Annotated in this window: 52 protein-coding genes and 1 tRNA gene (1 of these 53 running past the window's edge); 10 read left to right on the top strand and 43 right to left on the bottom strand. The window is 54.7% G+C overall.

The genetic code is table 11. The features are described 5' to 3' along the window. The 3 genes in view from FWJ25_RS16940 to FWJ25_RS19915 are tightly spaced (at most 5 nt apart) and all read right to left on the bottom strand, a layout consistent with a single transcriptional unit that may run on beyond the window. Window positions 1–866, bottom strand: partial view of a tRNA-queuosine alpha-mannosyltransferase domain-containing protein gene (locus FWJ25_RS16940; RefSeq protein ID WP_149601447.1) — the 5' portion only. The gene continues 244 nt to the left of window position 1, outside the view; 866 of the gene's 1,110 nt are visible here — the first part of the coding sequence; the start codon lies at window positions 864–866; the stop codon falls past the left edge of the window. A 5-nt stretch (window positions 867–871) separates the two neighbouring features. Next, a complete protein-coding gene (locus FWJ25_RS19920) occupies window positions 872–1,111 on the bottom strand; it encodes a Crp/Fnr family transcriptional regulator (protein ID WP_246166872.1) in 240 nt (79 codons plus the stop codon). Then, window positions 1,111–1,335, bottom strand: a complete 225-nt coding sequence (locus tag FWJ25_RS19915; RefSeq protein WP_246166871.1) for a cyclic nucleotide-binding domain-containing protein — start codon at window positions 1,333–1,335, stop codon at window positions 1,111–1,113. Before FWJ25_RS19915 ends, FWJ25_RS19920 begins: the two co-directional genes overlap by 1 nt. A 117-nt stretch (window positions 1,336–1,452) precedes the next feature. On the opposite strand from FWJ25_RS19915, the gene FWJ25_RS16930 reads away from it, so the two are divergent. Beyond that, on the top strand, window positions 1,453–1,641 hold the full coding sequence (locus FWJ25_RS16930) for a YgaP family membrane protein (RefSeq protein ID WP_149601476.1): 189 nt from the start codon (window positions 1,453–1,455) through the stop codon (window positions 1,639–1,641). 60 nt (window positions 1,642–1,701) lie between these two features. Here the strand turns inward: FWJ25_RS16930 and FWJ25_RS16925 are convergent, their stop codons facing one another. From FWJ25_RS16925 to FWJ25_RS16825, 21 genes are all read right to left on the bottom strand, one after another. Further along, the gene (locus FWJ25_RS16925; RefSeq protein ID WP_149601446.1) at window positions 1,702–2,067 is read right to left on the bottom strand and encodes a MerR family transcriptional regulator; all 366 of its coding nucleotides are present in this window, start codon (window positions 2,065–2,067) and stop codon (window positions 1,702–1,704) included. Next, window positions 2,048–2,350, bottom strand: coding sequence for an integration host factor subunit alpha (ihfA, locus tag FWJ25_RS16920; RefSeq protein WP_149601445.1), 303 nt, complete (start codon window positions 2,348–2,350; stop codon window positions 2,048–2,050). Before ihfA ends, FWJ25_RS16925 begins: the two co-directional genes overlap by 20 nt. A 3-nt stretch (window positions 2,351–2,353) precedes the next feature. Further along, window positions 2,354–4,726 (bottom strand): phenylalanine--tRNA ligase subunit beta, encoded by a 2,373-nt coding sequence (pheT, locus tag FWJ25_RS16915; protein ID WP_149601444.1) that lies wholly within the window; start codon window positions 4,724–4,726, stop codon window positions 2,354–2,356. A 60-nt stretch (window positions 4,727–4,786) separates the two neighbouring features. Beyond that, window positions 4,787–5,785 (bottom strand): phenylalanine--tRNA ligase subunit alpha, encoded by a 999-nt coding sequence (gene pheS, locus FWJ25_RS16910; RefSeq protein ID WP_149601443.1) that lies wholly within the window; start codon window positions 5,783–5,785, stop codon window positions 4,787–4,789. A 137-nt stretch (window positions 5,786–5,922) separates the two neighbouring features. Further along, the gene (gene rplT / locus FWJ25_RS16905) at window positions 5,923–6,276 is read right to left on the bottom strand and encodes a 50S ribosomal protein L20 (protein WP_149601442.1); all 354 of its coding nucleotides are present in this window, start codon (window positions 6,274–6,276) and stop codon (window positions 5,923–5,925) included. Between the two features lie 51 nt (window positions 6,277–6,327). Further along, complete coding sequence (gene rpmI / locus FWJ25_RS16900; RefSeq protein WP_029652233.1) at window positions 6,328–6,519, bottom strand: 50S ribosomal protein L35; 192 nt, start codon at window positions 6,517–6,519, stop codon at window positions 6,328–6,330. Between the two features lie 92 nt (window positions 6,520–6,611). Further along, window positions 6,612–7,154: a translation initiation factor IF-3 gene (infC, locus tag FWJ25_RS16895; protein ID WP_149601441.1), complete on the bottom strand. Its 543-nt coding sequence runs from the start codon at window positions 7,152–7,154 to the stop codon at window positions 6,612–6,614. Then, window positions 7,151–9,076: a threonine--tRNA ligase gene (thrS, locus tag FWJ25_RS16890; RefSeq protein ID WP_149601440.1), complete on the bottom strand. Its 1,926-nt coding sequence runs from the start codon at window positions 9,074–9,076 to the stop codon at window positions 7,151–7,153. The genes infC and thrS overlap by 4 nt, the downstream gene beginning before the upstream one ends. Window positions 9,077–9,240: 164 nt before the next feature. After that, a complete protein-coding gene (locus FWJ25_RS16885; RefSeq protein WP_149601439.1) occupies window positions 9,241–11,838 on the bottom strand; it encodes a TRAP transporter permease in 2,598 nt (865 codons plus the stop codon). A gap of 85 nt (window positions 11,839–11,923) precedes the next feature. Beyond that, window positions 11,924–12,907: a TAXI family TRAP transporter solute-binding subunit gene (locus FWJ25_RS16880; protein ID WP_149601438.1), complete on the bottom strand. Its 984-nt coding sequence runs from the start codon at window positions 12,905–12,907 to the stop codon at window positions 11,924–11,926. Between the two features lie 189 nt (window positions 12,908–13,096). After that, on the bottom strand, window positions 13,097–15,487 hold the full coding sequence (locus FWJ25_RS16875; RefSeq protein ID WP_149601437.1) for an efflux RND transporter permease subunit: 2,391 nt from the start codon (window positions 15,485–15,487) through the stop codon (window positions 13,097–13,099). 47 nt (window positions 15,488–15,534) lie between these two features. Next, on the bottom strand, window positions 15,535–16,680 hold the full coding sequence (locus FWJ25_RS16870; protein WP_246166870.1) for a WD40/YVTN/BNR-like repeat-containing protein: 1,146 nt from the start codon (window positions 16,678–16,680) through the stop codon (window positions 15,535–15,537). Window positions 16,681–16,817: 137 nt separating this feature from the next. Further along, the gene (locus tag FWJ25_RS16865; protein ID WP_149601436.1) at window positions 16,818–18,206 is read right to left on the bottom strand and encodes a DUF1329 domain-containing protein; all 1,389 of its coding nucleotides are present in this window, start codon (window positions 18,204–18,206) and stop codon (window positions 16,818–16,820) included. Between the two features lie 176 nt (window positions 18,207–18,382). Next, window positions 18,383–21,025, bottom strand: coding sequence for an aminopeptidase N (gene pepN / locus FWJ25_RS16860; protein WP_149601435.1), 2,643 nt, complete (start codon window positions 21,023–21,025; stop codon window positions 18,383–18,385). Between the two features lie 82 nt (window positions 21,026–21,107). After that, window positions 21,108–21,947, bottom strand: a complete 840-nt coding sequence (locus FWJ25_RS16855; RefSeq protein WP_149601434.1) for a DUF2797 domain-containing protein — start codon at window positions 21,945–21,947, stop codon at window positions 21,108–21,110. Further along, window positions 21,944–22,252, bottom strand: coding sequence for a YeaC family protein (locus FWJ25_RS16850; RefSeq protein WP_149601433.1), 309 nt, complete (start codon window positions 22,250–22,252; stop codon window positions 21,944–21,946). The genes FWJ25_RS16855 and FWJ25_RS16850 overlap by 4 nt, the downstream gene beginning before the upstream one ends. Before the next feature lie 181 nt (window positions 22,253–22,433). Beyond that, the gene (locus FWJ25_RS16845; protein ID WP_223163264.1) at window positions 22,434–23,288 is read right to left on the bottom strand and encodes a rhomboid family intramembrane serine protease; all 855 of its coding nucleotides are present in this window, start codon (window positions 23,286–23,288) and stop codon (window positions 22,434–22,436) included. A gap of 53 nt (window positions 23,289–23,341) precedes the next feature. Then, complete coding sequence (locus FWJ25_RS16840; protein WP_149601432.1) at window positions 23,342–24,355, bottom strand: metallophosphoesterase; 1,014 nt, start codon at window positions 24,353–24,355, stop codon at window positions 23,342–23,344. A gap of 2 nt (window positions 24,356–24,357) precedes the next feature. Next, entirely contained in the window at window positions 24,358–25,242 is an 885-nt protein-coding gene (locus FWJ25_RS16835; RefSeq protein WP_149601431.1) for an NAD(+) kinase, read from the bottom strand. A 110-nt stretch (window positions 25,243–25,352) separates the two neighbouring features. Then, window positions 25,353–26,588 carry a DNA repair protein gene (locus FWJ25_RS16830; protein ID WP_149601430.1) on the bottom strand — a complete coding sequence of 412 codons (1,236 nt, stop codon included), beginning with the start codon at window positions 26,586–26,588 and terminating at the stop codon, window positions 25,353–25,355. A gap of 124 nt (window positions 26,589–26,712) precedes the next feature. Beyond that, on the bottom strand, window positions 26,713–28,782 hold the full coding sequence (locus FWJ25_RS16825) for an NADPH-dependent 2,4-dienoyl-CoA reductase (protein WP_149601429.1): 2,070 nt from the start codon (window positions 28,780–28,782) through the stop codon (window positions 26,713–26,715). Between the two features lie 138 nt (window positions 28,783–28,920). Between FWJ25_RS16825 and FWJ25_RS16820 the strand changes: the two genes are divergently transcribed. Then, window positions 28,921–29,976: an AraC family transcriptional regulator gene (locus FWJ25_RS16820; protein ID WP_149601428.1), complete on the top strand. Its 1,056-nt coding sequence runs from the start codon at window positions 28,921–28,923 to the stop codon at window positions 29,974–29,976. A 197-nt stretch (window positions 29,977–30,173) separates the two neighbouring features. On the opposite strand, the gene FWJ25_RS16815 is transcribed toward FWJ25_RS16820, so the two are convergent. After that, window positions 30,174–30,250, bottom strand: a tRNA-Asp gene (locus FWJ25_RS16815). A 138-nt stretch (window positions 30,251–30,388) separates the two neighbouring features. Next, window positions 30,389–31,420, bottom strand: a complete 1,032-nt coding sequence (locus FWJ25_RS16810; protein ID WP_149601427.1) for an AraC family transcriptional regulator — start codon at window positions 31,418–31,420, stop codon at window positions 30,389–30,391. Between the two features lie 244 nt (window positions 31,421–31,664). Here FWJ25_RS16810 and FWJ25_RS16805 point away from each other — a divergent pair, with 244 nt between their 5' ends. Further along, complete coding sequence (locus FWJ25_RS16805; RefSeq protein WP_149601426.1) at window positions 31,665–32,543, top strand: MaoC/PaaZ C-terminal domain-containing protein; 879 nt, start codon at window positions 31,665–31,667, stop codon at window positions 32,541–32,543. 27 nt (window positions 32,544–32,570) lie between these two features. Here the strand turns inward: FWJ25_RS16805 and FWJ25_RS16800 are convergent, their stop codons facing one another. From FWJ25_RS16800 to FWJ25_RS16775, 6 genes are all read right to left on the bottom strand, one after another. Beyond that, complete coding sequence (locus FWJ25_RS16800; protein WP_149601425.1) at window positions 32,571–34,163, bottom strand: ATP-binding response regulator; 1,593 nt, start codon at window positions 34,161–34,163, stop codon at window positions 32,571–32,573. Between the two features lie 45 nt (window positions 34,164–34,208). Further along, the gene (gene fixJ / locus FWJ25_RS16795; RefSeq protein ID WP_149601424.1) at window positions 34,209–34,835 is read right to left on the bottom strand and encodes a response regulator FixJ; all 627 of its coding nucleotides are present in this window, start codon (window positions 34,833–34,835) and stop codon (window positions 34,209–34,211) included. A gap of 39 nt (window positions 34,836–34,874) precedes the next feature. Then, entirely contained in the window at window positions 34,875–37,283 is a 2,409-nt protein-coding gene (locus FWJ25_RS16790) for a Lon protease family protein (RefSeq protein ID WP_149601423.1), read from the bottom strand. A gap of 129 nt (window positions 37,284–37,412) precedes the next feature. Continuing rightward, on the bottom strand, window positions 37,413–37,883 hold the full coding sequence (locus tag FWJ25_RS16785; RefSeq protein ID WP_149601422.1) for a flavodoxin family protein: 471 nt from the start codon (window positions 37,881–37,883) through the stop codon (window positions 37,413–37,415). Window positions 37,884–37,904: 21 nt separating this feature from the next. Next, window positions 37,905–38,945 (bottom strand): recombinase RecA, encoded by a 1,041-nt coding sequence (recA, locus tag FWJ25_RS16780; protein WP_149601421.1) that lies wholly within the window; start codon window positions 38,943–38,945, stop codon window positions 37,905–37,907. A gap of 176 nt (window positions 38,946–39,121) precedes the next feature. After that, window positions 39,122–39,622 carry a CinA family protein gene (locus FWJ25_RS16775; protein WP_149601420.1) on the bottom strand — a complete coding sequence of 167 codons (501 nt, stop codon included), beginning with the start codon at window positions 39,620–39,622 and terminating at the stop codon, window positions 39,122–39,124. An 85-nt stretch (window positions 39,623–39,707) separates the two neighbouring features. On the opposite strand from FWJ25_RS16775, the gene mutS reads away from it, so the two are divergent. Both mutS and fdxA read left to right on the top strand, forming a co-directional pair. Then, a complete protein-coding gene (gene mutS, locus FWJ25_RS16770) occupies window positions 39,708–42,332 on the top strand; it encodes a DNA mismatch repair protein MutS (protein WP_149601419.1) in 2,625 nt (874 codons plus the stop codon). Between the two features lie 172 nt (window positions 42,333–42,504). Next, complete coding sequence (gene fdxA / locus FWJ25_RS16765) at window positions 42,505–42,828, top strand: ferredoxin FdxA (RefSeq protein WP_149601418.1); 324 nt, start codon at window positions 42,505–42,507, stop codon at window positions 42,826–42,828. A 79-nt stretch (window positions 42,829–42,907) separates the two neighbouring features. On the opposite strand, the gene FWJ25_RS16760 is transcribed toward fdxA, so the two are convergent. From FWJ25_RS16760 to FWJ25_RS16735, 7 genes are all read right to left on the bottom strand, one after another. Next, window positions 42,908–43,546 carry a LysE family translocator gene (locus tag FWJ25_RS16760; protein ID WP_149601417.1) on the bottom strand — a complete coding sequence of 213 codons (639 nt, stop codon included), beginning with the start codon at window positions 43,544–43,546 and terminating at the stop codon, window positions 42,908–42,910. A 28-nt stretch (window positions 43,547–43,574) separates the two neighbouring features. Further along, complete coding sequence (locus tag FWJ25_RS16755; protein WP_149601416.1) at window positions 43,575–44,609, bottom strand: hypothetical protein; 1,035 nt, start codon at window positions 44,607–44,609, stop codon at window positions 43,575–43,577. Window positions 44,610–44,745: 136 nt separating this feature from the next. After that, on the bottom strand, window positions 44,746–44,892 hold the full coding sequence (locus tag FWJ25_RS19910; RefSeq protein WP_246166868.1) for a hypothetical protein: 147 nt from the start codon (window positions 44,890–44,892) through the stop codon (window positions 44,746–44,748). Further along, window positions 44,889–45,695, bottom strand: coding sequence for a DegV family protein (locus FWJ25_RS16750; RefSeq protein ID WP_246166867.1), 807 nt, complete (start codon window positions 45,693–45,695; stop codon window positions 44,889–44,891). The genes FWJ25_RS19910 and FWJ25_RS16750 overlap by 4 nt, the downstream gene beginning before the upstream one ends. 130 nt (window positions 45,696–45,825) lie before the next feature. After that, complete coding sequence (locus FWJ25_RS16745; protein ID WP_149601415.1) at window positions 45,826–46,659, bottom strand: metal-dependent hydrolase; 834 nt, start codon at window positions 46,657–46,659, stop codon at window positions 45,826–45,828. 241 nt (window positions 46,660–46,900) lie between these two features. Next, entirely contained in the window at window positions 46,901–48,277 is a 1,377-nt protein-coding gene (locus FWJ25_RS16740; RefSeq protein WP_149601414.1) for a solute carrier family 23 protein, read from the bottom strand. Window positions 48,278–48,373: 96 nt separating this feature from the next. Continuing rightward, the gene (locus tag FWJ25_RS16735) at window positions 48,374–50,002 is read right to left on the bottom strand and encodes an acyl-CoA synthetase (protein WP_149601413.1); all 1,629 of its coding nucleotides are present in this window, start codon (window positions 50,000–50,002) and stop codon (window positions 48,374–48,376) included. Between the two features lie 154 nt (window positions 50,003–50,156). Between FWJ25_RS16735 and FWJ25_RS16730 the strand changes: the two genes are divergently transcribed. After that, complete coding sequence (locus tag FWJ25_RS16730; protein ID WP_149601412.1) at window positions 50,157–51,662, top strand: sensor histidine kinase; 1,506 nt, start codon at window positions 50,157–50,159, stop codon at window positions 51,660–51,662. Then, window positions 51,655–52,320 carry a response regulator transcription factor gene (locus tag FWJ25_RS16725; protein ID WP_149601411.1) on the top strand — a complete coding sequence of 222 codons (666 nt, stop codon included), beginning with the start codon at window positions 51,655–51,657 and terminating at the stop codon, window positions 52,318–52,320. Before FWJ25_RS16730 ends, FWJ25_RS16725 begins: the two co-directional genes overlap by 8 nt. On the opposite strand, the gene FWJ25_RS16720 is transcribed toward FWJ25_RS16725, so the two are convergent. Continuing rightward, complete coding sequence (locus tag FWJ25_RS16720) at window positions 52,317–53,762, bottom strand: aminotransferase-like domain-containing protein (protein WP_149601410.1); 1,446 nt, start codon at window positions 53,760–53,762, stop codon at window positions 52,317–52,319. The genes FWJ25_RS16725 and FWJ25_RS16720 overlap by 4 nt on opposite strands. Before the next feature lie 224 nt (window positions 53,763–53,986). On the opposite strand from FWJ25_RS16720, the gene FWJ25_RS16715 reads away from it, so the two are divergent. Genes FWJ25_RS16715 through FWJ25_RS16705 form a run of 3 tightly spaced genes read left to right on the top strand, consistent with a single transcriptional unit; the run spans window position 53,987 to window position 56,311 of the window. Beyond that, a complete protein-coding gene (locus FWJ25_RS16715) occupies window positions 53,987–54,271 on the top strand; it encodes a hypothetical protein (RefSeq protein ID WP_149601409.1) in 285 nt (94 codons plus the stop codon). Beyond that, window positions 54,268–55,074 carry a PhzF family phenazine biosynthesis protein gene (locus tag FWJ25_RS16710; RefSeq protein ID WP_149601408.1) on the top strand — a complete coding sequence of 269 codons (807 nt, stop codon included), beginning with the start codon at window positions 54,268–54,270 and terminating at the stop codon, window positions 55,072–55,074. The genes FWJ25_RS16715 and FWJ25_RS16710 overlap by 4 nt, the downstream gene beginning before the upstream one ends. Window positions 55,075–55,117: 43 nt before the next feature. Next, the gene (locus FWJ25_RS16705) at window positions 55,118–56,311 is read left to right on the top strand and encodes a BaiN/RdsA family NAD(P)/FAD-dependent oxidoreductase (RefSeq protein ID WP_149601407.1); all 1,194 of its coding nucleotides are present in this window, start codon (window positions 55,118–55,120) and stop codon (window positions 56,309–56,311) included. A 75-nt stretch (window positions 56,312–56,386) separates the two neighbouring features. Here FWJ25_RS16705 and FWJ25_RS16700 read toward each other — a convergent pair whose 3' ends face one another. The 3 genes from FWJ25_RS16700 to FWJ25_RS16695 form a co-directional block, all read right to left on the bottom strand. Then, the gene (locus FWJ25_RS16700; protein ID WP_149601406.1) at window positions 56,387–57,253 is read right to left on the bottom strand and encodes an SEL1-like repeat protein; all 867 of its coding nucleotides are present in this window, start codon (window positions 57,251–57,253) and stop codon (window positions 56,387–56,389) included. A gap of 3 nt (window positions 57,254–57,256) precedes the next feature. Further along, complete coding sequence (locus FWJ25_RS19650; RefSeq protein WP_188093654.1) at window positions 57,257–57,412, bottom strand: hypothetical protein; 156 nt, start codon at window positions 57,410–57,412, stop codon at window positions 57,257–57,259. 144 nt (window positions 57,413–57,556) lie between these two features. Beyond that, the coding region (locus FWJ25_RS16695) for an IS3 family transposase (protein WP_149599076.1) at window positions 57,557–57,671 on the bottom strand (115 nt) is incomplete at its 5' end.

The raw sequence follows: 57,671 nt of genomic DNA, 5'->3' as shown, positions 1-57,671 counted from the left end.
GCCATGGCTTCAAGCATGGAGAGACCCTGAAAGTCATGTACCGCGGTCGAAACAACCACATCAGCATTCATCAGCAGTTGATCATAATCCGCTCTGCTATCCAGGTATCCCCAATGCACTATTCGATCACTGAACCGTTCATGGATATCATCGAATGCCCCTGGATACTTCCGAAACCGCTCACCAACCACACTCAGACGGAAAGGGATTGAACGCCGATCAAGAGCCTTTAGGAGTTCCAGCAGTCGATCTGGCCCCTTGTCGTATTCCCATCGGTGGTTCCAGAGCAGGTGTGGGCTGTCCCAGTTGTAGTCAGTTTTACAGTCTGTGAACAACCGATCTTCAATAGGAACGGGAATAATAAGGGATTTGTCCCTCAGCCTTTCAGGCAGACCCAACGGGACTGCGTCCGGCATTTTGCTCAAAAGATCCCGGACACCATCCAGAAAACTGGTGCGGTTCCATTCACTGTTGAATACCACGCAGTCTGCGGCCATCGCGCCGTACAGGTTGACCATCTGAGGGTCCACAGAGTTTGACTGACCTTCAGAAACCGGAAACGCAAACTGGTTTTCGTGCATATACAAAACACAGGGCGTGCCGGCTAACCTGGGGTGGATTCCTTTCAGCGTTGCCAGATCAACCATCGACGTGGCAACCAGCAGATCCCAGGGTTCGCCCAGGCAGGGCTCGTCCAGCCAACTCAAAGGGTTCCCCCTGATGCGCCAGCGGAAGAACCGGGGCGACAAACTCAGGGAATGCCAATGGTATTCGGGCAACAAACCCGCCAACTGCTCCCGCCACCGTTTGTGACTGGATGCATCATAAGCCGAAAGCAGAAGAATTCTGGGACTGGATACGGGCATAGCGGCTAAACGAGCACTGAAGGCTTCTGAAACCCGGTAAATTCGATTTTACCTCGAGACAATCGAACCATCCCCTGCTTCTCCAACTCTTTAAGGAGCCGGCTGATCACCTCCCTCGCAGTACCCAGTTCAACCGCAACATCCTGGTGAGTAACAGCCAGATCGCCCTGTTCAGCCTTCGCGGCAAGCCACTCATACAACCTTTCATCCATCCGTCTAAAGGCAACTTCCTCCACCAACAGCATCAGATTATCCAAGCGGCGCCCATTCGATACAACACAATACTGTGACCGGACAGCCCCGTCATCTGAACCTTGATAGACCCTCCCAGAACCAGCGGAAGCCCCTGACAGAGATCCCCGGCGCTGAACAGTACCTTGCCGGCAGGAAACGTCATCACGCCAAGACTGGCCTGCATCTCTTGCTGCAATGCTTCGCTCAGGGTGTCCAGTAGAATGTGGTGGGTCATGAGCGCGAATCCCGGGCGGCGTTAACTTGGATCGAATGTGACTTTATCACTGAACGGCCATACCAGCAGTTATATAGTTGAATCATCGCTTCCTATACCACTGATGGAGAATGAATGATGACTGTGAATATGGGATCTGCAGACAGAGCTATACGTGCGGTTGTGGGTGTGATTTTACTGGCGTTGGTATTTATTGGGCCGCAAACACCCTGGGGCTGGATTGGGATTATCCCTCTGGCCACCGCCCTTGTGGGTAATTGCCCGGCCTACTCTGTTTTCGGGATCAAAACCTGCAAGAAGAAGTAAACCTGAAAGAATAAAAAAAGCCGAAGATTCATACATCTTCGGCTTTTCTATATCCGCCTTTTACCTGGCTGGAGAGTTCAGCACATCCAGAACTTCTTCCAACTCAGTGATCATCTGACGAATCAGTTGTTTGTACTGTGAGGTATCGTCTTTCACCTCATGGCTGCTGAGCTTCTGCTTGGCACCACCGATCGTGTACCCCTGATCGTACAGCAGGCTACGAATCTGACGAATGGTAATCACATCCGCTCGCTGGTAATAGCGGCGGTTACCCCGGCGCTTCACGGGTGAAAGCTGGGGAAACTCCTGCTCCCAATAACGCAGTACGTGCGCTTTTACAGCGCACAGATCAGCAACCTCACCAATGGTGAAATAGCGTTTTCCCGGAATGGCGGGGAGTTCGTTGTTATGACTCGGTTCCAGCATACGCTTCTACTTTCTGTTTCAGTTTTTGTCCTGGGCGAAACGTAACGACGCGCCGTGCACTGATGGGAATTTCTTCACCAGTTTTCGGGTTCCGTCCCGGCCGCTGCTTTTTATCCCGCAGGTCGAAGTTGCCAAACCCTGACAACTTCACCTGTTCGTTGTGACTAAGTGCGCCTCTGATCTCATCGAAAAAAGCTTCTACCATTTCCTTGGCTTCACGCTTGTTAAGGCCCAACTCCTCGTACAACCGTTCGGCCATTTCCGCTTTCGTCAAAGCCGCCATGTCTCAACTCCTCAGTGTTGCCCCCAACTCTTCTTTCAAGGCGTCGATAACACCGTTGAAGAGCGAATGCACTTCATCCTCGTTCAACGTACGTTCGGGGTGCTGCCAGAACAGGCTCAACGCCAGGCTGCGGTTACCCTCACCCAGGCTTTCACCTTCATAAACATCAAACGCACGCAACGCCGTCAGTTGTTCACCTGCGTGCTTTCTCGCAACACGCTCAACATCGGCAAACGCTACATCGATCCCGATAATGATAGCCAAATCCCGACGAACCTCCGGGAATTTTGAAATTTCTTTGAAATTAGGCACATATCCGGTAACGATCGAATTCAAGAATAGCTCAAACATCAGGATCGTGCCATTAAGTTCAAGATTTTTCTGAACTTGCGGATGCAGCGTTCCCAACCAGCCGACATGCTCACCGTCACGCAGGAGTTCTGCCGTCTGTCCCGGGTGCAGCGCAGGGTGCTGACTACCTACAAACTGGATCTCTATTCCCAGCACACGGAACAGGCTTTCCAGATCACCTTTTACATCAAAGAAATCCGCTGATCTGCGACCGTTAGCCCAGTTTTCAGGGTACTGACCACCAACCACAACACCCGCAAGCATTGGCTGCTGATCAATCCTCTCGCCGTCCTGCTTGAACCTGAGACCGGTTTCAAACAGACGAATCCGGGACTGCTGGCGGTTCTGGTTGTAGGCAACCGTTTTTAGCAGACCACTCCACAGGCTGGTCCGCATAACCGCCAGATCGGAGGAAATCGGGTTCGCCAGAGCAATGCCTTCATTTTCCGGATCAACCAGCTTCTGAACCTTCGGATCTACGAAGCTGTAAGTCACCGCTTCCTGGTAGCCGTTATCCACGAAGAAGCTCCGGATCGCCGAAACCGGGCGAGTGGCTTCCTCGCGAGGACGCAAGCCCAGAGAACCGTTAGGTTCGGTGACCGGGAGGTTGTTGTATCCGTAGATTCGGCCAACTTCCTCAATCAGGTCTTCCTCAATGGAGATGTCCGGTCGGAAACTCGGGACAAGAATTTCCCATCCGTTCTTCAGGAGTTTCTCAACGTGAAGACCCAGGCGGGTCAGAATTTCCTCGACCGTGGTACGGTCAATTGCCAGACCCAGAACGTCCGTCAGACGCTGGGCACGGAGGGTGACGAGCTTCGCCGATGGCAGATCATCTTTGCTGGCCACCTCCACAATTTCGCCCGGCTCACCGCCAACGATATCCATCAGCAACCGAGTGGCGCGCTCCATGGCATCTCTGGCCAACTCATAGTCTACGCCACGCTCGAAGCGGTGAGAGGCATCAGTATGCAGGCCATAATGGCGAGCTTTACCCGCGAGAATAATCGGATCGAAATACGCCGCTTCCAGGACCAGATCACGAGTCTTGTCACTGACACCGGAGTGCTCTCCGCCCATAACACCAGCAATGGCGATGGGCTTGTCATGATCTGCAATGATCAGGGTCTGTTCGGTCAGTTCCACATCCTGGCCATCCAGCAGTACCAGCTTCTCGCCGGCACGTGCCATCCGAACCACAATACCGCCACTGATCTCATCGCGGTCGAACGCATGCATGGGCTGCCCCAGCTCCAGCATCACGTAGTTGGTCACATCAACCGCAGCGTCGATAGAGCGGATACCGGAACGACGTAGCTTTTCCTTCATCCACAGTGGCGTCTCAGCCTGAAGGTTCACATTACGCAGAACCCGACCGAGATATCTCGGGCAACCCGCAGGAGCCTCAATACGGATATCCGGAACTTCCGAGTGCACCGCACCGACAGTTTCAATAGCCGGAGCTTCTACCTGAGCACTGTTCAAAACACCCACTTCACGCGCAATGCCCTTGATAGACAGGCAGTCGCTCCGGTTAGGAGTTAGATCCACGTCAATAGTGACGTCTTTAAGCTTCAGGTATTCCGCAACCTCCTGTCCTACTGGCGCGTCAGCCGGTAGTTCCATCAGGCCGTCATGATTATCAGACAGTCCAAGCTCGGACTCAGAGCACAGCATGCCTTCGGATGGCTGGCCACGGAGTTTGGCTTTCTTGATTTTGAAGTTGCCCGGCAATACGGCGCCGACAACAGCAAAGGGTACCCGCAACCCTTCACGTACATTCGGTGCGCCACAGACAACCTGCACAACACTGCTGCCATCGCTCACCTGACAAACCCGCAGCTTGTCAGCATCCGGATGCGCTTCGACTGACTTGACTTCACCCACGATAATACCGGTGAACTCACCCGCCACCGGCTCAAATCCATCCACTTCCAGACCAGCCATAGTAATCTGGTCCATCAATTCCTGGGTGCCAATTTCCGGATTCACCCACTCGCGCAGCCACTGTTCACTGAATTTCATGATTCTTGCCTTGTCCTGATTCGGTTTCGCCTGATTTCTGAAATGTCGTCCGACGCTGAATTACCGGAACTGACGCAGGAAGCGCAGATCATTATCAAAGAACATGCGCAGATCATTCACGCCGTAGCGCAACATGGCCAGGCGCTCTACACCCAGGCCAAAGGCGAAACCACGGTATTCTTCCGAATCGATACCGCAGTGTTCGAATACTTTCGGATGGACCATGCCGCAGCCCATCACTTCAAGCCACTTGATGCTGCCATCGGCTTCCCGGCCCCACTCAATATCAACTTCGGCGGAGGGCTCTGTAAACGGAAAGTAGGATGGGCGGAAGCGCACCTGCAGGTCACGTTCAAAGAACACTCGCAGGAATTCTTCCACCGTGCTCTTCAGATCAGCAAAGCTTACGTTTTTCTCGACCAGCAAACCCTCGACCTGGTGGAACATCGGGGTGTGGGTCATATCAGAATCGCAGCGGTATACGCGCCCTGGGCAGATCATCCGGAAAGGTGGCTTCCCGGCTTCCATGGTCCGGATCTGTACCGGCGAAGTATGAGTACGCAGGACCGTTCCCGGATTGAAATAGAAGGTGTCGTGCATGGCACGGGCCGGATGGTGCCCTGGAATATTGAGGGCTTCGAAGTTGTGGTAATCGTCTTCGATTTCAGGGCCCTGTTCAACGGTGTAGCCGGCACGGGAGAAAAATTCCTCTACCCGCTGGAGGGTACGGGTAACCGGATGAAGACCACCGAGGTCCTGGCCACGCCCTGGCAAAGTCACATCAATGGACTCGCTGGCAAGTTTGGCTTCAATAGCTGCCTTTTCCAGACCGGCGCGGCGGGCATTAATCGCCTCTTCAACCTGGCCCTTGGCTTCATTGATTTTCTGGCCGGCAGCGGGACGCTCCTCGGGAGACAATTTGCCCAGCGTTTTTGCCTGCTGGGTGATTACACCTTTCTTACCGAGGTATTCCACACGAATGTGATCAAGTGCTTGCAGGCTGTCTGCACTCTCAACAGCGCTCAGCCCGTCCTGAACCAGTTGCTCCAGGTTTTCCATTGACCCTGCTCCAAACCAGAAATGGGGTAGGTGAAAACAAAAATAGGGGAAGAGCGCGCCCTTCCCCTATCAGAAGGCGCCGTCATGGTGACATGAGGCGCCCTAATCGATCTGTAATCGATGAAGAGCTTAAGCGATCACAGGGACGCTTTGGCTTTCTCGACAACAGCGGCAAATGCCTGCTGCTCGTTCATGGCCAGATCAGCCAGAACCTTACGATCGATCTCAACGTTAGCCTTTTTCAGGCCAGCGATCAGACGGCTGTAGGACAGACCGTTAGCGCGGGCACCAGCGTTGATACGGGCGATCCACAGAGCGCGGAACGCACGCTTGCGGTTACGACGGTCACGGTAAGCGTACTGACCGGCCTTGATAACCGCCTGCTTGGCTACACGAAATACACGACTACGGGCACCGTAGTAACCTTTAGCCTGCTTGAGAACTTTCTTGTGACGACGGCGTGCTACCACACCACGTTTTACACGAGCCATACTTTAATCCTTCTACCTTCTAAACCTTTTCAGGAATCGTTAGCGCCTGCGTTAGCACGCGGTCATACGCTTGATGGAAGCCACATCAGACTTGGCAATCAGCTTGGTACCACGGAGCTGACGCTTACGCTTGGGGCTCTTCTTGGTCAGAATATGACTGGTGAAGGACTGCTTGTGCTTGAAGCCGTTAGCGGTTTTCTTGAACCGTTTAGTGGCTCCACTTTTGGTTTTCATCTTCGGCATTTTTAAAACTCCGCATTCTATTTTAAAAAAACAAATGTGCCCCTGAACGACAAATCCCCCGCCTATGCAGGGGACCCGTCACTGGATCAGGTTCACTTCTTCTTGCGGGGCGCCACGACCATGGTCATCTGACGGCCTTCCATTTTCGGCCGCAGTTCAACCAGGCCCAGCTCGGCCACATCTTCTTCAATCCGCTGCATGAGTTTCATACCAATTTCCTGGTGTGCCATCTCACGCCCACGGAAGCGAATTGTGATCTTGCCGCGGTCCCCGTTCTCAAGGAAACGTACCAGGTTGCGTAGTTTGACCTGATAATCCCCTTCTTCAGTTCCTGGACGGAACTTAAGCTCTTTGATCTGAGTCTGCTTCTGCTTTTTCTTGGCAGCGGCCTTGGCTTTCTTCTCTTCGAAGATTTTCTTGCCGTAGTCCATTATCTTACAGACGATCGGATCGGAATCCGTAACCTGAACCAGATCAAGAGTTGCCTCTTCCGCCAGCTTGAGGGCTTCCTCAATGGGAACCACCCCTACCTGATTGCCTTCGGCGTCAATCAGACGGACTTCAGTTGCTTCAATATTCTCGTTGATCGGCGCTTTTGGTGCGCGTCCCCGATTCGCTCGCTGTTTAATAATCAGATCTCCGTTTTAGTTCTACCTTTGCGATCGACGTCCTTAGCCAGTAACTGCTCGAACTCATCGACCGACATAGTTCCCAGATCCTCACCCTTGCGGGTACGTACCGCAACGGCATTATTCTCTACTTCCTTGTCGCCAACGACGACAAGATAGGGAACCTTGTTAAGAGTATGCTCGCGGATTTTAAAGCCGATCTTCTCGTTTCTCAAGTCAGCATTAACCCTATAACCGGAAGAATCCAGTTTTTTCTCCAGATCCAGACAAAAATCACGCTGATTATCGGTGATATTGAGGACTGCCACCTGGGTTGGTGCAAGCCAGGTCGGGAAGGCTCCTTCGTATTCTTCAATCAGAATACCGATAAACCGCTCGAAAGAGCCCAGAACGGCGCGATGGAGCATAACCGGCGTTTTACGCTCAGAGTTATCCGCCACATATTGCGCTCCGAGACGACCCGGCATAGAGAAATCAACCTGAATGGTACCACACTGCCAGACCCGGCCGATGCAGTCTTTCAGGGAGAACTCGATCTTCGGTCCATAGAACGCACCCTCACCCGGCAACAGTTCCCAGGCCACGCCTTCGCGGTTCAGCGCCTCTTCCAGTGCAGCTTCAGCCTTGTCCCAGACTTCATCAGAACCAACGCGCTTTTCGGGACGAGTCGACAACTTGTAGAGAATCTCGTCAAACCCGAAATCCTGATAAATTTCGTGCAGCATTCCAATGAACGCGGACACTTCTGCCTGAATGGCATCTTCTTCACAGAAGATATGGGCATCATCCTGGGTGAAACCACGCACACGCATGATACCGTGCAGCGCACCGGAGGCCTCGTTACGATGACAGGATCCGAATTCCGCCAGACGCAAAGGAAGATCCTTATAGCTCTTCAGACCCTGGTTAAACACCTGAACGTGGCACGGACAGTTCATCGGCTTGATGGCAAAGTCGTGCTTCTCGGACTCGGTGGTGAACATGTCATCCTTGAATTTGTCCCAATGCCCGGATTTCTCCCAAAGCGTACGGGACACGACCTGCGGAGTACGAATTTCCTTGTAGCCATGTTCCTGCTGCTTACGGCGCATGTACTGCTCTATCTGCTGATAGAGGGTCCAGCCGTCAGGATGCCAGAACACCATACCGGGCGCTTCTTCCTGCATGTGGAAGAGGTCCAGTTTCTTGCCCACTTTACGGTGATCACGCTTCTCAGCTTCTTCCAGCCTGTTCAGGTAGGCTTTCAGATCCTTTTTGTTGCCCCAGGCAGTACCGTACACACGCTGCAGCTGTTCGTTGTTGGTATCACCCCGCCAGTAGGCGCCTGCCACTTTAGTCAGCTTGAACGCTTTCAGCTTGCCGGTGCTCGGCACGTGAGGTCCACGGCAGAGGTCAACGAAATCACCCTGGCGATAGAACGAAAGGTCTTCCTCACCCGGAATATCTTCGATAATGCGGACCTTGTACTCTTCTCCCATCTCGTCGAACAGCTTCACCGCCTCATCACGGGACATAACAGAGCGGGAAACCGGTATGTCCTGTTTGGCCAGCTCTTCCATCCGCTTTTCGATACGGGCCAGATCTTCGTTGGTAAACGGACGATCGAACTTGAAATCGTAATAGAAGCCGTTATCAACAACCGGGCCGATGGTCACCTGCGCTTCAGGGAACAGTTCCTTGACTGCCATAGCCAGCAAGTGAGCGGTGGAATGACGAATAATATCGACACCGTCTTCGTCGCGATCGGTCACGATCGCCAGGTCGATGTCGTCATCAATCTGGTAACTGGTATCCACCAGTTTACCGTTAACACGGCCAGCCAGTGCGGCTTTGGCAAGCCCAGCACCGATATCGGCGGCGACGTCATGAACGGTTACAGATTCTGCAAAACTGCGGTGGCTGCCATCGGGCAAGGTAACGACGGGCATGAAAAGCTCCTGTAGATTGAGTCAGCGGTGATCTATACCAGAGATCACATGGTGATGGCCGTCCGCGACACAAACCGCGGGCCATTTGGAGCGGAAGTCTAACAGAAAAAAACCCGACAGGTTAATGCCGGGTTTTTACGGATTTCAGCAGAATGAGGCTACCGTCAGGCAGGCTGCACCTCCCCTTCTCTGCCTCTGCGTTTTAGCTGCCCAAAGGCGAGCAGACCAAGCAGAATCAGGGCAGGAATGAACATCAGCTCTTTGGGTGGCCGTTCTTTCTGGACCTGAACCGAGTCAATCGTCCAGCCAAAACTGATGCCAGCGTCTTCTGCGGGTGTCCCGAAGTTCACGAAATCCACCGCCATCTGTTCACCCTGAGGAGAAACCTCCAGGCCCGCAGCGGCCAGACGCTGTTCGGGAGACTCTCCCTCAGGCAACGGCAAGCGCAGATACTTGGACACGTCAGTACCATCAATCGACATCCCGGAGGCCTGAATAATGATCGGTTCACCGGCAGGGACCTCATCGATATGGGCCAGCAGTTCGGAACCAGGACGATCTTCCGTAGGCGGATAAACCATATCCCACCAGAAACCCGGCCGGAACAGCGTAAAGGTGATCAGCAGCAACAACACGGTTTCCCACCACTTGGTTTTGGTAAACCAGAAACCCTGGGTCGCAGCTGAGAACACCAGCATCGCCGTTACCGCACTGAAGATCGTCACCAGCAGATCAATCCAGCCCGTCAGTCCAATCAACAACAATTGGGTGTTGAAGATGAACATGAACGGAAGAATCGCGGTCCGTATATCGTAGGTGAAGCCCTGCACCCCTGTTCGGATCGGATCTCCACCGGATATTGCAGCGGCTGCATAGGCCGCAAGCCCCACGGGCGGCGTATCATCCGCCAGGATACCGAAGTAGAACACAAAGAGGTGCACGGCAATCAGCGGGACCAAAAGGCCATTGGCGGCGCCGAGGGTAACGATTACCGGAGCCATCAACGTAGACACAACGATGTAATTCGCCGTCGTCGGCAAACCCATACCGAGTATCAGACTGATAATGGCAGTGAAGATCAGCATCAACAGCAGATTACCGCCAGAGATGAACTCGACAAACTGAGTCATCACCAGGCCGATCCCCGTCAGTGTCACCGTCCCTACGACAATACCGGCCGTGGCAGTCGCCACACCAATGCCAACCATGTTCCGGGCACCGGTTACCAGCGAGTGAGCAAGATCCACCACGCCCTGTTTCACGCCGTCAGCATACCCCCCCTGCTTCCGGAAGAAGGCCTTAATCGGTCCCTGGGTGATTACGATAAAAATCATGAACAGCGTCGCCCAGAAGGCGGACAGCTGGGGAGAGAAACGCTCAACCGTCAGGCACCAGACAAGCACCACAACCGGCAGCAGGAAGTACAAACCGGTTTTGACCGTTGGCCCGACCTCAGGCAATTCGGCCATACCCCCTTCCGGATCATCTTCTTCCAGATCCGGGAACCGAGTGGCGTAACCAACGAGGCCCACATAGGCAAGTAACAGCAGCGGCGCCAACACCCAGATGGCACCAGCCCCCAACCAATCCTTCATCCAGCCGATGCCGTAGTAAACCACCAGGGTCAGAATACAGAGCCCAAGAAGAATCACCACCCAGTTCAGAAGGCGCTGCGCCAGGGTCGGTCTGTTCAGACGCTCGATCCCTTTCATATTGAGCTTGCAGGCTTCCAGATGGACGATGTAGAGCAACGCCACGTAGGAAATCATTGCCGGAAGAATCGCATGCTTGATCACTTCCAGATAGGAAATGCCGACATACTCAACCATCAGGAAGGCTGCCGCACCCATGATGGGCGGGGTCAGCTGACCATTCGTTGATGCCGCGACTTCCACCGCACCAGCCTTGGTTGCAGGAAATCCGACTCGCTTCATCAGCGGGATAGTAAAGGTGCCGGTTGTCACCACGTTAGCAATGGACGAACCGGAAATCACACCACTCAAGCCACTGGAAACAACGGCCGCTTTCGCAGGCCCGCCCCGCATGTGCCCCAAAAGCGCATAGGCAACCTTGATGAAATAGTTACCAGCCCCAGCACGCTCCAGGAGGGCACCAAACAGTACAAAGAGGAACACAAAACTGGTGGAAACGCCCAGCGCAACACCAAACACACCCTCGGTTCCAAGCCACTGGTGCGATGCCAGCTTGCTCAGGCTCGCCCCTTTATGGGAAATCACGTCCGGCATGTAGGGACCGGCGAGCGAGTAGATGATAAACACAGCAGCGACAACGGTCAGGGGCAGGCCCAGGGAACGACGGGTCGCCTCAAGCAGCAGCACCAGGCCACCCAGCGCAACCACCATATCCTGAGTATTGGGAGCACCGGGGCGAGTCGCCAACTGGTCGTAAAAAATATAGAGATAGGACGCGGCAAACGCCGCAGCCAAAGCAAGAACCCAGTCATACACCGGGACATGATTTGCATGCTTTCCTTTGATCATCGGGAATGCTGCAAAGGACAAAAATGCGGCAAAAGCCAGGTGAATCGAACGTGCCTCGGTTGAGTTAAACACGCCAAACTCAAATACATACGGTAGCGGAGAGGCTATCCATAGCTGAAAAAGAGACCAGAGCAGAGGTACAACAAAGAGGATAACGGCGGCAGGCCCTGTGGCCGCCCTTCCACCGGACTCGGTCTGAAGAAACTCTTCGACCTTCTGCTTATCGGTATCTTCCCCGGTTCTCGGGTCGCTATTCATCATAGCTTGATCCTGTCAGAGGAAAACGGGAGAGTCATGAAAGGCCGCAGGCATATTTGCCTGCGACCCGTTTCATCGCTGAATCCGATCAATCGATCAGACCTGCTTCCTTGTAGTACTTGGCAGCACCCGGGTGCAGAGGCGCACTCAGGGCATCGCTTACCATTTCCTCTTTTTTCAGGTTGGCAAAGGCAGGATGCAGGCGTTTGAAGCTATCGAAATTCTCGAAAACCGCCTTCACGACTTCATAAACCACATCGTTCGGTACGTCGGTCGATGAGACGAACGTTGCCGCCACACCAAAGGTCGTGGTGTCTTCGTCGCTACCACGATACATACCACCCGGGATCACTGCTTTCCGGTAGTACGGGTTCTTTTCGATCAGAGCTTTGGTCGCAGCGTTGTCGACGTTAACCAATACACTGTCACAAGAAGTCGTTGCTTCCTTGATGGAACCAGATGGGTGACCCACGGTATAGAAGAATGCATCAATGTTGCCATCACAGAGAGCCTGGGACTGTTCGGCCGCTTTCAGCTCGGCTGCCAGGGAGAACTTGTCCATTCCCCAGCCCATTTCGTTCATCAGGACTTCCGCAGTCGCCCGCTGACCGGAGCCCGGGTTACCCACAGATACTCGTTTGCCTTCCAGGTCTTCAAAGGTTTTGATACCGGAACCTTTGCTGGCGACAACGGTGAACGGCTCCGGGTGCAGGGAGAACACTGCACGCAGTTTCTTGTCCGGGCCGCCGTCCTTGAACTGACTGGTACCATTGTACGCATGGTACTGCCAGTCAGACTGGGCCACAGCGAGGTCCAGCTCTCCCTGACGAATGGCGTTCAGGTTATAGACAGAGCCACCGGTACTCTCAACAGAGCATCGGATACCGTGCTCTTTCCGATCCATGTTGACCAGGCGACAGATCGCACCACCTGCCGGATAGTACACGCCTGTCACGCCACCTGTACCTATAGTCACAAAGCGCTGTTCCTGAGCCGATACAGTCGTGGAAGCTGCTCCCAGAGTAACGGCAGCTGCAACCGCAAGAGCGGATACCTTGAGTTTCAGTGTCATGTGAGCGTTCCTTTCTTTCCATTAGTTATAGTGAGTTAGCCCGTGTTGTACGCGGACAAACGTTGCGTCCGACTTAGAACATAGACCACTTCTTGCTATAAATAAAGTAGCTTTTCGCGACCTAAACATTTGAACCAACAACAAAAAAAGCCCGCAGATGCGGGCTTTTTTCTAGGGCTTGTCAGATTTTCATGACTTGTTCGCAGCGCGTGCCTTGGCGAGCATCTTTTCGGGACGCAGCAGGAATCGGGCCAGCGCCGGCAGCAACCAGATAGCTCCCACCATGTTCCAGAGGAACATGAAGAACAGCAGGAAGCCCATGTCCGCCTGGAACTTGATCGGGGAGAAAATCCAGGTCACAACACCGAGACCCAGCGTTACGCCCGTGAACACGACCGCCTTACCCGTTGAGCGCAGTGTCTGGAAGTAGGCCTCCTGCAGGGTCTTGCCCTCCAACAAGTACTTCTCCAGTTTGCTGTAGATATAGATACCATAATCCACACCAATACCCACACCCAGCGCAATAACCGGCAGGGTTGCAACCTTGATACCGATTCCGGAGACCGACATTATGGCCTCACACAGCACAGAAGTCAGACCCAGCGGGATCACAATACACAGCACGGCCCGAATGGATCGGAAGGTCAGGAAGCACAGCAAACTCACCACACCGTAGACAAAGATCAACATCATATCCTTGGCTTTGGAGATAACCTCGTTGGTGGCAGCTTCCACACCCGCGTTACCAGCCGCCAGCAGGAACGTGTGATTTTCATTGCTGTTCTCTGCAGCAAATGCCTCGACCTCGGCGACCACAGTCTTCAGAGTTTCTGCCTTATGGTCCTCCAGGAACACCAGCACCGGCGTCAGGCTGCAGTCGGTATTGATAAGCCCGGACGGGGCACTTCGGATTGAAGCGTTGATGATGGTCTGGTTACGGGAAATCTCGAACCACTTCCAGTTACCTTCGTTCAGCGCTTTGGTCACAATCTTGGAAACATCAGACAGCGAAGCGGAAGACTGGACACCCGGGGTGTTCTGCAGCTCCCATTGCAGCGCATCCATGGCCCGCAGCACGCTGTACTGGGTGCACTGTTCTTCCGGCGTTTTGACCATAACCACCAGAACGTCCGCACTGGTGGAGTAGTTATCAATGATGAAGGCGTTGTCCTTATTGTAGCGAGAGTCAGCCCGTAACTCCGGAGCGCCACGGTCCAGGTCCCCTACTTTCAGGTCCTGTTTGAAGTAGATCCCAACACCAAGACCAATCACTGCGATCAGCAGAGAAATCGGCGCCACACCAGGATGCGAGCAATAGGACAACACACGCCATTTTCTGTCCTGCTTCTCTCCACGATTCTGGACATGGCGGATACCGCCTTTGGAAATGCCCACATAGGACATAATCAAGACGTGCAGTACCAGGTTGGTCACAATAACGAACGCGACACCGATACCCGCCGCAACGGCGAGATCCCGGATGACGTCAATCTCGATAAAGAACAGTGTCAGGAAGCCGAACGCATCCGAAATCAACGCGAGCATGCCTGGGATGTAGAGTGCGCGGAAAGCCAGGCGAGCTGCCGTAATGGAATCGAATCCTTTGGCCGCTTCCACAGCCATCGCATTTACGATCTGGACGCCGTGACTGATCCCGATTGCAAACACCAGGAACGGTACCAACACAGAATAAGGATCAAGACCATAGCCAAGCAGGCGCAACGTACCCAACTGCCAGAACACGGCAACAATCGACGTAAACACAGGAACCAGCGTGCCGGAGATAGAGCGCGAGTACCAGAACAGTAGCAAGGTGGTGAGCAGGATGGTGATACCGGCGAACCAGGCAATGGATCCAATCCCCTCAATCAGGTCACCTACCTTCTTGGCAAAACCAACAATGTGGATTTCGATATTGTCGTTGGTAGCGCCATACTTCTGACGGATCTTTTCTTCGAGCTGGCGGGAGAAATCGCCGTAATCCAGCGGCTGGCCTGTTTCCGGGTTCTTCTCATACAATGGTGCGTAAACGATTGTGGACTTGAAGTTATCAGCAATCAGACGGCCGACTTCGTTTGAGCGCAGCGCGTTCTGACGCAACTGCTCGAGACTCGTCGCGGAACCATCATAGTTATCAGGAATAACGGTACCGCCCTGGAAGCCCTGTTCGGTCACTTCTACCCATCGAACGTTGGATGTCCACATGGACTTCAGACCGGATCGGTCAACACCGTTCAAGTAGAATACCTCGTCGGTGATCTGCTTGAGGGTCTCCATGTATTCCTTGGTAAAAATATCGCCGTTCTTGACCTCGACAGCGATACGTACAAAGTTCCCAAGGTTCTGCAAATCGTCCCGGTGTTCCAGCATGTTGATAACGTACGGGTGCTCCAGCGGAATCATCCGCTCAAAGCTCGCATCCGGCTGGATCTTGATCGCGTTGTATCCAAGGAAAAGTGTCAGCACCAGGAATCCGAGCAGGATAATCGCCCGATTATTGAAAATCAGGCGTTCCAGAAATGGCTCTGCCTTCGGTGTTGTCAGGTAATGTTCGCCCTTGTCGTGCATCGGGTTGGACATTCAAAAGCCCCTCTATCTTTCTGTTCTGTTATTGCCGCATCAGGGCGTTATTGAAGGTTCTTGCCTTGGGCATCGGTGAGGGTCGCGCCGCCTTCACCCACCACGAGCAAATCGGTGCCACTTGCAGGCACTACGCTCATCAGCCCCTGGCGGTCCGGGCGCACATACTCCCGGAACGTCTCGCCGCCATTACCGCTCACCAGCACAGTTCCACCGTTGCCAACCAGAACGATGCGGGAATCCTCGGCCTCACCTCCGTTGAGCGTCGAGGTGGAACCCGTACTGATCATTGACCATGACTTACCGAGATCAGACGAAAACATGAGAGTGCCCCTCAGACCAAAGGCCAGCATTTCATTAACCCTGCCTGTACCGATGACGCCGAACAGAGACCCGGGGTAAGGGCTTTCACGACGCTGCCAGGTATCACCACCGTCTACAGACACATGAATCTGGCCAGCCTCACCGACAATGACCATTGCACCACCTGCCACCTGGGCAATCGCATTCAAGTGGAATTTCTGCGGGTTATCCAGTCTCGGCGACCAGTCCTGCCAGCTTTCCCCGCCGTCTTTTGTATGGAAGATCGTGCCATAGGCTCCAAGGACAAAACCCCCATTATCATCTCCGAACCAGACATCAAGGAACGGGTTTACGGGACCGATATCAAGGTCGGCCTGCATGTTCTCGAGAGAGAAATACATGTCATCAAGCGCCCACTCAAGGTCGCCTTTTTCGTCTTCTGGCGCTTCTTCCACCCGCTGTTCCATTTCAGCAATCGCGTCTTCCTGGCTGGCAATGGCAAGCTCGGCAGCGTGGACACCGGTCATCTGTATCTCCCAGGTTGCGCCGGCATCTTCCGAGTGCAGCACAACACCGCTATGGCCAACCGCCCAGCCATGATCCGGTGTACTGAAGTCCAACCCCGTCAGCGTTACCGACACCGGCACTTCAGCTTGAGTCCAGCTCTGCCCCTGATCATCAGAGTAAATTATGTGGCCCCGCTCACCGACAGCAACAAAGCGGTCACCTGCCATGACAACATCGGTCAGAAGATTCTGCGGAGCGAGTTCTGTGGGACGAGAGGGGGTATCAATTACGTCCTCAATCGCAAATGCAATGGAGGACGCACAGGCCATGGAAAGCCCCAGGCATGCAGCACCAAGGGTTTTACACATCAAGCTTGTAGCCATTCGGATTGCCTATTGGTTGTTTTACTGTGTCTCTGACCGGTATATCCGGCTCTTGCTGTAGATAACCGGCGCCCACCAGGCACCGGAACGTTATACGCCATCTCCCTATGGCTCGGGAACATCTCGGACCGAAAGCCTCAGCGCACGCTTCTGCGACGCAGTGATGCCGGCGAGAAATAGCGTTTGTTCGGGACATCATCCGTGAAAACTCGTGTATTCGGCTCTTCAGTATCCAGTCCCTGAACGTGATATCGGCGAGCCTGCAGGTCGTGGAAGGCCTCCAGGGAGGTCCACACACCGGGCAGTTCATAATAATTTTTCAGAATACCCATGCTCACCCGCCAAAGTGCGCCGCGACCATCGTACTGATCCAGCAGCACGGTATTCCAACTGTCTTCGTCAACATAGAAACGGCGTTTGGCGTATATATGTCGCTCGCCTTCCTTGAGAGTAGCAGTAACTACGTGAACGCGATGCAATTCCCAGCGCATAAGATCAGGATTCAGGTGCGACATCCCCAGAATCTCGGAATACGGCAAACCCTGCTGGGCAATTCTGTAGTTGTTGTACGGGATGTAGATCTCGCGCTTGCCTTCATAGGTCCAGTTGTACCGATCCATCGCACCGTTGAAAATATCGGTATCATCGGCAGTGCGCAGATTATCAGCAGCGGCGATCGGGGAATCGTACCCAAGGTTCGGAGCCCTGCGCACCCGGCGCTGTCCGGCGTTATAGCCCCATCCGTTACGGGGGTTGATGATCTGGTTCATGGTTTCATGAACCAGGATAGCGCCACCGGCCAGGCGCGGAGGCGACTGGGTGAAGGACAGGTAGTAGAAAATCACGTTATCCAGACTGCCTTCATCGCCCTCCGGATTATAAAAATTGAAGAATGCTTCCTGCTGGGAGGTTACCAGCGAATATTCCCCGTCAGGCTGGACAGCCACTTCACTGGCGCGCCGGGTCAGGGATATGCCCCGCCAACGGGTCAGATGATTCCAGATGACCTGCCAGGCTTTCTGCTCAGCATTGCCACTCAGAATCGGGAACGGGTAACCGCCGTAGGCACCTTTGATACCTGCACTATCACCAACGACTTCAGCGGATGTGGCATTTCTTTTGGTGTTATCGGCAACCCAGCCCGGAATCGCATGTGTCCGGCGGGACTGGTAGACGGGGATACGGAACGTCGTTGGATACGTTTCCATCATTGCAATCACGCCATCGGACAGATGGTCTTTGTACTGATCAATGTTGGAAGCATTGATGGAATAGAGCACTTCGTCATCCGGGAAAGGGTCCGGATGATGCTGACCACTACCCTTGTAGCCTGCAGGCGGCTCACTGATCCCACCATCCCAGGCTGGAATGGTTCCCGAATCATTACCTGCCTTTGGGGAGCCGAACGGCGTCAGATCATTTCCCAGTCGGGCAGCTTCGGCGGACGAGACTGCCCCATAGGCAGGCATTGCAGCCATGGACAGAGCCATCAAACCACCGAGAATCGTGTTTTTGTTGTATTTCATTGTTGAATCCTAATTCCGTCTGGAAGCCTCTGGGGGCTTTTCTTATTGTCTGTTTGGATTCACAGACTTTCGCCCAGATTATCGGATCAGGCAACATTGTCTATCGACCGAAAGTGCGATTTTGCCTCCGGCTGTGACTCAGGTCGCCTCGCCACAGCCGGAAGGGGCCGGCATCGTCAGTCAGCCAGGCTCTTGTGAACCACTTCGTAGACGTCACGGGACAGGCCCGATTTATCCCGAATCAGCTCCAGACCAGCCTTCATGCGTTCGCCATAAGCCGGGGCAAACTTCTTCCAGCGAGTCAGTGGAGTCACCAGGCGAGCCGCGATTTGCGGGTTGCTGTCATCAAGCCGGCAAACCTGCTCCGCCAGGAAGTCATACCCCGAACCGTCAGCACGGTGAAACTCGGCGAGGTTCTGGCCCGCAAACGCTCCGATCACTGAACGTACCTTGTTCGGATTTTTCCAGTCGAACGCTTCGTGTTCCAACAACGCGCGAATCTGAGGCAGGCTTCCTGCCCGGTCGCTGGCGGCCTGGACTGAGAACCACTGTTCAATAACCTGCGGGTCATCCTGGAAACGCGTATAGAACTCAGACAGAACCCGATCACGCTCGTCCTCGTAATCTGAATTCACCAGCGCTCTTAATGCACCCATTCGGTCAGTCATGTTATCGGCATCCCGGAACTGGCGCACAGCGAGTTCCCGGCCTTCTTCATCATTGATCAACAGCAGCCAGGACAACGCGGTATTCCGCAAACTCCGTCGGGCAATCTGCTCCGGAGTGACCTGATAGGCTTCGCTCTCTGCATTGCGGCGATAGCAGGCCACCAGTTCATCCCTCAGTGCAATTGCCAGATGCTTCACAACCCGTTCTCGGGCAGCGTGAATCGCCGGCGCATCTGCTGCATCCGCCAGTTCGATCAGATAGGCCTCGGACGGAAGCTGCAGCATCTTGGCCACCAGCGCCTGATCCAGCGACGCATCAGACACAAGATGGCCATAGGCCGTTACCAAACGGGGATCGACCGCTACATCTTTCGACGCGCCGACCAACTCCTGAATCACATCAACAGCCAGCCGCTGGCCTGCATCCCAGCGGTTGAATCCATCGGGATCGTGGCTCATCAAAAACAGCAGCTGTTCCCGACTCCATGGATAACGCACCCGTACCGGTGCCGAGAAATCCCTCAAAAGTGACGGCACCGGATGCTCGTCAATGCCGTGGAACTCAAAGGTATGTTCCGTTTCAGTCAATTCAAGCACCCGTTCAGCCGGCGCATCGACTTCACCTGCCACAAGCCTGAGCGGTAGCGCCTGGCCGCGGTTTCCGAGCAACCCCAGAGCAAATGGGATGTGCTGCGGCTGTTTGTTCGTCTGCCCCGGCGTATCCGGAATCTGCTGGCGAATGCTCAGCCGATAAACGCAGGCATTTGCATCAAACTCGTCGGAGACTTCCAGAACCGGAGTCCCCGCTTGCTCGTACCAGCGCCGGAACTGACTGAGATCGCGGCCAGACGCATCCTCCATAGCCTGCAAGAAATCATCAGTCGTCACTGCCTGGCCATCGTGACGCTCGAAATACAGGTCGCTACCTTTACGGAACATTTCCGGACCCAACAGGATATGAATCATCCGGACCACTTCTGCGCCCTTTTCATAAATGGTCAGGGTGTAGAAGTTTGAAATTTCCATGTACGACGATGGACGCACGGGATGGGCCATCGGACCCGCATCTTCCGCAAACTGAGCTGTGCGCAACAGAGTGACATCCTCAATGCGCTTAACGGTTGGAGAGCCGGTATCCGCCGAGAAGCAGGAATCACGGAACACCGTGAAACCTTCTTTGAGACTCAACTGAAACCAGTCCCGACAGGTTACCCGGTTACCGGACCAGTTATGGAAATACTCGTGGGCAACAATGGCTTCAATACGCTGAAAAGCCAGGTCGGTTGCCGTTTCCTGACTGGCAAGCACACACGACGAGTTGAAGATGTTCAGTCCCTTGTTTTCCATCGCCCCCATGTTGAAGTCATCAACGGCGACGATCATGAAGATATCCAGGTCGTACTCACGGCCGTAGACCTCTTCATCCCAACGCATGGATCGTTTGAGAGAGTCCATCGCGTGATCGCACTTTTCGGCGTTCCTCGGCTCAACGTACATACGCAGATCGATGTCGCGGCCGGAACAGGTCTTAAAGCTGTCACGCTTTTCCACCAGATCCCCGGCGACCAGTGCAAACAGGTAACACGGCTTCGGGAAGGGGTCTTCCCAGGTGACAAAGTGGCGCCCATCGGGCAAATCACCGCGCTCAACATCATTACCGTTGGAGAGCAGAACCGGGTATGACTTACTATCCGCCTCAATGCGGGTGCGGAAGCGAGACATAACGTCGGGACGATCCGGGAAGAAGGTGATGCAGCGGAAACCTTCTGCTTCACATTGGGTACAGAACATCCCGGATGACTTGTACAGTCCTTCAAGGCGAGTGTTGTTCTGGGGTTCAATCCAGGTCACTACCGTCAGCTCGAATGACTCAGGAACCTGACTAACCACCAACCGGTCACCCTGATCCTCGAACTGCCCTTGAGCCAGCGGAACACCATCAAGGGATACCGATTCGAGTTTCAGGCTGTCACCATCCAGTTCGAGAGGAACAGCACCCGCCTCAGACTCCGGGTTCCGGCGAACAGACAGGGTACTGTGCACCCGTGCGCCGTCCTCGAACAGCTCAAACCTAAGATCGACGGTATCCACCAGATACGCCGGTACGCGATATTCGCTCAGGTAAATGGTCTTCGGCTGGTTAGTACGCATTGATGATTGTCTCCAGATTTCTCTGCACCCTGCTGCACAAGACGGCAACGGAGAATTGATCAGATTCGCAAGGGGCCGGCGATCAGTCGCCGTCTACCCTGAAACGCACTTCGTATCCGGTGTATTTACGAATATTGATTACACCGGTATCCAGAATGAGGTACTGGCCCTTGATGCCCTCAAGAACACCCTCCACTTCCGGCGTTTTATCAAGATTATGGGTTTTGACCTTCTCCGGCCAGACCTGAACCGGATAACTCAGGCTTAACCCACTCTCATCCACCGCCCATATTGACTTGTCACCATGGGTTTCCCGCAATGCGGCAAGATCATCGGCTATCAGTCCAAGCATGCGCTCACGCTCCTGGACCAGATCCACTTCGGGCACATCGCCTTTGAGCATGGCCCGCCAGTTGGTGCGATCAGCTACGTGACTCTTGCACGCAACCTCCACCAGACCGGCCAGGTATCGGCTGGCGACTCGCAGCATCGGGATCGCCTCAACCGCCCCCTGATCGATCCAGCGGGTGGGAACCTGAGTTGCCCTAGTAATACCGACTTTGAGCCCGGACGAGTTGGCCAGATAAACCACATGCTCAACCATGCAGTGAGTCTCACCCCACTCCGGCTCCCGGCAGGTTCCCAGATAGAAGTGGCATTTTTCTGGGCTCATGATGCAGCTATCACAGGCTGCCAGCTTGCGGAAGCACGGGTAGCAAAAGCCCTGATTGAAGCTCTTTTTGGTCACCCGGTCACAGTTAATGCAACGGATAACACCGTCAAAGTCGATCTTCACAGACTTGCCGACGAGATCATTCAGAGGCACGCGATGCTCACCCACCGCAATGGTGTAGGTCACGGGGTTGCCCGCCTCAACAGGCATTTTCCGGAAACGACCGGTTACGTCGATGCTTTCGCTCAAGACTTGACCTCTACAAACTGGTCCGGGTCGATGTCGCCACTCGTTTTTGCGGCACTATTGCCCCCCATAAACTGAACGGACGGATCGCAAGCCGTACCGGCCTTTTCACCCCGATCGATAAAACCAGTCCGATCGGTTTCCGGAACGTTATGAAGATTTTCGTAATAGATCACCGCCTGCAGGCTGATTTCCCGCTGCTCCCGGGTAAGCTTACTGCCATCCGGCCATTTCCCCAGCTCAATGGACTGGCGAAGACTGCGGTAGACGTTCGGATCCAGCCGCTCAATCAATTCGTCGTATGTCATTTCGGCCTCCCGAAAAAAGTTCTGAAAAACATGCTGTAATCGTTTGACAACTGCAAACGATAATAATTATCATTAACCCACCAAATGACAACGGTCGTTTCATTTGGTCTCTCTCATCAGGAGCTAAATGCTCTTTTCAGCCTCACCCTTCGGTGGGGCTTTTTTTTGCCTGACTGCCTCTTCAGAGCCGCCGGGCAGGCATTAATGCCGCCAGCAGAAGACCGGCGACAAAACCACCAAGATGCGCCTCGTTGGCCATTCGCCCCAACCCTAAGACTTCTGGCAGGGGAGTAAAACCAATGACCATCCATCCCACCGCAAAGGTGACCAATGCCGGCGGAAACTGGAACCTTGGTGCTTTTCTCTGACTGAGCCAGCAATACCCAAGAATACCGTACACGACGCCAGAGAGCCCGCCAAACAAGGGTCCCGAAACAAGAAACTGAAGTCCATTCGAGAAAATACTGGTGCCCAGAAACAGAACCAGCAGGCGTGCACGACCATCAAACCACTCAATCTGGCTACCCAGAAACCACAGCATGACTGAGTTGAAAATAATGTGAGTCCAGCTGAAGTGCAGAAAGTCCGGAGAGATAAGGCGCCAGACCTGACCGCCGGAGAGGCTGTCCGTCACGGCATCCAGCCGGAGCGCAAACGTTGACCAGTCGTAGTAGCGTGGATCAATAAACATCATCAACGCCGCGAATTCGTTCCGCCCCATGGCGGTTACCCACGCCAGCAGCACGGCTACAACGATCACACCGAGCACCACCGGAGCGTGCCTGGGCGCTGGCTGCCAACGCCCACCGACATGCACCGGAGAACGATTCTGCTGCTCTACGGCCTGACGCAATGCGGGTTCGGCAAGAAAACGATCCAGTGCTGCAAGAACCGGCTCGGCATGGTCCGGATTTTCAAGCCATAAAACCTGAAACCCACCCTCCTCACTGATCCGGTGGGCAACTCCCTGCTCCCGTAACCACTGACTGAAACCGGCGAGATTCACCGATGTATCCAACTGCTTTACACGATACACAAACAACCTCGCCTCACACTGGAAACCGACCGCTGACAGCTTTACACACAGGACTAGCGAGCAACACTGTCTTCGTACCCCGGAGAATCAGGCAATTCCGGCCGCTCCACATCCACCCAGACAAACTTGTCCGGTGAAAGAACGCGCTCATCGTCCAGCCTGTAGGCGACCAGCTTGCCGTATTTCACAGCACTGAAGTCCAGGCAGGCAACATTAGCTTTCAGCGGTGCCGGTTTCCCGTCCATCCAGTAATGACCAACAAACACCGGAGGTGCATCCAGCGGATAGCTGATCAGTTGCTTGTACTCACCGGGCGCAAGCTCTCTGGCGGCCACTTCCGGCGGTAGCGGATCCGGCTGGAAAACCACATCAGCATAGGTACGGGGATTATCCGCCCAGAACTTGGTGCGGAAAAACTCACGCACATAACCATCCCGCCCGGTAATCGACATACCATCCGGAAGACGAAGATCCGTTCCCCTGAGCAGGGTATCCATAACCTGACCTGCAAACGACTCGAGAGCCGCAGAGGCATGAAGAAAGTCCTCGTCGATGCAGGCTCCGCCCTGAGTCCGTTTGAACTTCTCAATCAGGTCGCCATCCCAACAGGCATGAACCACCCGGAAGTTATCTTCTTCTATAAACAGAGGAATTGTGTAGAACCATTCCAGGAATTCATTCCACTCGTGGGGATGGTGCTCAAACTGGTCCAATGTTTCCCGAATCAGGCGGTCATGCCGGGGATTGTGTTCTCGCAGCCATTTCTTCCCGCTACCTGGCCGGGCTCTGGTGCAATACCCAAGGGCGTTGTATTCGTGATTACCCATGACAATCCGCGCCGAACCATGTTCGACCATATCTCTGACGATATGCAGAGCCTCCCGGATACGGGGGCCACGATCGATAATGTCACCGATGAAAATAACCTGCCGACGCGCGTGCTGATAAACACCATTTACCTTCCGATACCCCATGCGATCCAGCAGATCCGTAAGAGTATGGGCGCAACCGTGAATATCGCCGATGATGTCATAACCGCGGCTCGCGGCCTTGTTTTTACCGACCATGATCAACTCGCTGCTATTTCACTCGCCCAGCCAAGCTTGTCACGGCAGGTGGCATAGAAATTATGATCCGTCGGGTGAATCAGACGAATCTTGAACGGCTTTTTGGTGATACGGATGATGTCCCCGGGCGCACAGGAGATGTTCATCTGTCCGTCGAAGCTCACCTGGGGATAAGTTTCGTTGGTCTCACCGATAACCAGTTTGATTTCACTCTTTCCATCCACCACGATCGGACGGCTGCTCAGAGTATGCGGGAACATGGGTACCAGTACGATGGCATCCAGTTTTGGATGCATAATCGGTCCACCCGCGGACAATGAGTAGGCTGTGGAGCCGGTGGGAGTGGATACGATCAGGCCGTCAGACCTCTGGCTGTATACAAAGTGACCGTCGATGAACAGATCGAACCCGATCATCCGGGTTGATTTACCGGGATGCAGAACCACGTCATTCAGCGCTGTACCAAACCCCAGCGGCTGGCCGTTACGTTCTACGTGCCCATCCAGAAGGAATCGGCTTTCTTCGATATATTCGCCTTCGAGTACTTTTGCAACCCGCTCTTCCAGATCAGAGGGCGAAATATCCGTCAGGAACCCTAGCCGCCCGCGGTTGACACCCAACAAAGGAATCTTGGATTTGGCAAGTTCCCGCGCAGCCCCGAGCAGGCTCCCGTCACCGCCGACCACGATCACCAAATCGCAGATTTCTCCCAACAGTTTCTTGCTGGCGACCTGCAATCCATGACCGGGCAACATGCCCGCAGTGTCCTCTTCCAGAATGACGTGATAGTTATTGGCCACCAGGTACTGCTTGAGCTGGCGCAGTGACTCTACAACCTTGACGCTGCCCATCCGGCCAATAACGCCAATATTCCTGAACTGATCCATGAAGTGTCCTGTGATCTCGGGATGCGATTGGGGATGACGAGTGACCGTCCCATGACAATCTCTCGTACAGTTTAACGAAAGTCAGCCCGATACTGAAAAAAGATCCGGGCTCAGGACTGGTGGTGCTCACAGCGGTCATCAATACCCGGCCGGAATTCGGCAGGCAGGCTGATACGCATTATCGGCTCACCGCATTCCACCCCATTGTCGCCGGTATGGCCACAAACCGGATTTTCGTAATGCTCCAGCCATTCCCGATAGGCAGGTTCGTTCATACCACAACGCTCGGCAGCGTAGGCCACCGGGTTGTTAAAGTAGGTTTCAATGTCACTATACGGCAGGGTAATGTGGCCGACGCCAGGATGGTAAGCCACCAGGAATACAGATTGCTTCTGCAGCTCTGCCATGACAGAGCCTTCCTCAGGCTCTCGCTCACGGAGTTCGTGGTTTTCCTGTTCCAGCGCCACGATTTTCTCATCACGCAGTTCCAGCTCTCTCTGCCGCCGCTCCAACTGTTCACGGAGTAGCACCACCTCAGCATCGGTATTGGCTTCGTCACGCTTCTTGTCTTCACTGCCCGAAGCCACTTCCTCCTGCAACTCCAGGTACTGCTCATTGCGCTCAGACAGGCGGTTTTTAAGCTGCTCATTGGTCAGGCGCTGGCGCTCGTATTTCTGCTCAATATCCGAAAAGTCGCTTCGCAGGGCCTGAAGCTCCAATCGATGCTCACGCTGAATTTCCGACAGGGAATCCCTGTGCACGCTCTGGAGCGTCTTGATCCTCAGACGTTGTTCCCGGATCAACTGGGCAAGACGTGAACGGTCCGCCGTGACACCAGCGTCTTCAGGCTCCTCTTTCTCCGCTTTAAGTACAGGGATGTCTTCCGGCTCCGGCTCAATTTTTTTGAACTTGAGAGCGTTCGCTTCAATGGCTTTGCGGATCGCCTGAAAATGGTTGCTCCCCGGAGTCATGTCCGGGTCCCAGAGATCATCAGCAAAGGAGGGATCCGGGCATTGGCTCCGGCACACGAGACGTATAGGCCCGACCCCCATATCCGGACCTTTGGCTCCCTTTAGGGCCAGGTTCTCTATAGGCACATTCCAACTGGAATCCGCTCGTCCCTCTTCATCAAACCAGATCCGAAAGAATACCAGGGAGCGAACGAGCAGATCCGGTGTCAGATCGACCAGAACCGCCCGAACATCGGTTTCAGCCAGGTCTGACAACCCAACATAACCGTCAAGGAAGGCTCCAAATTCAGTGGCACGCATCTGGCGCGCCACCTGTCCGCCTTCCATAAAGAACACCGCCGAATAACCATCAGTCGCCTGGTCGGCAGATACCATTTGCTACTCCCCAAAAATAAAAAATTGTCTGGCCAGACCCAAGAATAACAGTCTAGCCAGACAATCTCCGGTGCACAGGGAAAAAGTGCAACGTTTTGTGATCGAAACGGTAAAAAACCTGTAATCAGATCTCCGCAGCCAACCGGCTACCCTGATCAATCGCCCTCTTGGCATCCAGTTCCGCAGCCACATCTGCGCCGCCGATCAGGTGTACCGGCAACCCTGCGGACTCAAGCCCTGCCTGCAACTCTCGCAGGGGGTCCTGCCCGGCACAAATAATGACCGTATCTACCGGCAATATCCGATCCTCGCCATGCTCCGCACCTTTCGGAGTAATGGTCACATGCAGGCCTTCGTCATCAATCCGGCGATAGCTGACTCCGGGCACCATCTGAACCTGATAGTGCTTGAGGGAAGTACGGTGAATCCAGCCGGTTGTCTTGCCAAGGTTCTTGCCCACCTTGGACGCCTTACGCTGAAGCAGATAAACCTCGCGCGCAGGCTCAGGCATCTCTGGCGCCACACCCTGAATACCACCGCGATGCTCAACACTGAGGTCCACGCCCCATTCACGCATGAAGTGGCCGACATCCAGAGAGGCCGATTTGCCGCTATGAACAATGAACTCGGACACGTCAAAGCCGATACCACCAGCACCGATAACAGCCACCCTCTGGCCCACCGGCTTACGTTCGAGGATGGCGTCCAGATAGCTGATCACTTTCGGATGATCAACACCCTCGATATCAGGAGTACGCGGTTCGATACCCGTTGCCAGGATGACTTCGTCGAACCCGCCGGCCTTGAGATCCTCAACGCTCACCCGGGTTTCCAAGCGAACGTCGACGCCGTGTTTGTCGAGCATCACCCGAAAATAGCGCAAAGTTTCGTAAAACTCTTCTTTGCCGGGAATGCGTTTGGCAACGTTAAACTGACCACCAATTTCGCTGGCAGCATCAAACAGGGTAACGTTATGACCACGCTCCGCAGCGACTGTGGCGAATGCCAGCCCTGCGGGACCTGCACCCACAACTGCAATGGATTTCGGCGCAGCCGTTTTTACATATGCCAGCTCTGTTTCATGGCACGCGCGAGGGTTTACCAGGCAAGAGGTGAGTTTTCCGCCAAAGGTGTGATCAAGGCATGCCTGGTTACAGCCGATACAGGTGTTAATCTCATCTGCCCGGTCTTCCTCCGCCTTCAGCACGAGCTCTGCGTCTGCCAGGAATGGACGCGCCATGGACACCATATCCGCATCACCCTCTGCCAGAACCTTTTCGGCCACGTCCGGCATGTTGATCCGGTTTGTGGTCACCAACGGAATACTGACCTCCCCCTTCAGACGAGCCGTCACCTTGGTGAATGCCGCCCTCGGAACGGAGGTAGCAATTGTCGGAACTCTGGCCTCATGCCAACCGATCCCCGTATTAATGATCGTGGCGCCCGCTTTTTCAATCCCCTTGGCCAGTTGCACCACTTCTTCCCAGGTGCTGCCATTTTCGATCAAATCCAGCATCGACAGACGATAAACCAGGATAAAATTTTCCCCGACCCGTTCGCGCACACGACGAACGACCTCCAGCGGCAGTCGGATACGATTTTCGTAACTGCCACCCCAACGATCGGTACGATGGTTGGTATGGGAGACAATGAACTGATTAATGAAATAGCCCTCTGACCCCATGATTTCGACGCCATCGTAGCCAGCACGCTGGGCCAGCGCTGCACACTCAGCATAATCCTGGATCTGCTTCTCAATGCCCTCCTCATCCAGTTCCTTTGGCTTGAACGGATTGATGGGCGCCTGAATGGCGGAGGGTGCAACCGACTCCGGCGAATAAGCATAGCGACCGGCATGAAGGATCTGCATACAGATCTTGCCCCCGGCATCGTGGACAGCACTGGTAATAACCCGGTGTTGTTCAACCTCTGCATCGGTCGTCATTTTCGCAGCATGCTGGAAAACCCCACCCTCAACATTCGGAGCAATACCACCGGTGACAATCAGGCCCACGCCGCCCCGAGCCCGCTCTGCGTAAAATTCAGCAAGACGCTCAAAACCATTCTTCGCCTCCTCAAGCCCGGTATGCATGGAGCCCATCAAAGTCCGGTTACGAAGCTTGGTAAAACCCAGATCCAGTGGTTCCAGCAGGTTGGGATATTTACGAACTCCCGGGGTAGCGGTTGCGGTCATACGTACTCTCCTCATCATGGGACAGGAATGGGTAAAGCCCATCTCTTGTGTATTCGGTAAAGCTACCCCCGCACCTTGCCACAAACAATATCCAGAGATAACATTTTGCTATTCCTGAATAACATTTCTGACAAACCAATGCCCCACACAACGCGACAGACAGCCCATAACGCTCTGGGCGATATAAGCATTCTCTACGCCACCATCCTGTTTCGCGCAGCCGAGGAGGAAGGTGCGGATATCGAGGCTCTCAAGCATCGTTTCAAGCTCAGCGATGCCACACTAAGCTCACCGGAAGCCCGCATCAGTATCTCCCGCTTCATGCGGCTAGGTCAGGCCGCCATCGAAATGACAGGCAACCCCGCTCTGGGCCTTCACATGGGGACATTGAGCCGACCAGTAGACTACGGCCTTGCGGGTCTCGCCGGAGCCTCCGCCAATACAGTAGAGCTCGCCTTCAGCAGCCTGATTCGCTATGCCTTGCTCACCAGCCAGAACAGCCGGGGCAGCGCTTCTATTGAGCAAGCAGAGCGAACGGTGAGCTTTTACTCCATACGTCCCTATAACCGTTTCAACTACTTTGTCGTCGATTCAGTGCTTGCCGCCTGGACACAGTTTACCCGTCACCTCACAGGCCAGTGTGACGTTCTGGAGTATGTGTCGATCGAATACCCCTCATTGGGGCTGGATGACTTGTTTGAAGGCTGGTTTCGTTGCCCGGTGCGATTCGATGCGCCCAAAAACCAGGTCACGTTCAAGGGGGAGATCTGGTCGCACCCCTCTCTGGAAGCACAACCAGCCATGCACAGCAGATTGTGCGAGATGTGTGACACCGGGATTCAACAAATAAAACGGGGCTGGACAACCGGGGACAGGGTAAAAAACCTTCTGACGCCAATGTTCCGGGGCGAAACACCTGGCCTTGAGACCATCGCGGGTAAATTAGGTATTGCTCCCTGGACTCTACAACGGCAACTGGCAAGGGAAGGCACAACGTTCAAGGCCTTGCTGGATGACACCAGAAAGCAGTTAGCACGGGACTATATTCGGGAAACAGACAGTTCACTGTCAGAGACAGCCTGGTTGCTGGGCTTTGCAAATCCAGCGGCCTTCCACAAAGCGTACAGGAGGTGGTTCGGGATAAGCCCCGGCGAACACAGGCAACAATTCAGATGGCAATCAGAGAGGGATTAACACGGTGTATCAGCAGAATTAGAGCTCAGTAGCGTCATCCTGGACATCATCGTCGTCGAATTCTTCAAACTGACATTCAATCAGCTCTTCTTCATATTCAAGCATGGGGCTGTCCTCAGGTTAATGTCAGGACAAGCGTATAGCCAGAATGTGACAGAAATATGACAAGAGGGGAAATAAAAACAGAGAGGAAAAAATGGCGGAGCGGACGGGACTCGAACCCGCGACCCCCGGCGTGACAGGCCGGTATTCTAACCAGCTGAACTACCGCTCCGCGCTGGTTGTCACGTCTTGCCAAAAAGGCTTTGCAATCAGGGGTGTGACTGCTCGGTGACAACGAGGGCGCATTATATAGACCCCCTTCCCCATGTCAACGCTTTTTCAGAAAAAAAATCAGAAAAAGCGTTTTTTTCTACATAGCGTCGACCATCGCATCCTTGCCCTGAGCGGTCTTCCGGTACTCAATCGGCGTCATGTTCGACCAGCGTTTGAAGGCACGGTAGAAGGTGCTGGGTTCGGAAAATCCAGTCAGATAGACAATCTCGTCGATAGACTCATCGGTCGTTGCCAGCAACTGCCTGGCCAGACGATAGCGAAAATCTGCCAGCACCTGGTTGAAGCTGGTTTCCGCTTCCGTCAGCCGGGTACGAAGAGTACGAGGCTTGATGCCCAAGCGCTCCGCCACGGCATCCAGAGTCACCTCACCGCTATCTAGCAGTTCGGCCACAATTCTCTCAACCTGCCCCACGATGTCCTTCTTCTCCAGCCGAGCCACCTGCTCACTGGCAAAGCGTTCGTGAAGGTCAAGCAACATGGGCTCTGCATGGGGAGACGGATGGGTCAGCAAACTGACCGGGAAATAGAGGCGATTTTCTTCTGCCCCGAACACAACTTCACAGCCGAGCACATCCGCCGCGTGCTCCTGCCCTTCTCTGCGTTCATGCTCAAACTCAATACGGGACGGTTGGAAGGTATTGTCGGTAATGGTCTTGAAAAAGGTGATCAGACCCTGGACGAAACACTCATTGAAGTGACGCAGGCGACTCACTTCTTCAGAGGCCGCATCCAGCACCATACAAGCTTCATCACCTTCGATGAAGAACCCGGTATTGGCGGCATCACTCAGCAATCTCTGATAGTTCTGCGCCCTTCGCAGCCCCTCGCCAAACGTCGGACTGCTCAGGAACAGGTATTCCAGCACCTGCCCTTTGTAAGCCGGTAGCAGGGGGCCGAGGTGGAGACCGACATCCGGATCACCGGACACATCTTCCACAGCCTGCCAGAAATACAGCTGAGCACTGTGTGGTGTTCTCAGTTGCTCGGTATAAACGTAATTTTCGTCGACACCCAAGCGACTGAAAATTGCATCGGTATCTATGCCTTGCTTTTTCATCGCCTCATAAATCAGGCGTAACATCACACCCGCGTCACGAAGTTCGTGCATAAGATCCCACTTTTTTAATTATTGGTTACTGCTTTGACCCACCGGACAGTCAAAGGGGCGTGTCAGGTCAATGCCTGCCCCCGACACGTTTGCCAGACTGATCAAAACGCCTTAGACCATGGTCTTACATTAGAGCATATCAGGCCACGCAGGCACAGGTGTACCGGAATGTAAAAATTTCCGCCACTTACGTCTCTGCCTTCATACAAATGCTTACAGGAATTCAGGGTTGAGGAGCCCACTTATGACCGACACTGCTGTATATCACAACCATCCACCCGCCCTTATTCCTCTGTACGCACGGGCTCTGCAAGCCAAATCCGGCAAAAAAGATTCGCCCACTATCATCCCTGACCTGAGCGCGCGCCTTATGGGCGCCGCAACCTCAACTAAATCCCTACCCCGCTACCAGAGTATATGCGGCTTTCAGACAAGGCGCCGGATACCGGCTACCTGGCCCCACATCCTGGCTTTCCCCCTGCACCTGAAGCTACTGACCGACAACCGCTTTCCGTTGCCTCTCCTTGGGCTAGTACACCTGCGAAATACCATCACCCAACACCGGGATATCGCCTGTGGTGAAAATCTAGATATCGACGTACGGTTTGGCAAGCAAGAGAGCACAGCCCGTGGAATAGAATTCGACCTGATCACGGAGGCCTACTCGGCAGGCAAGCTGGTCTGGGAAGAATCAAGTGTCAACCTGTTCCGGCAGGCAGACAGGACGGAGGGCAACCCAGGGGAAAAGGTCTCGCCACCAAAACTGGAACGCTATCCGAATACCCTCAGCATCGATGCAGCCGAATCTATCGGGCGCCAATACGCCAGCGTTTCCGGGGATCGCAATCCCATCCACCTGCATGCTCTAACCGCAAAAGCGTTCGGGTTCCCGCGGGCGATTGCACACGGAATGTGGAGCAAGGCTCATGTGCTGGCGTTGCTGGAACAGCAGGAAAACTGGATGTCAGGGGCGTTCAGGGTAAGTTGCCAATTCAAGAAACCGCTATTCCTACCGGGCACGGCGCAATTGAATTGGCAAAGCGGAAAATCACGCTGGGACTATCAACTGCTCAATGGCACAGGTGATGCACCACACCTGACAGGCAACGTCGAATGGCTGTGAGTGAGCTTTGAGGGTTGCAGCCAACCCTCAAGAATCGCCTGCCGGCAAAGATTGGGAGACCTCGCATACACTCTCCCCTTCGGCACCAACTGCAGGCAGAGTGAAGAAAAACAGCGCTCCGCCACTATCGGGGCGTTCAAAACCAATATCACCACCCTGCGCCTGAATCAGGGAGCGACAGGTCGCCAGCCCGATACCCATGCCTTCAGATTTGGTGGTATAAAACGGCAGAAACAGCTTTTCTTCCGCATCAGGCGGCAGACCAATTCCATGATCCCGCACCTCAATGCGAACGCAGCCAGTTGATACAACCCTGGCGCTGACCTCAACAGGGTCCGAGGCGTCGGCACTGCGCGTCGCTTCCAGGGCATTCCGGATGAGATTCAAAGCAACCTGCTGAACCTGAATTGGATCCGCAGCAACATCCGGCAGGCCATCAGGTACAGAAAGCGCGATACCGCCTTCGTTATTCCTCATATCCACTTCAGCAAACTGGCGGGTATCTTCCAGCAGAGTAGGCACGGAAATGACTTCCTTTCCCGTAGCCGGCTTTTTCATAAAGCTCCGGATCCTGCGGATGATCTCGCTTGCCCGGTGAGACTGCGCCTCAATCTTGTCCAGAGTTTCGCCCAGCAGCTCCAGGTCCGGCGATTCCTTTGCCATCATCCGCTTGGAAACCCGGGCGTAATTGGTAATGGCAGTAAGAGGCTGATTGATCTCGTGAGCAAAACCGGCCGCCATTTCCCCCATCGTGGTCAGACGGGATGCGTGAGCCAACTGATCTCGCTGCTCCTGTACCAGGGCCCTCGCTGCTTCAAGCTCGGCCTCGTTTTCCAGTTCGATAGTCACGTCCCGGAAAACGACAACCGCACCATGCAACTCGCCATTATCCAGCTTGGGTGTCGACCGATATTCTGCCGGGAAACAGCTACCATCAATGCGCCGCATCCGAATATCCCGCTGGTTCTCGGCAATACCCTTCTCGCACGTCGCCCGGGCAGGCAAACCATCGGTTCCATCACACGCAGTGGCAAAATGGGTTTCAAAGAAACTTCGCCCCACCAACTCGTCGACCGGACAACCCATGATTGTTGCTGCAGCCGGGTTCGCAAACTCGATGACGCCATTTTCATCAAGGCCGTAAATGCCTTCACTGATGGAGTTAAGGATGCGGGTCTGATCGCCCTGCAGCTCACGGTTCCGGGCCTGAAGCTCGCGCTCGAGACGAATAACCTGAGCATGGGTTTTCACCCGGGCAATCACTTCCTGAGACTGGAATGGTTTGGATATGTAATCCGCCCCACCAAGAGAAAAACCTTTGACCTTGGCCTGCAGATCATCCAGCGCGGAAAGGAAAACCACTGCACAGTCCGCCGTCGCCGGGTCCGATTTGAGACGTGAGCAAACCTCATAGCCATCCATTTCCGGCATCATGATGTCGAGCAGGATCACTTCAGGCTGGTGGCGACTGGCCAGATCCAGCGCTTTCTCACCCTCATTGGCGATGAGCAGGCGGTAGCCTTTGTCTTTCAGGGTCTCATAGAGGACTTTCAGGTTCTGGGGATTATCATCCACCAACAGAACCGTTACCTCAGAGTTCTCACTGACAGCTTCAGTCATATACACAGGGCCGGTTGAAAACATCACCTTATAATGCCGGTGACATCACCGTGCGTCGATAAGGTCCTTTACGGACAGGACCATACGAACCAGATGTGCAAGGGAATGAGTGCCCATCTTGTGCATAACCCGGGAGCGGTGGATCTCTACAGTCCGCTGGCTGATTTCAAGTTCGATCGCGATGACCTTGTTGGCCTGGCCGGCGATCATCCGATCCATGATCTCATGCTCACGGGGAGTCAGGCTCTTCACGCGACGGATGATTTCCTGTTTTTCGTCCAGAGTCTTACGCTGCTCGCGGTCCTGCTCCAGAGCGGCTTCGATCTTTTCCAGCAGAGCCTCCTCGCGATACGGCTTCTGGATAAAATCAACCGCGCCTTCCTTCATGGCATCTACCGCCATGGGAACATCACCGTGACCGGTCACAAAGATAATCGGGAGAATGGAGTGCTTCTCGTTGAGCTTTTTCTGGAGCTCCATGCCATCCATACCCGGCATCCGGATATCCAGAACGATGCACCCGGCCATCTTGTCGGAATAATCTTTCAGAAAGACCGTGGCGTTCTCATAGGTTTTTACCGGTTTACTATCAGATTTCAGCAACAGCTCCAGGGAATCGCGAACCGCTTCATCGTCCTCTACTACAAATACCGTCTGCTGGATATCAGTCATGGATGCATTCTCTCCTGTCCGCTTTCTTATGGTGTCCGGTCAGTGGATTGACGGATCTTTCTGTTCGTCCCGCGCTTGCTCCTGGCGCTCATGTTCGCGCATCTTGTCGAGCCTTTGCTGAATAATGCCAAAAACGCTTTGCTTCGGGTACCGGCCGTTGGCATCCGCCTTACCTGCAGGTTTATTCAGTAACAGTGTGACGGCCTGTTCAAGATGGTCAACTGCATAGACAGAAAACTTGCCTGCACGCACCGCCTGAACCACTTCACTGCTGAGCATCAGGTTCTGGACATTGGTCGTCGGAATAATCACGCCCTGACTACCGTTTAAACCGCCCTTCAGCTTACAGGTTTCGAAAAAGCCTTCCACTTTTTCGTTAACTCCACCAATCGGCTGCACTTCACCAAACTGGTTCACCGAGCCAGTCATTGCCAGATCCTGACGAACCGGCAACTCGGACAACGAAGAAATAAGCGCACACAACTCAGCGAGTGACGCACTGTCGCCGTCCACCTCACCGTAATTCTGCTCAAAGGTGAGGCTTGCCGAAAGGTGCATAGGGTCAGTCACGGCAAAATGCGATGCCAGCCAGGAACTCAGGATCATGACCCCCTTGGAGTGGATATTACCGCCAAGCTTTACATCCCTTTCGATATCCATCACCGCGCCATCACCGTAATAACAGGTGGCCGTTACCCGGTTTGAAAGCCCAAACTCGAAACCTCCCGTTGAGAGTACAGACAGCGCGTTCACCTGACCAACACAGGTTCCGTCAGTCGATACCAGCGTGGAACCGTCGCGGATTGAATCATAAAACTGGTCGCGAATACGGCTGCTGCGGTATTTGGCACTTTCCAGGGCCTGTTCCACGTGAGAATCCTGAATCAGCTTTGCACCAGCCTGGCGGGCCCAGAAGTCAGACTCCCGCAGCAAGTTAGCGATATCGGCCGCATGAAGTGACAGCCGTTCCTGATGTTCGGCCATGCGAGCACTATGCTCTATCACCCTTGCCACGGCCTTATTGGAACAATGCAACAGCTTCTTCTCGCTCACAAGACTGGCGATGAACTTGGCATACAGCAACTGACTCTCGTCCGTCCGATACATTTCATTCTCGAAATCGGCGGTCACCCGGAACAACTCCGCAAACTCGGAATCGTATTCCTGCAGCAACATCCAGGTTTCCCTGTCTCCGAAGAGCACTATTTTCACGTCGAGAGGCACCGCCTCCGGCTCGATGGAAATAGTGCCGGACAGCGTCAACTCCCGCTCCAGGGAATTGATCTGAATGGACCTGGATCGCAATGCCCGCTTAAGGCCATCCCAGACAAAAGGCTGCTCCAACACCTTAATGGCATCCATCAGTAGGTAACCGCCGTTGGCTTTATGCAGACTACCGGGGCGGATCAGGGAGAAATCTGTAAACACCGTGCCTTTGTAGGTAACGTTTTCTACATACCCAAACAAATTGTGGTAGGTCGGGTTATCCTCGACCACCACCGGCACCTCATTGGTTTTCTGATGCACCAACAGGTTCACCAGATACCGGCGAGGCATCTTCTTGTCCAGCGAGGCATAGGCAATAGCGGCCTGTTCTTCGTTATCCTCGAGGAAGATATCGAGGTTTTCTTCAAGGTCGTTACGGATTGCCTCAAGGAAAGCCACAACATCAGGCAGCTTGCCATATTTCTCAATCAGGTCATCAATCTGGTGCCCGGAAACACCTTCCAGGGTTTCCTGATTCAATGCCTGCTGCTTGTCTGCGTATTCCTGTTCAAGATCCGCAACCTTGCGTACTGCCTGGCGTAACTTCTTTTCCAGCTTGTTGATGGAGTCTTCAAACTTGTCGCGCTGCTGTTCGGTCAGGGCCTGAAACGACTCAGCGGTATGAGGTTCATCACCGTTCATGGCCACCAGGCGATAACCGCCCGGCGTAGTCACGGTCAGGCTTACCTTTTTCCGTTTTGCCTGCGTTGCCACCTTTTCAAGCTCATCTTCCTGTCTTTTGCCGTAGTCATTCTTCAACTGCTCGGCGCGCTCAAGGAAGGTGTCACTGTCGAAGGTCTGGGGAATCACCTTGACCAGGCGAGCCATCAGTTTTTCCAGATCCTGCTTGAGCTGAGTGCCCTCCCCGCCAGGAAGCTTCAACAGCCTCGGAGTACGGGGCTCCTCGAAGTTCGCCACATAGCACCAGTCATGGCTCTGCTGCTCGGTATCAACATGGTGCTCCAGGTATCGAAGCATCATGGTACGTTTTCCAAGGCCATTCCGACCTACCGCATAGACGTTGTAGCCGCCGTGAGGCATGGCAAGGGCAAACCGGACCGCTTCCTGGGCGCGATTCTGGCCCACAATTTCAGACAACGGCTCAAGCTGTCGGGTGGTTTTGAATGGCAGGTCTTTCAGTACGCAGGCTTTGTAGAGCTGATGAAGAGACAGTGACTTCAAGGTTTGGTCCTGTAACGTTTGTATCATTGGCCGGTCATTGTAGATTCTGCGGGCGCCCCTGTCGCGTGTGTCAGAGAGATTTCGCCGCCGATAACCGCCAGAAACAACCGCAGGCCATCAAGCTAAAGGTCAGATCAACCCTGCATCCAGACTGGCAGACACATAAAGACCCAGCTCGCGGCACTGCTCTTCAAATACATCCGTGTAGTCACCGCGGCATACCAGTGGCTCCTGCACCAACTTCCAACGCAGACCAGTGGTAATACTTTCAATCGCCCTGCGAGTTCCCGTGCCGTCGTGGCCCGCACGAATATAAAAAGCAAAGGGAAGGCCCTGAGTTTTCTCAAGACAAGGGTAGTAGCAGCGGTCAAAAAAATCCTTCAGAGCACCACTCATGTAACCAAGATTTTCGGTAGTTCCGAGGATGATGGCATCACAGCCCAGGACGTCTTCAGGGGTGGTATCGAGTGGCGCGAGGGTAACCACCTCAACGTTCTCGATATCTTCATGGCGGGCACCCTGGCCTACGGCATCCCGCAGGCGCAGAGTGTTCGGGGAAGGAGCATGCGCGACAATCAGCAATGTTTTTTTGTCAGTCATACCCCCTCCCGTGTTCAGTTATTAGAGAAGCTCTCCATTGGCTTCTGCCGGCGCTTCAGCCTCTTTCTTGACCGGTTGAGGCATCAGCTTTTCACGAACCTTGGCTTCAATTTCGATGGCCATATCCATGTTTTCTTCGAGGAATTTGCAGGCATTAGCCTTACCTTGGCCGATCTTGTCACCATTATAGGCGTACCAAGCTCCGGATTTGTCCACAAAGCCCTCTTTAACGCCCATGTCCAGAACCTCGGCCATGTGGTAGATACCCTTGCCGTACATGATCTGGAACTCGGCCTGACGGAATGGCGGAGACACCTTGTTCTTGACCACTTTCACCCGCGTTTCGTTACCAACCACTTCATCCCCGTCTTTCACTGAACCAATGCGGCGAATATCCAGACGTACAGAGGAATAGAACTTCAGTGCGTTACCACCTGTGGTTGTTTCTGGCGACCCGAACATTACCCCAATCTTCATACGGATCTGGTTGATGAACACCATCAGGCAGTTAGCCTGTTTGACGCTACCGGTGAGCTTACGCAGTGCCTGAGACATCAGGCGAGCCTGCAAGCCAACGTGGCTATCACCCATCTCGCCTTCAATTTCTGCCTTCGGTGTCAAAGCGGCAACAGAGTCAACGATGATCACATCTACGGCATTGGAGCGAACCAGCATATCAGCGATTTCCAACGCCTGCTCGCCGGTATCCGGCTGGGAAACCAGTAACTCGTCAACATTCACGCCCAGTTTCTCGGCATAAATCGGATCCAGAGCATGTTCCGCATCCACGAAGGCACAGGTCTTGCCCTGCTTCTGGGCTTCAGCAATCACCTGCAGTGTCAGCGTGGTTTTACCAGAGCTTTCCGGACCGTAAATCTCGACGATACGACCGTACGGCAGACCGCCAATCCCCAGAGCCACATCAAGGCCAAGGGAGCCAGTGGAGACAGCAGGAATGGCTTCACGGGGCTGATCGCCCATTTTCATCACCGCGCCCTTGCCGAACTGACGCTCAATCTGACTCAGTGCTGCACCCAATGCCTTCTTGCGGTTGTCTTCCATTGCTCTCTAACCCTCTGTCGCCTGGCTCCGGAGCACTCAACAGCTCCGGTCACGGAATGATAAATCAGGAATTCTGTACCGTACCCACAGTTGTTTTCCTGTATATTTGAACAGTATTAAAACATAAGCAGATCGGGAGACCAAGCCCCCAATCGGGAACCAGATCAAGAAAAATGTTACAGCCGCTCCAGGAAGCCTGTCACTGACTGCAGAGCGAACAAAACGGCCTGCCGGCGCACGTCATCGCGATTGCCCTCAAAATGTTTTAATCCGGTTTCCGTTCTGTCTGCCCCGGTCCCCCAGGCAAACCAGACCGTACCAACGGGCTTTTCCTTGCTGCCTCCACCAGGGCCTGCAACTCCACTGATTGCCACGGCCACATCCGAGCCGGTGGCTGACACAGCGCCCGCAACCATTTCCCGGACCACCGCTTCACTCACCGCTCCATATATATCCAGAGATTGCTCACTCACCCCCAGCAAGCGGATTTTAGCTTCGTTGCTGTAGGTCACCAGGCCACCCGTGACATAAGCTGAGGAGCCAGCTTTATCCGTCAGCGTCTTGGCAACCCAGCCTCCAGTGCAACTCTCGGCCGTCACGATCATACGGCCCTGCCCCTCCAGCAACTCCCCAAGCGTGATTGCTGCATCACCCATTTCAGCATCAGAAACCGGCATCGTATTCTCCTTCATTTCATCCCGGGCATTATTTTCTTACAATTCCCCGCTTCATCCCATGAACGCAACATAAATCGGACCGTCCATGTCAGCAGCTCAGACCGATCTTTCGAAACACACACCAATGATGCAGCAGTACCTGAAAATAAAGGGGCAGCATCCCAATGAGTTGGTGTTCTACCGCATGGGTGACTTCTACGAGCTGTTCTATGAGGACGCAAAAAAAGCGGCCGAATTGATGGACATTACGCTGACAGCGCGCGGTCAGTCGGGCGGCAACCCAATTCCAATGGCGGGCATCCCGTTTCACTCCTCAGAAGGCTACATTGCCCGCCTGGTTCGCGCCGGTCAATCCATCGCTATCTGCGAACAGATTGGCGATCCCGCCACCAGCAAAGGCCCGGTTGAACGGCAGGTCGTGCGCATTGTTACACCGGGCACGCTGAGTGACGACGCCTACCTGGAAGACCGGAGGGACAACCTGCTGGTGGCGATCTATAACCAGCGCGAGCAGTTCGGTTTTGCCTCCCTGGACATCTCCAGCGGCCGTTTTGCGGTTTCGGAGCTGGAAAATCTGGAAGCTCTCCAAGGCGAACTGCAACGCCTTCGTCCGGCAGAGATCCTGATCAGCGAAGATTTTCCTTTCGAGGACATTCTCGAAGGTTTTTCCGGCATCCGCAGGCAGGGGCCGTGGTTATTTGAATCCGATACAGCACACAGGATCATCACTGATCAGTTGCAGGTGCGGGATCTTACCGGCTTCGGCTGTGAGGACCTGACACTGGCCATTTGTGCGGCAGGCTGCCTGCTTCAGTATGCTCGCGAAACCCAGCGCACCGCCCTGCCCCACATCCGCAAGCTCACCCGGGAACGCCGGGATGAGGCAGTGGTACTCGATGCCGCCAGCCGCCGTAATCTGGAGATCGATACCAATCTGATGGGCGGGCACCAGTACACCCTCGCCTGGGTGATGGACCGAACGGCTACGGCCATGGGCGGCCGGGAACTTCGACGCTGGCTGAACCGGCCCTTGCGCGATACAGAGGTGGTTGAGCAGCGTCAGCAGGCGGTCGCGGCGCTGCTTGACGGTTTTCACTATGAGCCCGTACACGATCTCCTCAAGGCCGTGGGAGATATCGAACGGGTTCTTTCCCGGGTTGCACTGCGCTCTGCCCGGCCGCGGGACCTGGCCCGTCTTCGGGATGCGTTCCTGGCGTTACCTCAACTTCAGGAAACCCTGCGGCCCATCAACTCCCACCATGTGGAAAAACTGGCGGTCACCATCAGCGAGTATCCGGAACTGGCTGACCTTCTGGAACGGGCCATTATCGATAACCCGCCCGTCGTCATCCGGGAGGGTGGAGTGATCCGGGAGGGATTCGACGAAGAGCTGGACGAACTGCGCAACATCAGCGAAAACGCCGGCCAATATCTGCTGGATGTCGAGACACGGGAACGGGAACGCACTGGCATCAGCACCCTGAAAGTCGGCTACAACCGTGTGCACGGCTACTACATCGAGATCAGTCGCGCACAATCCGAGCAAGCGCCTGTTGACTATATCCGACGTCAGACCCTGAAAAACGCTGAACGTTTTATTACCCCCGAGCTCAAGGAATTCGAGGATAAGGCCCTGAGTGCCAAAAGCCGGGCACTGGCCCGGGAAAAAGGCCTCTACGATGAGGTGCTGGAATCCGTCGCGGCCCAGCTCGCCCCCCTACAGGATGCAGCTCAGGCGTTGGCAGAACTGGATGTTCTCAGCAACTTCGCAGAGCGGGCAACAAGCCTGCGCTTCTGTGCACCGGAATTCACCGAGTCCCCGGGCTTTGACATCGAAGAAGGCCGGCACCCAGTGGTCGAGCAACTGCTGGACGAACCCTTCGTACCAAACAACCTGCTGATGGACGCCAAACGCCGAATGCTGGTGATTACCGGCCCTAACATGGGCGGTAAATCGACCTACATGCGCCAGGCCGCGCTCATCGCCCTGCTGGCCTATACCGGCAGCTTTGTACCGGCCAATCGAGCTGTACTTGGCCCCGTAGACCGGATTTTCACCCGCATGGGCTCCTCCGACGATATCGCCGGTGGCCGCTCTACCTTCATGGTAGAAATGACGGAAACCGCCAACATCCTGCACAACGCCACGGAACACAGCCTCGTATTGATGGATGAGATTGGCCGGGGAACCAGCACCTTTGACGGCCTTTCACTGGCCTGGGCCACCGCAGAGCACCTGGCCAAAAACATTCGCTGCTATACGTTGTTCGCCACCCACTATTTTGAACTGACCCAACTGGCCGATGATCTGGATCACGCTGTAAACGTTCATCTGACCGCCACAGAGCACGACGACAGCATCGTGTTCCTGCACAATGTGCATGATGGCCCGGCCAGCCAGAGCTACGGGCTGCAGGTCGCCAAGCTCGCGGGAGTGCCTCAGGATGTTATCCGCAACGCCAAAGACCAGCTGGCTCATCTCGAAGGTAGCGCAACGCCAGCGGCCCCGGCGGCAGCCACACAACAGCCTCAGGCACCGGCAAAGAAGCACACGACCAACGTCGCCGAACCGATCCTGCAAGGTGATATGTTTGCGAGCCTTGAGCCCAGCGCCGTAGAAACCGCACTGAAATCTCTGGATCTGGACGATCTGACACCCAGAGAAGCACTGAACCGACTCTATGAGTTGAAGGATCTGATGGGGCACTGATCAGAGGTCAGAAGCAGGAAATTACCGCAAATTTGACCTATGTAATAACGATATAGCGGCCCAATGCTTGCGGGCTCGCGGGGCGCTCCCTACAATATCGCGCATTAAAACATAACCATGGAGCCTGTTTAGAGCTCCCGATGAGATTGACCATTGGACCAGGGATCTGACTATGGCGTTTATCGTTACTGATAACTGCATCAAGTGCAAATACACCGACTGCGTGGAAGTCTGCCCGGTAGACTGCTTCTACGAAGGCCCGAACTTTCTGGTAATTGATCCGGACGAGTGTATCGACTGTGCTCTGTGTGAGCCCGAGTGCCCGGCTGAAGCCATTTTCTCCGAAGACGAACTGCCCGCAGATCAGACGCAATTCGTGGAGATTAATGCGGATCTGGCCGGCAAGTGGCCGAACATCACCGAGAAGAAAGATCCTCTGCCAGATGCAGAAGAGTGGGACGGCAAGCCGGACAAGCTCCAGTATCTGGAAAAATAAGGCTCTTGCGGCCGTTACGAAAAAGGGGAAGCCAATGGCTTCCCCTTTTTCGTATTCTTGATCCTGCCCATCCCCGGCTCTAGGTCGAGGCCAGCTTTACCCCGATAACCACAAAAAAACCGCCAGTCAGGACATTGAGTCCCTTACGAATTTTCGGGTGTGACCCGACTCCGCGAAACCGCACGACCGTCCAGGCCAGTCCGCACTGCCAGATCATGGCCAACACAAAATGAATCCCGGCCAGCACCAGCGACTGCTGGAAGGCACTGCCCGCGGGGTCGATAAACTGCGGTAACAACGCCATATAGAACAGGGCTGTTTTGGGATTCAGAACATTGGACAACAAACCTTCCCGGAAGGCGGTCATGGCAGAGAACCCTTGAGGCGTCGGCTCAGGCACTTGCTCAGGAGTCTGACGATCGCGAGCCATGGCGCTACGCAGGGAACCAATACCCAGCCAGACCAGATAGATCGCGCCGGCCCATTTCAGGATCGAAAATGCCCACGCGGTTTCAACCAGGAGAATTGAAATACCCAGGGCAGACAGTGAGGCATGAATGAACAACCCGGTACATATCCCGGCACTGGTAATACACCCATCCCTCAACCCGCCACGGCCGGTATTGCGCATCACCAACAGGGTATCAACCCCGGGCGTTATGGTGAGCAGAGTGATAGCGGCCAGATAGGCCAAGAACAGGTCAGAAAACACAAACAACCTCCGGCATCACCGGAGGCTCAGCCAATCACTCCTCCGGTTCAAGAATCTTACGGGCTGCCGCCGACTTGTAAAAACCAGACAACCGACGGCGGACAACGGCCTCAACATAGCCCTCTTCGCGCAGAACGTCTATAACCGGAAGCACGTAGGCATCGATCTCTGCCATGATCACCTCACGGGTAACCCCCACGTCGTTCAGCAGGTCGACAATCGGGCGATCACCATACTTGGCAAACAGATGCTCCACCACCGCTCTGGCACACCCTTCAAAATACACAGTCTTGCGGAATTGCAGCCAGAACTCATAGCCAAGCACTACGTATTCCTGCAGTTCTATATCGCCAAGTCCTTCATGCAGCTCGGCAATGGTGCGGTCCTCAAGGGAAACCCAGGCGGCCATCACAGTGTCCCTAAGCTCATCTTCCGTCAGCGCCCGATGCAGGAACTGTTCACTGCGCGCAATCAAACCGGGAAGGCTATCGGACAGCCACGCCTTGATGCGTCGTTCGAAGGTCTCGTCCAGGCCAGGTACCGCCTTGTTGGCCATACGCTTACCAAACTTCATCATGGACCCGACGCCCGGTACGGCTTTGGTAATCAGGTTATCCTCGTAGAGGTAATTAACCAGGCCGGTATACACCACATTCGAAACCAGCTCCTGGTACACAGGGTGCGCCATGATCTCGGCAATCACACGTTCACGCTGCTGGCGCAGACTCAGGGTTTCCTCAAGAAATCCGGTTGCCTGCTCCCGGGTAATAATCTCACCCAGGGTCGTACTTGCCTGCACTGGCGAATTCAAAACCTCAGTAGCCATTTCCGCGGCCAACTCCGGGATACCGGAATCCAGATCCATATCCACGACGATGCGCTGGATAACGCCCATAACCTGATCAGCGGAGGTCAATCGGCCCAGGGTTATTGAGTCAGCATGACTGAGCAGTTCCGAAACTTCGTTGTCAAGGAACTTCCGTAGCTTTGCGCCCTTGAGCACGGACATCTCGTGTTTTACATGCTGCTCGAACAGGGCATTGGCAAGGTCCTTACCACTCTGAGACATGGCGTCTGATTTCCTTTGGTCTGTGGTTTTCACTCTGAGTACGAGGCTACCATGATCAAAGGCGGGAACCCTTTGCTCAAAATACGGCTATAGCGGTGCAGCGAAGCAAATAGCCCTGCCGCCGGAAGCGACGAAATTACTGGAACTCGTTGAATGTATGAGGTTCCGCCGCAAGAGACAGACAAAGACTTCCTGGCCCGATATAGATACTGCTGGTAATCCCCATTTGCGACAGCAGCAGCTCTACGCCGTTACGCTCACAGGCATCCCTCAAGCGGTTCATCCCGGGAGGTCTTCGATTTCTGTCCAGGTGAGGCCGCAGGAGAGGCTTACATACGGTGTCAGCAAACCCGCGTCTACCCGGGCTGCGGCGTAGTTCATCACCTTTTCGACAGCCCCATCAAAGTTGCGGGTTTTGGCCACTGGTTCGCCTTCCGCCCCCTGGCCAAAAATCACCGGAGTTATATTCAGCGCCTTGCCGAGAAAAGCAACCACAGCCGAAATACTCTTGTCGCCCCGACGCCGGGCGCGCTCGCGGATGTAATGAAGGTCCCTGGGAATCACACAGGTATAGATTTTATCGGTGAAGGTTTCCACTTCGTGTCGAAGGGCGTTTTTGGAGAGCTTTTGCTTGATGAGTCTCAGGGTATGAGCGGCCACCAACCCCTGACCGGCAAAAATTTGCTTGGTGTCGATAACCCGCATCGAGAACTTACCTTCCCGACCTGCAGCTGTCCGGGCCTTGTCGTAATTGGCCATAACACTGTTCATGGCTTCCGACGCATTCTGGAAGATCAGGCTGCGGCTTCGGGTAACGGTTTCGCAGAAGGCAACGTCAAACTCGGTAACAATTTTTTCCATGAATAACTCATGGATCTGTTCCGGAGTGAAGGCCTGTGTTTCCGCGTGATGCCCTTTCTGGAGCAGGCCACTCTGGTAAAACTCCTGCGTCCGCACCGGGTCGTGATTATCAATGTATGTTTGACCATCAATGACCGCCGTGACCGGCAGAACGAAGAGATCGTGCTTGCGACTGAATTCATAGGGCAAGTCACAGGCAGAGTCTACGATCAGACCTACTCGCATCGTGGGACGCCTCCAGCATTGGGTCTTTCCCTCATGGGGAAACCCTTTATTGTCGTTGTTCTTTAATGGCGCTCAGTGTTACACAACGCGGTCACGATTTCAGCAACTTGCCCGAATCAAACCTTTCCGGTTACCGGGCTAAAGGGGCCGATTCCAGTTCACGCAGGCTTTTCTCCAAAAGCAGTCGATTGTCCTGCTGCCACGGATGGAAATCCTTTCTGAGGTAGGCCAGAAATTCTGGCAAGCATTTGCGGATCACCCCCGGCTTGCCCCAAAGAAAATTCAGGCCACCAATCCAGGTACGCAGGCTCCAGAGCTTGCCATCGGTTCTGAGCAGACTGCAGGTATTCAGAAAGGTGTATTTAAAGAAGTTCCAGGTCACAAACAGGAAGACAATCCGACGCAGTTTGTCGTCACCGATACATTCCCGATAGACGTCGAAGGCGACCGACTTGTGCTCCGTTTCCTCAATGGCATGCCAGCGCCAGAGTTGAGCCATGGTCGGTGTTGCACCTTCCATCCATTCAGGATGACTGAGAATGGCATTAGCGAGCACAGCAGTGTAGTGCTCTGCCCCGCAAGTGCCGGCCAATTGGCGGCTTGGCGGTAGTCGGTTGACCCATTTCATGTGTCGGGCAAACCGCCGATCGATGGCGTCAATATCATAGCCCCGGGCTTTCAACGCCTCGTTGTAACCCTTGTGCTCGCGGCTGTGAAGCGCCTCCTGGCCGATAAAACCACGAATTTCAGCTGTCAGCTTGGGATCATCGATCCTGTCGCGATAGAGCCGCACCGCGTTTATGAATTGCTGTTCGCCGTCAGGAAACTGTAGAGAAAGCGCATTAAAAAATGCTGTTCTGAAGGCGTCGTTCCCGTGCCAGAACGTTTTCAGTTCCTCGCTGACGTCGAACCTGAGGTGTCGGGGCTGAACCGACACTCCGTTCGGGGTTGAGCTGCTGGCCATGGCGGCTACCTCCTGTATGTTGCAAATTTTTGTTGTGTTTATCAGGTGCAAACAGCGGTCAAATCTTCACCAGTAACGCCAGTGTAAACCCGTTCAAAAACCTGAAGGAAGCACTTCGAGCCACATTTCGGACATCTTGTCACAAAATGACATTATGTCAGGCAATAAAAAAGGAGGCCGAAGCCTCCCAAGGACACACAGGGGGAAGATGGCCGCCGGCACCAGTCCGGCGGTCATCGAATTAACGCTCTTCCGCTACTTCGGCGCCAGGCGCCTCAGGATCTGCGGTAAAGCCAAGTAAACGAGTACGTTCGATAAGCAGGTACAACACCGCTCCGGTCGCCAGGCCCCAGCCCGCACCGTAAACAGCCAGTACAACTCCCATGGTTCCTGCGATGCCGCGCTCAGTGTTGTTTTCCAACTGTTCCAGCCCCACCATCAGACAGATGTAACCAGTCAGCAGCAGGGTCAGAGACAGGGCAATCGGCAAAACAGGCTGGAAGAAGCTAACCAGCGGCAGAATAAACAGGGCGATAAATCCGGTAATCCAGAAGGTACCGCCACCGCTGTAGATGGAGTCCATCGCGTTACGGCCATATTTGTAACGCTCGGCCATCGTCGCAGTAACCGCAGTCCAGATTGGTCCTGCCAGGCCGGGGTATGGCGCAAAGAACGCATGCATACCGTTACGAATGGAAGTCACCAGATGGACGCGGTCGATGCTGTTATCAATATCTTCGTCCTTGCGCAGGTGATCAACACGGTTCATCAGAGACTGACCCACCACGATGTCACCGAAGGCGATAACGTAGGCTATGACCGCCGTCGGGATTGCATACATGAACACGCTGGCATCCGGGAAACCAACGGAGAATGGCAGGTAGTTCCACAGTTCACCAAAGGCCGGCTTGGTAATGCCCCACTCAACGTTCGGCACCGCGTATTCACCGGTCGCAAAGCCCACCAGAATGGCGACAACCATACCTGGCACCATGCCGTAGTTGGCAATCTTGCGGGCAATGGAGTTGCTCTCTACAAACCCTTTGAAGGACACAGAGAACATCAGGTAAAGACAGACCAGGCCACCGATAATCAGTGAAATCGGGGTATTGGCAAGACGTCCACCAGCTTCAATCTCGCCCATTAGGGCAGCAATACCAGCACCGATGATGATGCCGCCTTTCATGGACCGGGGGATCAGTTCCACCAGCTTGCTGCCAAGGCGGGTAACGCCCAGGATCAGGAAGATCAGGAATACCAGAAACTGTAGGGCAAACAGTGCCTGAATGGCCTCAGGGCCCGGCTCATAATCACCCAAGAACAGGAGTACCACAGGAATACCGGGGGTGATCCAGCCCGGGACCAGGGGAACCCCTAACAGGGCCGGCAGCATAAAGCCGATACCACAGATAACCACGTAGGCCAGTGCCACGTCGTAGGGAACGCCGAGGTATTTTTCCAGCAACGGAATCATTGCCAGACTGACCACAAACATGATCAACGCCTGAACCATCTCGGCAAATTCCCAACGGTAGTGCACGAAAGGAAGACGGATTTTGAAAGGGCCTGCGGGCCAGTATGGCTGCTCTTCGCCATTGTTTCGGTGGAACATTTGCATAAAAGGGTCTCCGGGCTCACGTAGAAGGCGTGTGCCAGTCAGTGTTGTTTTTGTGGTACTAGGCTGGCTGCGCCAGAGCGGCGCAGCCATTCCGGATCAGTTCAGGTCTTTCGCCTGATCCCTCAGCACGAACTTCTGGATCTTGCCCGTAGATGTTTTGGGCAGGTCCGTGAAGACGACTGTTTTCGGCACTTTGAAGCGCGCAAGATGTTCACGACAGAAGTTGATGATGTCTTCTTCGGAGATATCACCGGCTTCCGGTTTCAGGGTGACAAAGGCGCAAGGCGTTTCCCCCCATTTTTCATCAGGGCGGGCAACGACCGCCGCTTCCAGAACAGCCGGATGGCGGTAAAGCGTGTCTTCGACCTCGATTGTGGAGATATTCTCTCCACCGGAGATGATGATGTCTTTCAGACGGTCTTTGATCTCCATGTAACCGTCCTCATGCCACACCGCCAGGTCACCGGTATGGAACCAGCCGCCACGGAAAGCTTCCTCCGTTGCAGTCGGGTTCTTGAGATACCCCTTCATCACGGTGTTACCGCGCAGGAAAATCTCACCGATGGTTTTGCCATCTTTGGGAACTGGCTCCATGGTGTTGGGATCACCCACCATGGTTCCGGCCAGGGTGTGGTAACGAACACCCTGGCGTGCTTTCTTGCGGGCCCGCTCATCCAGTGGCAGCTCATCCCATTCGGACTTCCAGGCGCACACAGTGACAGGGCCATAAACTTCAGTCAGGCCGTACACGTGAGTCACTTTGATCCCCATGTCTTCAATGGCTTCGATCACTTGAGCCGGGGGCGCGGCACCCGCCGTCATGGATTTAACCTCGTGGTCGATACCGGCTTTGGACGACGCTGGCACGTTCAGCAATGCGTTCAGAACGATCGGAGCACCGCACATATGGGTGACCTGATGCTCCCGAATCAGGTGAAGAATTTTTTCCGGGTCCACACGACGCAGGCACACATGGGTGCCGGCCATCGCGGTGACGGTCCAGGGGAAACACCAGCCGTTGCAGTGGAACATCGGCAGCGTCCAGAGATAGACCGGGTGCATGCCCATGGACCATACCGTCTGATTGCCCAACGAGTTGATGTAGGCACCACGATGGTGATAAACGACACCTTTAGGATTACCCGTGGTGCCCGACGTGTAGTTCAGGGAGATCGCGTCCCACTCATTTTCGGGGAAGCTCCACTGGAATTTGGGGTCGCCTTCCTGCAGAAACGCGTCGTAATCCAGATCGCTCACCTGAACACCTTCGCCATACTCGGGATCGTCAACATCAATGACCAGCGGCTTGTGCTCAAGGTGGCGTACGGCATCCTTGATCACCTGGCCAAATTCGCGATCAGCGATCACAACCTTGGCTTCGCCATGCTCCAGCATGAACGCAATAGCATCCGCATCAAGGCGGACATTCAGAGTGTTCAGTACCGCACCAATCATCGGCACGCCGAAGTGACATTCAACCATGGCCGGAATATTGGGCAACATGACTGCAACGGTGTCTCCACGACCAATTCCCCGCCCCTTCAGAGCTGACGCCAGGCGACGACAACGGTCATAGGTTTCCGCCCAGGTGTAGCGAATTGCACCGTGAACTACCGCAGGATAATCCGGATAAACGCTGGCCGTGCGTTCGATGAAATCAATGGGGGACTGAACGGCATAGTTGGCATCGAGAGGGGCAAGGCCCTGTTCAAAAATCGAGGTCATTTACGTGGTCCTCTGTGAGCACTGTTGTTTTTATGACATATTCAGGAGTATAGCCAATCAGCTATAATTTTATCTGGAACAGAATAGTATTTTACAGAAGAAATACTAGAAACTATACCAACGTATTATGGTACAAGCACCATATAGAGAAGATATGGCAGACTCCCCTCCTCTGATCGCATTCAGCCTTCCCGACTCTGACCCTCAGCCCGGCCTCGTTCTGGATGGCAACTCTCTGGTGATTGCCCGCAACACAGCCGCGGACGAATTACTCAAATGTAGCGGCGATAGCGGGTTCAGCGACCTTCTGCCGCCCAACACCCCGGCCCTGATCACATCCTCCCTGAATCAGGGCCGGGCAATTTCAGAGGTTGAATCCCGCACGGGTTCCAGGATTTTTGTCTGGACATTTATTCCCGATGAACGTCAGAAGCAGGTACTGGTTCGAGGGCGGGATGCCACAGACGATTTACAAATGCGCGAGGAAGCCACCCGTTCCAACCGCCTCTACCGGCTAATTACGGAAAACACCACAGATCTTATTTCCCGGCACGCACCGGATGGCCGCTTCATTGATGCCACACCAGCCTCCTGGCGCCTGCTCGGTTACTGGCCGGAAGAGTTGCGCGGACGATCCCTGGAAGAGGTGTTTCAGGGCCATTCCGTTGCCGACAAACTGAAAGAGGCCCGGAACCACCTCCGGGACGACGGCTATGCCACCATGACCCTCGATATCGAACACAGGGACGGTACCCGGCGCTGGTTCGAAATCGCCAGCCGGGCAATCCGGGAAACCTACACCGGAGCGGTCATCGAAGTGGTCAGCGTATCCCGGGACATAACCGCCAGGGTTGAATCCGAGGAGAACAACCGGCTACTGGCCGACGAACTTGCGCACGCCGCCCGGCTGGCAACGCTGGGCGAACTGGCATCGAGCATCGCCCACGAAATGAACCAGCCCCTGGCCACCATCGTCAACTTTGCCAGTGCCAGCCAGCGCTACCTGAAGAGTGCCCGGGAAAACCCCGAATGCCTGGATCGCGTAGATGACGGTTTGCAGAAAATTGTGCATCATGCCAACCGGGCGTCCGAGGTCATCAAACGCCTCAGGGCCTTTCTGCGCAAAGGCCAGAAGCGCATGGCGCCCATCAGCCTCAATGAGGTGGTCACCAGCGTCACCCGCTCCTGTCACTGGGAAGCCGAGAAAAACCGGGTTCAGATTGTTCCCCTGTTGGATTGCTGCGCACCGGTCATTACCGCAGACATGGTGTTGCTGGAACAGGTATTGATCAACCTGATACGCAACGCTATCGAAGCCAATATTGAGGCCCGACAAAACCAGGCAGGCAAAGATTCATCCCGGGTCGAAATCCGCACCTGTATCAATGAACAGCAGGAAATACTGATCGAAGTCCGCGATCAGGGGCCGGGGCTGGACGACCAGGGCATTCGGCAGATGTTCCAGCCGTTCTACACCAGCAAACCCCACGGGCTTGGCCTCGGGCTGTCCATGAGCCGGTCAATCATCGAAGGCTTTGGCGGCTTTCTGGATGCGCGGCCTGCGGACACCGGAGGCCTCTCCCTGATCTGTCGCTTTCCCACCCTATCGACGAACAAGAACAAAACCATGAACAGAATGGAGACAAAAACAGATGACTGAACGCTCGGCCAACGAAGCAACCACCGTCTATGTTGTGGATGACGACGCCGGCATGCTGGAATCAACCCAGTGGCTACTGGAATCCGTGGGGCTGAACGTCAGGGCCTATAGCGATGGACGGCAGTTTCTTGAGGCCGTTGGCGGTGAAAACGCGGGGTGCGTTGTTCTGGATATCCGTATGCCAGGACTTGGAGGCCTCAACGTTCAGGAGGAGCTTCAAAAGCGGGGCCTGGACCTGCCGATCATCTTCGTTTCAGGCCACGCGGATGTACCCATCGTGGTCCGCGCTTTCAAATCCGGAGCCTTCGATTTCATCGAAAAACCCTTCAATGAGCAACTGCTGCTGGACAGCGTGCAACAGGCGCTTCAGGACCACCAGCACCCCTCCAGCCAGAACTTCGAAGCGGACGAACAGACTGAATCCCTGATCACGACACTGACTCGCAGAGAAAGAGACGTATTCCTGCCTCTGGCCCAGGGTTATACCAGCCGTGAGATTGCAGAGCAGCTGGATGTCAGCGTCAAAACCATCGACTTATACCGTGCCAGGGTGATGAAGCGTCTCGGCGCAGAACGGGTGCCTGACGTGACCGGGCTCGCCGTCGCGGCGGGACTGCTGAACCCCCTGGACCTGCGCCGGGAACAGGAAACCGCCTAGGCGGTTTCCTCCCCGTTTGCTGATGCCTGAGAGCCTGCCATCGCCTCATACACCAAGGCTCCGAGCCGTATGACGGCCTGCTCAATCCGTTCCGTCCAGGGGTTGGCAGTGTTGATCCGGATACAGTTCTCAAACTTGTTGGTTGTCGAGAACATCAACCCCGGTGCGACATTGATATCTTCTGCCCTCGCCCGGTGATATATGTCCGTTCCGGATACACCGTCCGGCAACTGCACCCAAAGCACAAACCCGCCCTGAGGCCGGCTGATGGCCGTACCTTCAGGAAATGAACGGGAAACCGCCGCTCTCATACGCTCCGCACCTTCGCGGTAATGTTGCCGGGCAGTACGCAGATAACGATCGTAGCCTCCCTGCTCCAGAAAGCGCGCCACGGCCATCTGGGGAATGGAGGACGTCGCCAGATTCACAAAATATTTATGCTGCCGGGCACTGGCCATGTGTCGAGGGGGAACCACCATCCAGCCCAGACGAAGCCCCGGGGAAATGGTTTTGGAAAACGAGCTGCAATAAATCACGTTGTCAGCACGGTCGAACGCCTTGGCCGGACGTGGACGGTCCCCCGAGTGGTGAAGATCGCCATAGATGTCGTCTTCAATCAGTGGGACATTAGCCGCAGCAAGCAGACTCACCAGTTGCCGCTTCCGATCATCGGACATTCTCGCGCCCATGGGATTGCTGTGATTGGTCACCACCACGCAGGCTTTGAGCGGCCACTGCTCCAGTGCCAGCTGCAACCCCTCAAGACTCAGACCTTCCGCCGGGTGGGTTGGGATCTCGATGACCTTCAACCCTACAACCTCCAGCGCCTGCAGAATGCCGGGGAACGACGGCGATTCCACGGCCACGATATCCCCCGGTTCAGTTACTGCTCTCAACGCCAGAATGATGGCCTCCTGGGCACCATTGGTTGCCAGTACATCATCCGGCGTTACCGGTACACCCAGTGTCGCCATACGCTGAGCAATCTGTCGGCGGAACGATTCTTTTCCCGGGAAGGCATAATCCAGAGTTTCGACCCCGCAGCGGGCAGCCCAGAGCGTACATTGCTGGATCTGCCGCAACGGAAGGTAATCCGGATGGGGAATGGCTGTGGCGAGCGGAACCATCCGCTTCTTTTCATCGGCACACAGCTCCAGCGTCATCTCTCGTGCACTGACCGGCACCGGCTTGCTGCGGTGTTTCCGCATCACCGGTTCGGGGGCATCCATTGCCGGCAATTTTACAAAATACCCGCTGCGCTCCCTCGCCTGCAAATAGCCACGGCCCTCCAGCGTCTGATGGGCCTGCAGCACCGTTGAAATACTGACACCGAACTGACGACTGAGAACCCGGACCCCTGGTAACCGGTCTCCATCGCGGTAAACACCCTCCTGGATCAAAGCCTGCAGCTGATCCGCTACCTGGTTGTATAACGCACCCATATTCAGTCCCCCGCCAAATCCAGTCACTATCTTCGCTATTACGCTCTCTATTTCAGCAGATCTGTCCTGCGCACGAACGGTACAGAACCCCCCGAATACAACCAGTACAGAATGCAATTCTTCCATACTGTACCGGTTCAAAACCACCACAACTGAATCTGTATCGCAAAATTTAAAGGGCGGACAATATCCCCGTCAGTTCGAGAAGAAGAAGGAGTTTCAACATGGGGATCGCCAACACGCACCTAAAGCCACCGGTTTCGACCCGTAAGGACCTGCTGGCAGTGGGCTTGTCCATCACGGCCGTCAACAAAGGCACCGGGGCGAGTCAGAGCTGGCTCCGGGATCTGGGGTTTGTCATCACGGAGAAAGCTGAGGATCACTGGATTCTGACCCACACGTCCGCACTGCCGGAGCTTCACTTTTACAGCGAGCAGGAGCTGGAGCAGTTTGCCAGGCACAGAGCACATCACTACGCTAAACATTCGATTCAGGAGAACTTGCCATGAGCTACCCGATCTATCAGGTCGATGCCTTTACCGACAAAATTTTTGGTGGCAATCCGGCAGCCGTGATGCCCCTGGAGGCCTGGCTGCCCGACGAGATGCTGCAGGCACTGGCTGCAGAGAATAACCTCTCTGAAACAGCGTTCCTGGTGCCTGGCAAGGACGGCGATCACCATGACTTTCACATTCGGTGGTTCACACCCGGTACAGAAGTTCCCCTGTGCGGTCACGCAACGCTTGCCAGCGCCTGGGTGATTTACAACAAGCTTGGCTGGCAAGGGGAACAGATTCGGCAGCACTCCATGAGCGGCCCGCTGGGGGTCAGTAAAACCGGGGACGACTGGCTGCTGCTGGACTTCCCGAACCTGCCCTTCGAACAGCAGGAGACACCCGCAATCATTCGCGAGGCACTGGACGAGGCCCCCGACACCGCATTCTTTGTACCGAATGACACCAACTACATGGTGGTGCTTGAAAGCGAAAACGCCGTCCGTTCAGCACAGCCGGACCTGCGCAAGGTGAAGCAGCTGGGTAATCAGGGGTTGATCATCACGGCCCGAGGTGAGGAAGCAGACTTTGTCAGCCGTTACTTCGCGCCTGGTGCCGGAATCGATGAAGATCCGGTGACCGGTTCCATTCACAGCGTACTGGTGCCCTACTGGGCCGAAAAACTGGGTAAGACACGGCTGGATGCACGTCAAATCTCAGCCCGGGGAGGCATTCTGCGTTGCGAGTTAAAAGGCGATCGGGTCGCCATTGCCGGCCAGGCGGCCTTCTACATGGAAGGCACCGTACACCTGCGCTGAGACTGGTATACTGCCCGCCGAACAGACCAACCGGCGGGCAGACATGACGGCAAATTCCAGCAATCAGTACGACGTAATCATCATTGGTGCCGGAGCCGCGGGTTTAATGTGCGCGGCCACAGCCGGCTACCGGGGCCGCAAAGTGCTGGTGCTGGACCATGCCAACAAGCCGGGCAAGAAGATCCTGATGTCCGGTGGTGGCCGCTGTAACTTCACCAACCTCAACAGCACACCGGCCAACTTTCTCTCCGATAACCCACACTACTGCATCTCCGCGTTAAAACGGTACACACCGCAGGACTTCCTGGAACTGGTGGATCGCCACGGCGTTGAGCACGAAGAGAAAGCGCCAGGGCAACTGTTTTGCCGAGAGAGTGCCAAAGACATCCTCAACCTGCTGCTGACCGAATGTGAATGGGCTGGCGCAGAGATCCGGATGAAAACCACCATCAAGGCCGTGAAAGAACGCAGTGATGGTTATCTCGTCAGCACCAGCTCTGGCCAGCTGACCTGCGAGTCTCTGGTGATTGCCGCCGGAGGTCTGTCCATTCCGACCATGGGAGCAACTGGTTTTGGCTACGAGATCGCCCGCCAGTTCGGCCTGCATATCCTGCCCACCCGCGCCGGGCTGGTGCCCTTCACCTTGCAGCCGGATTTGAAAGAACAGCTCTCTCCCCTTTCCGGCATCAGCACCGATGTGGACGCAAGCTGTCACCAACAGCATTTCCGGGAGCCCATGCTCGTTACCCACCGCGGCCTGAGCGGGCCCTCCATGCTACAGATTTCCAGCTACTGGAACCCCGGCGACGAGATCGCTATCAACCTGCTCCCTACGTGCCGGATTGAGGAAGAGTTGCTGGCTTTACGCAAGAACAAGCCGCAGTCCACCATTGCCCACTACCTGGCGCAACACATGCCCAAGCGCTTCGCCCAGGCGTTCAACGAGCTACAGGGCTGGACCGGCCCGCTGCAGGCCTACAAGAATTCCGACATCGAACAGATTGCCTCGCTGCTAGGCGGTTGGCACATCAAACCCTCTGGAACGGAAGGCTACAGAACGGCCGAGGTAACATTGGGGGGCGTAGATACCCGCCAGTTGTCGTCAAAAACCATGGCCGTTCAGGATCGACCGAACCTGTATTTTATTGGGGAGGTGGTGGACGTGACGGGCCATCTTGGGGGGCATAATTTTCAGTGGGCTTGGGCTTCAGGGGTGGCTGCTGGGCAGGATGCTTAGGTGACTCTGGGATTGACACCACAGTCACTTGTTGAGCGGCAACTGACCCAACTGCATGTTCAATTCGGTTACATTTCATGAAAACCAACTGAAGCGCTTTTTCTTCAACTTATCCCGATATGCGGCTGCTCCTGTGAAGCCATTTGCAACAGCCATATCAAAATATTTAAGCGCTAGCTTTGTATCCTTCTTAACGCCATCGCCATTTTCATACATTACACCAAGAGATGCTTGAGCTTGCCCAAAACCTTGATTCGCGGATTTTTCCCAGAACAATTTAGCCTTGCTTAAATCTTGCGTTACACCGATGCCCTTCTGGTAAAGGACACCCATGTTGAATTGAGCGGCGGGTTGTCCTTGATCTGCGGCCGCCGAATACCAGCGGAGTGCCGTAGTGTGACACACCTTAACACCAGCCTTTCCATGTTGGTAAATCATCCCCAGATTGAATTGCGCGTCAGAATCACCCTGATTCGCAGCTTTACTCCAAAGAGCTACCGCTTCGGCTTGCGCTGAAGCGCTTTCGCCACCTGTCTTATGTAAGACCCCAGCTAAATTTCTTTGCGCCTCCGCAAGGCCTTGGTTTGCGGCCCGTTGCATCCATTGCTTTGCGAGGTCAACATTCTTATCAACACCTTGGCCCTCGAAATAAAAGACACCAAGGGTTGACTGAGCACGATCTAATCCGTTCTCAGCGGATCGCCGAATCCATTCGACACCGGCTCTCTCATCTTTTGGCAATGGCTGGCCAGATATGCACATTACACCAACGTTATATTGAGCCTTCAGGTGCCCATTTTCAGCGGCCTTCTTGAACCACCGAAATGCTTCATCTGGATTTCTCGCTACTCCCTCTCCAGAGTTGTAACATTTTGCCAATTCAAACTGATCATCAACAGATCCGCTTTCAGCAAGCGATTTCAAATCTTTTAACGTCGTCAAGAGTCAAGCTCCCATGCTTCGTGCCACACCGTTGAGCACGGCTGAAAAAAAGAACAATCCAATGGCTGGCAAGAATTGTCCGGAAAACAAACAGACCAACGAACCAATAAAACTGGCACCAACGCCAAGAAGAACAATTAATGACACGAATGCCTTCATTCCCGTTTTCCTTCACTACTTTGATTGGATGGCTCGTATCGATATGCGATTACTTCGCCTTGCCGCCCAACGCCATGGTAAGCCGCCGGGACGGAGCACAGCGTAGTACCGGTGGACTTCCCCCAATAAATTGGACACGCCCCATCAGTTGATTTCTTCGAACTCTAGCGGAGTCCGATAGCCCAGGCCACTGTGCAGCCGCTGACGATTGTAAAAGACTTCAATATAGTTACTTATATGCCGCCGTAATTGTCTCAAC

It is taken from the genome of Marinobacter salinexigens (assembly GCF_008370345.1).
GTDB classification, from domain to species: domain Bacteria; phylum Pseudomonadota; class Gammaproteobacteria; order Pseudomonadales; family Oleiphilaceae; genus Marinobacter; species Marinobacter salinexigens.
This window is presented reverse-complemented; position numbering and strand designations above follow the sequence as displayed.

What these genes read in the sequence shown, in the direction of transcription:
- FWJ25_RS19920 (WP_246166872.1), bottom strand. Translation starts at nt 1,111, where the DNA reads ATGCTGTTGGTGGAGGAAGTTGCCTTTAGACGGATGGATGAAAGGTTG.
- FWJ25_RS19915 (WP_246166871.1), bottom strand. Translation starts at nt 1,335, where the DNA reads ATGACCCACCACATTCTACTGGACACCCTGAGCGAAGCATTGCAGCAA.
- FWJ25_RS16930 (WP_149601476.1), top strand. Translation starts at nt 1,453, where the DNA reads ATGACTGTGAATATGGGATCTGCAGACAGAGCTATACGTGCGGTTGTG.
- FWJ25_RS16925 (WP_149601446.1), bottom strand. Translation starts at nt 2,067, where the DNA reads ATGCTGGAACCGAGTCATAACAACGAACTCCCCGCCATTCCGGGAAAA.
- ihfA (WP_149601445.1), bottom strand. Translation starts at nt 2,350, where the DNA reads ATGGCGGCTTTGACGAAAGCGGAAATGGCCGAACGGTTGTACGAGGAG.
- pheT (WP_149601444.1), bottom strand. Translation starts at nt 4,726, where the DNA reads ATGAAATTCAGTGAACAGTGGCTGCGCGAGTGGGTGAATCCGGAAATT.
- pheS (WP_149601443.1), bottom strand. Translation starts at nt 5,785, where the DNA reads ATGGAAAACCTGGAGCAACTGGTTCAGGACGGGCTGAGCGCTGTTGAG.
- rplT (WP_149601442.1), bottom strand. Translation starts at nt 6,276, where the DNA reads ATGGCTCGTGTAAAACGTGGTGTGGTAGCACGCCGTCGTCACAAGAAA.
- rpmI (WP_029652233.1), bottom strand. Translation starts at nt 6,519, where the DNA reads ATGCCGAAGATGAAAACCAAAAGTGGAGCCACTAAACGGTTCAAGAAA.
- thrS (WP_149601440.1), bottom strand. Translation starts at nt 9,076, where the DNA reads ATGCCCGTCGTTACCTTGCCCGATGGCAGCCACCGCAGTTTTGCAGAA.
- FWJ25_RS16885 (WP_149601439.1), bottom strand. Translation starts at nt 11,838, where the DNA reads ATGATGAATAGCGACCCGAGAACCGGGGAAGATACCGATAAGCAGAAG.
- FWJ25_RS16880 (WP_149601438.1), bottom strand. Translation starts at nt 12,907, where the DNA reads ATGACACTGAAACTCAAGGTATCCGCTCTTGCGGTTGCAGCTGCCGTT.
- FWJ25_RS16875 (WP_149601437.1), bottom strand. Translation starts at nt 15,487, where the DNA reads ATGTCCAACCCGATGCACGACAAGGGCGAACATTACCTGACAACACCG.
- FWJ25_RS16870 (WP_246166870.1), bottom strand. Translation starts at nt 16,680, where the DNA reads ATGGCTACAAGCTTGATGTGTAAAACCCTTGGTGCTGCATGCCTGGGG.
- FWJ25_RS16865 (WP_149601436.1), bottom strand. Translation starts at nt 18,206, where the DNA reads ATGAAATACAACAAAAACACGATTCTCGGTGGTTTGATGGCTCTGTCC.
- pepN (WP_149601435.1), bottom strand. Translation starts at nt 21,025, where the DNA reads ATGCGTACTAACCAGCCGAAGACCATTTACCTGAGCGAATATCGCGTA.
- FWJ25_RS16850 (WP_149601433.1), bottom strand. Translation starts at nt 22,252, where the DNA reads ATGACATACGACGAATTGATTGAGCGGCTGGATCCGAACGTCTACCGC.
- FWJ25_RS16840 (WP_149601432.1), bottom strand. Translation starts at nt 24,355, where the DNA reads ATGGTCGGTAAAAACAAGGCCGCGAGCCGCGGTTATGACATCATCGGC.
- FWJ25_RS16835 (WP_149601431.1), bottom strand. Translation starts at nt 25,242, where the DNA reads ATGGATCAGTTCAGGAATATTGGCGTTATTGGCCGGATGGGCAGCGTC.
- FWJ25_RS16830 (WP_149601430.1), bottom strand. Translation starts at nt 26,588, where the DNA reads ATGGTATCTGCCGACCAGGCGACTGATGGTTATTCGGCGGTGTTCTTT.
- FWJ25_RS16825 (WP_149601429.1), bottom strand. Translation starts at nt 28,782, where the DNA reads ATGACCGCAACCGCTACCCCGGGAGTTCGTAAATATCCCAACCTGCTG.
- FWJ25_RS16820 (WP_149601428.1), top strand. Translation starts at nt 28,921, where the DNA reads ATGCCCCACACAACGCGACAGACAGCCCATAACGCTCTGGGCGATATA.
- FWJ25_RS16810 (WP_149601427.1), bottom strand. Translation starts at nt 31,420, where the DNA reads ATGCACGAACTTCGTGACGCGGGTGTGATGTTACGCCTGATTTATGAG.
- FWJ25_RS16805 (WP_149601426.1), top strand. Translation starts at nt 31,665, where the DNA reads ATGACCGACACTGCTGTATATCACAACCATCCACCCGCCCTTATTCCT.
- FWJ25_RS16800 (WP_149601425.1), bottom strand. Translation starts at nt 34,163, where the DNA reads ATGACTGAAGCTGTCAGTGAGAACTCTGAGGTAACGGTTCTGTTGGTG.
- fixJ (WP_149601424.1), bottom strand. Translation starts at nt 34,835, where the DNA reads ATGACTGATATCCAGCAGACGGTATTTGTAGTAGAGGACGATGAAGCG.
- FWJ25_RS16785 (WP_149601422.1), bottom strand. Translation starts at nt 37,883, where the DNA reads ATGACTGACAAAAAAACATTGCTGATTGTCGCGCATGCTCCTTCCCCG.
- recA (WP_149601421.1), bottom strand. Translation starts at nt 38,945, where the DNA reads ATGGAAGACAACCGCAAGAAGGCATTGGGTGCAGCACTGAGTCAGATT.
- FWJ25_RS16775 (WP_149601420.1), bottom strand. Translation starts at nt 39,622, where the DNA reads ATGCCGGTTTCTGATGCTGAAATGGGTGATGCAGCAATCACGCTTGGG.
- mutS (WP_149601419.1), top strand. Translation starts at nt 39,708, where the DNA reads ATGTCAGCAGCTCAGACCGATCTTTCGAAACACACACCAATGATGCAG.
- fdxA (WP_149601418.1), top strand. Translation starts at nt 42,505, where the DNA reads ATGGCGTTTATCGTTACTGATAACTGCATCAAGTGCAAATACACCGAC.
- FWJ25_RS16755 (WP_149601416.1), bottom strand. Translation starts at nt 44,609, where the DNA reads ATGTCTCAGAGTGGTAAGGACCTTGCCAATGCCCTGTTCGAGCAGCAT.
- FWJ25_RS19910 (WP_246166868.1), bottom strand. Translation starts at nt 44,892, where the DNA reads ATGAACCGCTTGAGGGATGCCTGTGAGCGTAACGGCGTAGAGCTGCTG.
- FWJ25_RS16750 (WP_246166867.1), bottom strand. Translation starts at nt 45,695, where the DNA reads ATGCGAGTAGGTCTGATCGTAGACTCTGCCTGTGACTTGCCCTATGAA.
- FWJ25_RS16745 (WP_149601415.1), bottom strand. Translation starts at nt 46,659, where the DNA reads ATGGCCAGCAGCTCAACCCCGAACGGAGTGTCGGTTCAGCCCCGACAC.
- FWJ25_RS16740 (WP_149601414.1), bottom strand. Translation starts at nt 48,277, where the DNA reads ATGCAAATGTTCCACCGAAACAATGGCGAAGAGCAGCCATACTGGCCC.
- FWJ25_RS16735 (WP_149601413.1), bottom strand. Translation starts at nt 50,002, where the DNA reads ATGACCTCGATTTTTGAACAGGGCCTTGCCCCTCTCGATGCCAACTAT.
- FWJ25_RS16730 (WP_149601412.1), top strand. Translation starts at nt 50,157, where the DNA reads ATGGCAGACTCCCCTCCTCTGATCGCATTCAGCCTTCCCGACTCTGAC.
- FWJ25_RS16725 (WP_149601411.1), top strand. Translation starts at nt 51,655, where the DNA reads ATGACTGAACGCTCGGCCAACGAAGCAACCACCGTCTATGTTGTGGAT.
- FWJ25_RS16720 (WP_149601410.1), bottom strand. Translation starts at nt 53,762, where the DNA reads ATGGGTGCGTTATACAACCAGGTAGCGGATCAGCTGCAGGCTTTGATC.
- FWJ25_RS16715 (WP_149601409.1), top strand. Translation starts at nt 53,987, where the DNA reads ATGGGGATCGCCAACACGCACCTAAAGCCACCGGTTTCGACCCGTAAG.
- FWJ25_RS16710 (WP_149601408.1), top strand. Translation starts at nt 54,268, where the DNA reads ATGAGCTACCCGATCTATCAGGTCGATGCCTTTACCGACAAAATTTTT.
- FWJ25_RS16705 (WP_149601407.1), top strand. Translation starts at nt 55,118, where the DNA reads ATGACGGCAAATTCCAGCAATCAGTACGACGTAATCATCATTGGTGCC.
- FWJ25_RS19650 (WP_188093654.1), bottom strand. Translation starts at nt 57,412, where the DNA reads ATGAAGGCATTCGTGTCATTAATTGTTCTTCTTGGCGTTGGTGCCAGT.